General features: G+C 66.9%; 58 protein-coding genes and 1 riboswitch (2 of these 59 only partly in view). Of the genes, 9 read left to right on the top strand and 49 right to left on the bottom strand.

Annotation, left to right across the window (positions count from 1 at the left end; translation table 11 throughout):
• The 3 genes from BFF94_RS27910 to BFF94_RS27920 form a co-directional block, all read right to left on the bottom strand.
• On the bottom strand, positions 1-238 hold the 5' end (the start) of the coding sequence (locus BFF94_RS27910) for a cytochrome b (RefSeq protein WP_128847713.1). It extends 1145 nt beyond the left edge of the window; only the first 238 of its 1383 coding nucleotides appear in the window; the start codon lies at positions 236-238; the stop codon falls past the left edge of the window.
• Complete coding sequence (petA, locus tag BFF94_RS27915) at positions 235-855, bottom strand: ubiquinol-cytochrome c reductase iron-sulfur subunit (RefSeq protein ID WP_128847714.1); 621 nt, start codon at positions 853-855, stop codon at positions 235-237. Before petA ends, BFF94_RS27910 begins: the two co-directional genes overlap by 4 nt.
• Before the next feature lie 218 nt (positions 856-1073).
• Positions 1074-1820: a Nif3-like dinuclear metal center hexameric protein gene (locus BFF94_RS27920; protein WP_128847717.1), complete on the bottom strand. Its 747-nt coding sequence runs from the start codon at positions 1818-1820 to the stop codon at positions 1074-1076.
• Positions 1821-1841: 21 nt separating this feature from the next.
• Here BFF94_RS27920 and BFF94_RS27925 point away from each other — a divergent pair, with 21 nt between their 5' ends.
• Positions 1842-3047, top strand: coding sequence for a Do family serine endopeptidase (locus BFF94_RS27925; RefSeq protein ID WP_128847719.1), 1206 nt, complete (start codon positions 1842-1844; stop codon positions 3045-3047).
• A gap of 206 nt (positions 3048-3253) precedes the next feature.
• On the opposite strand, the gene tatC is transcribed toward BFF94_RS27925, so the two are convergent.
• The 29 genes from tatC to BFF94_RS28070 all read right to left on the bottom strand — a co-directional run bounded on the left by tatC (position 3254) and on the right by BFF94_RS28070 (position 24725).
• Positions 3254-4042 carry a twin-arginine translocase subunit TatC gene (tatC, locus tag BFF94_RS27930; RefSeq protein ID WP_128847721.1) on the bottom strand — a complete coding sequence of 263 codons (789 nt, stop codon included), beginning with the start codon at positions 4040-4042 and terminating at the stop codon, positions 3254-3256.
• 41 nt (positions 4043-4083) lie between these two features.
• Positions 4084-4611 carry a Sec-independent protein translocase protein TatB gene (gene tatB, locus BFF94_RS27935; protein WP_128847731.1) on the bottom strand — a complete coding sequence of 176 codons (528 nt, stop codon included), beginning with the start codon at positions 4609-4611 and terminating at the stop codon, positions 4084-4086.
• Between the two features lie 26 nt (positions 4612-4637).
• Positions 4638-4871 carry a Sec-independent protein translocase subunit TatA gene (gene tatA, locus BFF94_RS27940; protein WP_128847733.1) on the bottom strand — a complete coding sequence of 78 codons (234 nt, stop codon included), beginning with the start codon at positions 4869-4871 and terminating at the stop codon, positions 4638-4640.
• 93 nt (positions 4872-4964) lie between these two features.
• Positions 4965-5330 (bottom strand): histidine triad nucleotide-binding protein, encoded by a 366-nt coding sequence (locus BFF94_RS27945; protein ID WP_128847735.1) that lies wholly within the window; start codon positions 5328-5330, stop codon positions 4965-4967.
• 31 nt (positions 5331-5361) lie between these two features.
• Positions 5362-5754: a DUF4870 family protein gene (locus BFF94_RS27950; protein ID WP_128847737.1), complete on the bottom strand. Its 393-nt coding sequence runs from the start codon at positions 5752-5754 to the stop codon at positions 5362-5364.
• 71 nt (positions 5755-5825) lie between these two features.
• Entirely contained in the window at positions 5826-6191 is a 366-nt protein-coding gene (locus tag BFF94_RS27955; protein WP_128847739.1) for a phosphoribosyl-ATP diphosphatase, read from the bottom strand.
• Positions 6188-6604 (bottom strand): phosphoribosyl-AMP cyclohydrolase, encoded by a 417-nt coding sequence (gene hisI / locus BFF94_RS27960; protein WP_128847741.1) that lies wholly within the window; start codon positions 6602-6604, stop codon positions 6188-6190. Before hisI ends, BFF94_RS27955 begins: the two co-directional genes overlap by 4 nt.
• Entirely contained in the window at positions 6604-7377 is a 774-nt protein-coding gene (hisF, locus tag BFF94_RS27965; RefSeq protein ID WP_128847743.1) for an imidazole glycerol phosphate synthase subunit HisF, read from the bottom strand. The genes hisI and hisF overlap by 1 nt, the downstream gene beginning before the upstream one ends.
• A gap of 106 nt (positions 7378-7483) precedes the next feature.
• Positions 7484-8239, bottom strand: coding sequence for a 1-(5-phosphoribosyl)-5-[(5-phosphoribosylamino)methylideneamino]imidazole-4-carboxamide isomerase (hisA, locus tag BFF94_RS27970; protein ID WP_128847745.1), 756 nt, complete (start codon positions 8237-8239; stop codon positions 7484-7486).
• A 163-nt stretch (positions 8240-8402) separates the two neighbouring features.
• The gene (hisH, locus tag BFF94_RS27975; protein ID WP_044845955.1) at positions 8403-9044 is read right to left on the bottom strand and encodes an imidazole glycerol phosphate synthase subunit HisH; all 642 of its coding nucleotides are present in this window, start codon (positions 9042-9044) and stop codon (positions 8403-8405) included.
• Complete coding sequence (locus tag BFF94_RS27980; protein ID WP_128847747.1) at positions 9041-9661, bottom strand: MarC family protein; 621 nt, start codon at positions 9659-9661, stop codon at positions 9041-9043. Before BFF94_RS27980 ends, hisH begins: the two co-directional genes overlap by 4 nt.
• Before the next feature lie 62 nt (positions 9662-9723).
• Positions 9724-10311: an imidazoleglycerol-phosphate dehydratase HisB gene (gene hisB, locus BFF94_RS27985; RefSeq protein ID WP_128847749.1), complete on the bottom strand. Its 588-nt coding sequence runs from the start codon at positions 10309-10311 to the stop codon at positions 9724-9726.
• Positions 10312-10376: 65 nt separating this feature from the next.
• Positions 10377-11450, bottom strand: a complete 1074-nt coding sequence (hisC, locus tag BFF94_RS27990) for a histidinol-phosphate transaminase (protein WP_219140090.1) — start codon at positions 11448-11450, stop codon at positions 10377-10379.
• Between the two features lie 147 nt (positions 11451-11597).
• Complete coding sequence (hisD, locus tag BFF94_RS27995) at positions 11598-12914, bottom strand: histidinol dehydrogenase (protein WP_128847751.1); 1317 nt, start codon at positions 12912-12914, stop codon at positions 11598-11600.
• A 24-nt stretch (positions 12915-12938) separates the two neighbouring features.
• The gene (gene hisG / locus BFF94_RS28000) at positions 12939-13592 is read right to left on the bottom strand and encodes an ATP phosphoribosyltransferase (RefSeq protein ID WP_006477129.1); all 654 of its coding nucleotides are present in this window, start codon (positions 13590-13592) and stop codon (positions 12939-12941) included.
• Entirely contained in the window at positions 13589-14851 is a 1263-nt protein-coding gene (gene murA, locus BFF94_RS28005) for a UDP-N-acetylglucosamine 1-carboxyvinyltransferase (RefSeq protein WP_504740300.1), read from the bottom strand. Before murA ends, hisG begins: the two co-directional genes overlap by 4 nt.
• Before the next feature lie 101 nt (positions 14852-14952).
• Complete coding sequence (locus tag BFF94_RS28010) at positions 14953-15192, bottom strand: BolA family protein (RefSeq protein ID WP_006477131.1); 240 nt, start codon at positions 15190-15192, stop codon at positions 14953-14955.
• 54 nt (positions 15193-15246) lie between these two features.
• On the bottom strand, positions 15247-16002 hold the full coding sequence (locus BFF94_RS28015; RefSeq protein WP_128847755.1) for an ABC transporter permease: 756 nt from the start codon (positions 16000-16002) through the stop codon (positions 15247-15249).
• Entirely contained in the window at positions 15999-16925 is a 927-nt protein-coding gene (locus tag BFF94_RS28020) for an ABC transporter ATP-binding protein (protein WP_034189820.1), read from the bottom strand. The genes BFF94_RS28015 and BFF94_RS28020 overlap by 4 nt, the downstream gene beginning before the upstream one ends.
• Positions 16926-17117: 192 nt before the next feature.
• Positions 17118-17393: an STAS domain-containing protein gene (locus BFF94_RS28025; protein ID WP_128847757.1), complete on the bottom strand. Its 276-nt coding sequence runs from the start codon at positions 17391-17393 to the stop codon at positions 17118-17120.
• Positions 17390-18022 (bottom strand): MlaC/ttg2D family ABC transporter substrate-binding protein, encoded by a 633-nt coding sequence (locus BFF94_RS28030; RefSeq protein ID WP_128847758.1) that lies wholly within the window; start codon positions 18020-18022, stop codon positions 17390-17392. Before BFF94_RS28030 ends, BFF94_RS28025 begins: the two co-directional genes overlap by 4 nt.
• A 111-nt stretch (positions 18023-18133) precedes the next feature.
• On the bottom strand, positions 18134-19099 hold the full coding sequence (locus BFF94_RS28035; protein WP_128847760.1) for an MlaA family lipoprotein: 966 nt from the start codon (positions 19097-19099) through the stop codon (positions 18134-18136).
• Between the two features lie 29 nt (positions 19100-19128).
• Positions 19129-19689 carry an outer membrane lipid asymmetry maintenance protein MlaD gene (mlaD, locus tag BFF94_RS28040; RefSeq protein WP_128847762.1) on the bottom strand — a complete coding sequence of 187 codons (561 nt, stop codon included), beginning with the start codon at positions 19687-19689 and terminating at the stop codon, positions 19129-19131.
• A 24-nt stretch (positions 19690-19713) separates the two neighbouring features.
• Positions 19714-20481, bottom strand: a complete 768-nt coding sequence (gene mlaE / locus BFF94_RS28045; protein ID WP_128847764.1) for a lipid asymmetry maintenance ABC transporter permease subunit MlaE — start codon at positions 20479-20481, stop codon at positions 19714-19716.
• Entirely contained in the window at positions 20478-21299 is an 822-nt protein-coding gene (locus BFF94_RS28050; protein WP_128847766.1) for an ABC transporter ATP-binding protein, read from the bottom strand. The genes mlaE and BFF94_RS28050 overlap by 4 nt, the downstream gene beginning before the upstream one ends.
• Before the next feature lie 84 nt (positions 21300-21383).
• A complete protein-coding gene (gene thiE, locus BFF94_RS28055) occupies positions 21384-22508 on the bottom strand; it encodes a thiamine phosphate synthase (protein WP_219140091.1) in 1125 nt (374 codons plus the stop codon).
• On the bottom strand, positions 22505-23320 hold the full coding sequence (locus BFF94_RS28060) for a thiazole synthase (protein ID WP_034183640.1): 816 nt from the start codon (positions 23318-23320) through the stop codon (positions 22505-22507). The genes thiE and BFF94_RS28060 overlap by 4 nt, the downstream gene beginning before the upstream one ends.
• Positions 23321-23358: 38 nt before the next feature.
• Positions 23359-23556, bottom strand: a complete 198-nt coding sequence (gene thiS / locus BFF94_RS28065; protein WP_027783340.1) for a sulfur carrier protein ThiS — start codon at positions 23554-23556, stop codon at positions 23359-23361.
• A 32-nt stretch (positions 23557-23588) separates the two neighbouring features.
• Complete coding sequence (locus BFF94_RS28070; protein ID WP_219140092.1) at positions 23589-24725, bottom strand: FAD-dependent oxidoreductase; 1137 nt, start codon at positions 24723-24725, stop codon at positions 23589-23591.
• Positions 24726-24950: 225 nt separating this feature from the next.
• Positions 24951-25074, bottom strand: a riboswitch (TPP riboswitch).
• Between the two features lie 270 nt (positions 25075-25344).
• Here BFF94_RS28070 and BFF94_RS28075 point away from each other — a divergent pair.
• From BFF94_RS28075 to BFF94_RS28090, 4 genes are all read left to right on the top strand, one after another.
• The gene (locus BFF94_RS28075) at positions 25345-27114 is read left to right on the top strand and encodes an ABC transporter ATP-binding protein/permease (protein WP_128848343.1); all 1770 of its coding nucleotides are present in this window, start codon (positions 25345-25347) and stop codon (positions 27112-27114) included.
• Entirely contained in the window at positions 27111-27887 is a 777-nt protein-coding gene (locus BFF94_RS28080; protein WP_219140093.1) for an SDR family NAD(P)-dependent oxidoreductase, read from the top strand. Before BFF94_RS28075 ends, BFF94_RS28080 begins: the two co-directional genes overlap by 4 nt.
• Before the next feature lie 143 nt (positions 27888-28030).
• Positions 28031-29293: an MFS transporter gene (locus BFF94_RS28085; protein ID WP_128848121.1), complete on the top strand. Its 1263-nt coding sequence runs from the start codon at positions 28031-28033 to the stop codon at positions 29291-29293.
• Positions 29294-29318: 25 nt separating this feature from the next.
• Positions 29319-30602 (top strand): D-amino acid dehydrogenase, encoded by a 1284-nt coding sequence (locus tag BFF94_RS28090; RefSeq protein ID WP_219140094.1) that lies wholly within the window; start codon positions 29319-29321, stop codon positions 30600-30602.
• Here BFF94_RS28090 and thpR read toward each other — a convergent pair.
• Both thpR and BFF94_RS28100 read right to left on the bottom strand, forming a co-directional pair.
• On the bottom strand, positions 30590-31165 hold the full coding sequence (gene thpR, locus BFF94_RS28095; protein WP_219140095.1) for an RNA 2',3'-cyclic phosphodiesterase: 576 nt from the start codon (positions 31163-31165) through the stop codon (positions 30590-30592). The two genes, BFF94_RS28090 and thpR, sit on opposite strands and share 13 nt — an antisense overlap.
• Entirely contained in the window at positions 31162-32652 is a 1491-nt protein-coding gene (locus BFF94_RS28100; RefSeq protein ID WP_128848480.1) for an alanine/glycine:cation symporter family protein, read from the bottom strand. Before BFF94_RS28100 ends, thpR begins: the two co-directional genes overlap by 4 nt.
• Before the next feature lie 537 nt (positions 32653-33189).
• Here BFF94_RS28100 and BFF94_RS28105 point away from each other — a divergent pair.
• Both BFF94_RS28105 and BFF94_RS28110 read left to right on the top strand, forming a co-directional pair.
• A complete protein-coding gene (locus tag BFF94_RS28105) occupies positions 33190-34323 on the top strand; it encodes a lipid II-degrading bacteriocin (protein WP_128848486.1) in 1134 nt (377 codons plus the stop codon).
• 77 nt (positions 34324-34400) lie between these two features.
• The gene (locus tag BFF94_RS28110) at positions 34401-34796 is read left to right on the top strand and encodes a hypothetical protein (RefSeq protein WP_128848478.1); all 396 of its coding nucleotides are present in this window, start codon (positions 34401-34403) and stop codon (positions 34794-34796) included.
• 58 nt (positions 34797-34854) lie between these two features.
• Here BFF94_RS28110 and BFF94_RS28115 read toward each other — a convergent pair whose 3' ends face one another.
• The 3 genes from BFF94_RS28115 to BFF94_RS28125 form a co-directional block, all read right to left on the bottom strand.
• Positions 34855-36321 (bottom strand): glutamate synthase subunit beta, encoded by a 1467-nt coding sequence (locus tag BFF94_RS28115; protein ID WP_128848471.1) that lies wholly within the window; start codon positions 36319-36321, stop codon positions 34855-34857.
• An 85-nt stretch (positions 36322-36406) separates the two neighbouring features.
• Positions 36407-41110: a glutamate synthase-related protein gene (locus tag BFF94_RS28120; protein WP_128848469.1), complete on the bottom strand. Its 4704-nt coding sequence runs from the start codon at positions 41108-41110 to the stop codon at positions 36407-36409.
• A gap of 289 nt (positions 41111-41399) precedes the next feature.
• On the bottom strand, positions 41400-42113 hold the full coding sequence (locus BFF94_RS28125; protein WP_128848466.1) for a transposase: 714 nt from the start codon (positions 42111-42113) through the stop codon (positions 41400-41402).
• A 193-nt stretch (positions 42114-42306) separates the two neighbouring features.
• On the opposite strand from BFF94_RS28125, the gene BFF94_RS28130 reads away from it, so the two are divergent.
• Positions 42307-43038, top strand: coding sequence for an OmpW/AlkL family protein (locus tag BFF94_RS28130; RefSeq protein WP_128848464.1), 732 nt, complete (start codon positions 42307-42309; stop codon positions 43036-43038).
• Positions 43039-43208: 170 nt separating this feature from the next.
• Here BFF94_RS28130 and ugpQ read toward each other — a convergent pair whose 3' ends face one another.
• The 12 genes from ugpQ to BFF94_RS28190 form a co-directional block, all read right to left on the bottom strand.
• Complete coding sequence (gene ugpQ / locus BFF94_RS28135) at positions 43209-43979, bottom strand: glycerophosphodiester phosphodiesterase (protein WP_219140096.1); 771 nt, start codon at positions 43977-43979, stop codon at positions 43209-43211.
• A 28-nt stretch (positions 43980-44007) separates the two neighbouring features.
• Entirely contained in the window at positions 44008-45093 is a 1086-nt protein-coding gene (locus BFF94_RS28140; RefSeq protein ID WP_219140097.1) for a sn-glycerol-3-phosphate import ATP-binding protein UgpC, read from the bottom strand.
• A gap of 32 nt (positions 45094-45125) precedes the next feature.
• Entirely contained in the window at positions 45126-45971 is an 846-nt protein-coding gene (gene ugpE / locus BFF94_RS28145; protein WP_128843433.1) for a sn-glycerol-3-phosphate ABC transporter permease UgpE, read from the bottom strand.
• Positions 45968-46852, bottom strand: a complete 885-nt coding sequence (gene ugpA, locus BFF94_RS28150; protein WP_128843432.1) for a sn-glycerol-3-phosphate ABC transporter permease UgpA — start codon at positions 46850-46852, stop codon at positions 45968-45970. Before ugpA ends, ugpE begins: the two co-directional genes overlap by 4 nt.
• 96 nt (positions 46853-46948) lie before the next feature.
• Positions 46949-48283, bottom strand: a complete 1335-nt coding sequence (gene ugpB / locus BFF94_RS28155) for a sn-glycerol-3-phosphate ABC transporter substrate-binding protein UgpB (RefSeq protein WP_128843431.1) — start codon at positions 48281-48283, stop codon at positions 46949-46951.
• 90 nt (positions 48284-48373) lie between these two features.
• The gene (locus tag BFF94_RS28160; RefSeq protein WP_128843430.1) at positions 48374-49582 is read right to left on the bottom strand and encodes a deoxyguanosinetriphosphate triphosphohydrolase; all 1209 of its coding nucleotides are present in this window, start codon (positions 49580-49582) and stop codon (positions 48374-48376) included.
• Between the two features lie 41 nt (positions 49583-49623).
• On the bottom strand, positions 49624-50703 hold the full coding sequence (gene aroB / locus BFF94_RS28165) for a 3-dehydroquinate synthase (RefSeq protein WP_128843429.1): 1080 nt from the start codon (positions 50701-50703) through the stop codon (positions 49624-49626).
• Positions 50700-51254: a shikimate kinase AroK gene (gene aroK, locus BFF94_RS28170; protein ID WP_128843435.1), complete on the bottom strand. Its 555-nt coding sequence runs from the start codon at positions 51252-51254 to the stop codon at positions 50700-50702. Before aroK ends, aroB begins: the two co-directional genes overlap by 4 nt.
• 40 nt (positions 51255-51294) lie before the next feature.
• Positions 51295-52923, bottom strand: coding sequence for a type IV pilus secretin PilQ (locus tag BFF94_RS28175; RefSeq protein ID WP_219140098.1), 1629 nt, complete (start codon positions 52921-52923; stop codon positions 51295-51297).
• Entirely contained in the window at positions 52920-53786 is an 867-nt protein-coding gene (locus BFF94_RS28180) for a pilus assembly protein (protein ID WP_128843428.1), read from the bottom strand. Before BFF94_RS28180 ends, BFF94_RS28175 begins: the two co-directional genes overlap by 4 nt.
• Positions 53783-54427, bottom strand: coding sequence for a fimbrial protein (locus BFF94_RS28185; RefSeq protein ID WP_246637430.1), 645 nt, complete (start codon positions 54425-54427; stop codon positions 53783-53785). The genes BFF94_RS28180 and BFF94_RS28185 overlap by 4 nt, the downstream gene beginning before the upstream one ends.
• Positions 54427-55350, bottom strand: coding sequence for a type IV pilus biogenesis protein PilM (locus tag BFF94_RS28190; RefSeq protein ID WP_219140099.1), 924 nt, complete (start codon positions 55348-55350; stop codon positions 54427-54429). Before BFF94_RS28190 ends, BFF94_RS28185 begins: the two co-directional genes overlap by 1 nt.
• Before the next feature lie 226 nt (positions 55351-55576).
• On the opposite strand from BFF94_RS28190, the gene BFF94_RS28195 reads away from it, so the two are divergent.
• On the top strand, positions 55577-56017 hold the 5' end (the start) of the coding sequence (locus tag BFF94_RS28195) for a penicillin-binding protein 1A (RefSeq protein ID WP_128846425.1). Its footprint extends 1947 nt past the window's final position; only the first 441 of its 2388 coding nucleotides appear in the window; the start codon lies at positions 55577-55579; its stop codon lies off the right edge, out of view.

Below are 56017 nucleotides of genomic sequence, written 5' to 3' on the forward strand. Positions count from 1 at the left end.
CGACCGACGCGAACGCGAGCGTCGAGTCGGGCTTGTAGTTCATCGTCAGGAAGATGCCCGTGACGATCTGGTTGACGAGCACGAGCAGCGCGAGGGAGCCGAAGAAGTACCAGAAGTTGAAGTTCTTCGGCGCGTAGTACTCGGAAACGTGCTTCTTCCAGGTAGAAGTGAGCGGGAAGCGCTGGTCGATCCAGCCGGTGAGACCTGTCGTGGAGACTTCCTTGTTGTCGGCCATCACGCTTCTCCTTTCTCGTCCTTGCCGATCACGAGGGTCGTCGCCGACGTGAACATGTAGGGCGGGATGTCGAGATTCTGAGGCGCCGGCTTGTTCTTGAACACGCGTCCGGCGAGGTCGTAGGTCGAACCGTGGCACGGGCACAGGAAACCGCCCGGCCAGTCGTCCGGCAGGCTCGGCTGCGGACCCGGCACGAAGCGTTGGCTAGGCGTGCAGCCGAGGTGCGTACACACGGCCATCACGACGAGAATGTTCTTGCGATCGGCCCGCGAGCGATATTCGTTGGTGCAATACGCGGGCAACGGCATCGAATACACGGATTTCGAGGTCGGATCGGCCACTTCCTTGTCGGCCTTGACTACGTCGGCCAGCATCGAGTCGGTGCGATTCAGGATCCAGACGGGCTTGCCGCGCCACGGCACGGTGACCATCTCGCCGGGCTTCAGGCCGCTGATGTCGACCTCGACCGGTGCACCGGCCGCTTTCGCTTTCGCGGACGGCGCAAGCGACGCCGCGAAAGGTATGACGGTGGCTACGCCTCCTACGCCACCTGCTACGGATGTCGCAATCAGCCAGGTACGGCGGCCGCTGTCGACGCGTTTCTCTTCCTTGTCTCGCATCACACGCCCCACTTCTGAGTTGGATTTTCCGTCACGACTTTTCATTCCGCCGCTAGTGTGCGCGAATGGAGTCGCCATTTACAAGGCCCGGAGATGAAAATCCCGTCGAAGTGATTGATAGTTAAGGGTTTTCCCCCACTATCGGAGCGATTAAATCATTTCTCTTTTAAGCGTTTGCTACATTGAGAAAATTCGATGCGCTGCCGCAATTCCGGCCTTCAGACCGGATTATGAATATCGATAAAAAGGTGTTCGATATCGAATTCTTCGGACAAGTGGGCGCCCAGCGCCTGGATTCCGTAGCGTTCGGTCGCATGGTGCCCTGCCGCAACGAACGCGACGCCGCTCTCGGCCGACGCGTGCGTGACGGGTTCCGATACCTCGCCGGTCAGGAACACGTCGGCACCGGCCTCGATCGCCGCATCGAAATAGCTCTGCGCGGCGCCCGTGCACCAGGCGATGCGGCGCATCTGCATGTCCGGATCGCCGAGCACGAGCGGCGTGCGGCCGAGCGTGCGCTCGACCTTCGCGACGAAGTGCTCGAGCGTGACGGGCATCGGCAGCGTCGCCATCCAGCCGAGGTCGCCTTCGCCGAAACGCTGCTCGCCGATCAGCCCGAGCTTCTCGCCGAGCTGCGCGTTGTTGCCGAATTCGGGATGCGCGTCGAGCGGCAGGTGGAACGCGAACAGGTTCAGGTCGTTCGCGAGCAGCAGCTTCAGCCGCTGATACTTGCGGCCCGTGATCTGCGGCGCCTCGTTGCGCCAGAAATAGCCGTGATGGACGAGCACGGCATCCGCCCCCCATTCGAGCGCGGCTTCGAGAAACGCGACCGACGCCGTCACGCCGGTGGCGATCTTCTCGATCTTGCGGCGCCCCTCGACCTGGAGGCCGTTCGGGCAATAGTCCTTGAAGCGCGCGGTTTCAAGGGTATTGTTCAAGTACAATTCGAGTTCGATCCGATCCATATAAACCTCTAATCTATTCAGATGCTTAGACGCTTCTGGCTGTTCTTCGCGCAGGCGGTTACCGTGCTGCTCGCGCTGATGTTCATCGTCGTGACGCTCAAGCCGCAATGGCTGCAACGGCAAGGACAGCTCGGCAAGCAGCTCGCCACGCCGATCGTCGCGCTGCGGGAAGTCGCGCCGGGCATCGGCGGCGCGCCGGCGACCACGTCGTATGCCGAAGCCGCGCAGAAGGCGATGCCGGCCGTCGTCAACGTATTCTCCAGCAAGGACGGCTCGCTGCCGCCCGACCCGCGCGCGAAAGATCCGCTGTTCCGCTATTTCTTCGGCGACCGCAACGCCCGCAAGCAGCAGGACGAACCCGCAGCCAACCTTGGCTCGGGCGTTATCGTGAGCCCTGAAGGTTACATTCTAACGAACCAGCACGTCGTGGACGGCGCCGACCAGATCGAAGTCGCGCTCGCCGACGGCCGCACCGGCACCGCCAAGGTGATCGGCAGCGATCCCGAGACCGACCTGGCCGTGCTGAAGATCAACATGACGAACCTGCCGACGATCACGCTCGGCCGCTCCGACCAGTCGCGGGTCGGCGACGTCGTGCTCGCGATCGGCAACCCGTTCGGCGTCGGCCAGACGGTCACGATGGGGATCATCAGCGCGCTCGGCCGCAACCACCTCGGCATCAACACGTTCGAGAACTTCATCCAGACCGACGCGCCGATCAACCCCGGCAACTCGGGCGGCGCGCTGGTCGACGTGAACGGCAACCTGCTCGGCATCAACACCGCGATCTACTCGCGCTCGGGCGGCTCGCTCGGCATCGGCTTCGCGATTCCCGTATCGACCGCGCGCACGGTGCTCGAAAGCATCATCACGTCGGGTTCGGTCACGCGCGGCTGGATCGGCGTCGAGCCGCAGGACGTCACGCCGGAAATCGCCGAGTCGTTCGGGCTCCAGCAGAAATCGGGCGCGATCGTCGCAGGCGTGCTGCAGGGCGGCCCGGCCGACAAGGCCGGCATCAAGCCGGGCGACATCCTGGTCACGGTCAATGGCGAGGAAATCACCGACACGACGAAGCTGCTGAACGTCGTCGCGCAGATCAAGCCGGGCACGCCGACCAAGGTGCACGTCGTGCGCAAGGGCAAGGAGTTCGACGTGAACGTCGTGATCGGCAAGCGCCCGCCGCCGCCGAAGCAGACGCTCGACGAACAGGACAGCGATACCGAATGACGTCCGGCGGGCGGCGCGCCTCCGCGTGCCGCCTGCGAACGAAAACGCAAAAGGGCAGCCGGTTGGCTGCCCTTTTGCTTTGCATCGAAGCATTCTCGTGGCCGGTGAGGCAGCCTCGCCACCCGCGTTCCGGCCGACCATGCCACCGGGGCCGCATCGGGCATGGCCGGAAGGCCCGCCACCGCGCGCCGCCCGGCACGCCCTCGTCAGCTTGCCGCTTCGCCGTTCCCCGCCTCGCCCTCTTCGGCCGGCTTCTTCGGCACGAAGAACCGCGCGGCCAGGATGCCGGCCTCGTACAGCACGATGAGCGGCAGCGCGAGCATCAGTTGCGAGAACACGTCCGGCGGCGTCACGACCGCCGCGACGACGAACGCGCCGACGATCACGTACGGCCGGATCTCCTTCAGCTTCTTCACCGTCAGCACGCCCATCCGGACGAGCAGCACGACGACGATCGGCACCTCGAACGTGACCCCGAACGCGATGAACATCCCGAGCACGAAGCTCAGGTAGTTGTCGATGTCGGTCGACATCTCCGCCCCGAGCGGCGCGTTGTAGTGCGCCATCACGCGGAAGATCGTCGGGAACACGAGGAAGTACGCGAACGCCATCCCGCTCAGGAACAGGAAGTAGCTGCTGCCGACGAGCGGCACGACGAGCTTCTTCTCGTGCTGGTACAGCCCCGGCGCGACGAACGCCCAGATCTGGTACAGCACGACCGGCAGCGCGATCACGAGCGCGACGAGCATCGTGACCTTCATCGGCACGAAGAACGAGCCCGTGACGTCCGTCACGATCATCTTGCCGCCCTTCGGCAGGTTCTGCATCAGCGGCCGCGCGAGCAGCCGGAAGATGTCGGGCGCCCAGTAGACGAGCCCGAGGAACACGACGATCACGGCCAGCCCCGCGCGGATGATGCGATCGCGAAGCTCGACGAGATGGGAAATGAAGGTTTCTTCCGGGGCGTCGCCCGGGTTCTGCTGGGGGTCGCTCACGCCGGCCCTCGGTAGGATTGACGAGCGAGCATGCGCTCGGCTCAGAAGAAGCGCGTCGGCCGGCGCAGGCTGGCCGGCTGGTGGCGCGCGACACGCGCGGCGCCCGACTGCACATGCGTGCGGCGGGTGGTCGTGCGCTTGTACCAGACAGGTGTGGCCGCCTGCTTGACGCGCCAGTTGCGGCGCTTCGGCGCAAGCGCGGCCGTACTGCCGCGCCACGCCGCCGCGGGCGTGTCGGAGCCGTAGGAACCGGCGTCGCCCGACGCTCCGTCAAGACCGCCGACGGCGGAGTGCCACGTGTCGTTCAGTTCCTTCTCGTGCTCGCGCAGGTTGTCGTGAATCGTCGTCTCGACATTGCGCGCGGCCGACTCGAAATCGGTCTTCATCGTCCGCAGCGCGTCGAGTTCGATTTCGCGCGAGACCTCGGCCTTCACGTCGTTGATGTACCGCTGCGCGCGGCCGAACAGTGCGCCTGCCATACGCGCGACGCGCGGCAGGCGCTCGGGGCCGAGCACCACGAGCGCGACGACGCCGATCAGCGCCATCTTCGAAAGACCGAGATCCAGCATCGGGAATGCCTGTCAGCGTGCCGGCGTTATGCCTTGTTCGAATCGGAACGCGTCGTTTCCTTCGCGTCGACGTCGACCGAGCCCGAGCGCGGCAGTTGCTGCGCGTCGGCCGGCGGCGCATCGCCATCCTTCATGCCGTCCTTGAAACCCTTCACGGCGCTCCCGAGATCGCCGCCGATGTTGCGCAGCTTCTTCGTACCGAAAACCAGCGCGACGATCAGCAGCACGATCAGCCAGTGCCAAATGCTCAATCCACCCATGATGAAACTCTCCTCAACCACGCCGCTGTGCGGCGTAAATCGCCGGCGACACGCCGGCTTCGACTATCGGATGCGGGGAAACGCCCCGCGCCGTCAACCCATCCGCTGCCAGGGGCGCGGGCCGGCCAGGATATGCGCGTGCAGGTGGTAGACCTCCTGCCCGCCGCCGGGGCCCGTGTTGATCACCGTGCGGAAACCGGTCTCGCCACCCGTATACGCGACACCGAGCTGGTCGGCGAGGCGCGCGACGAGCAGCATCAGCCGGCCGAGCATCGGCGCATCGCCGTCGCCCGCCGCCGACAGCGTCGGCACGTGCCGGCGCGGAATCACGAGCACGTGCGTCTCGGCCGCCGGGCGGATGTCGCGGAACGCGACGAATTCGTCATCCTCGTGCACCTTCGTGCTCGGGATCTCGCCCGCCGCGATCTTGCAGAACAGGCAATTCGGATCGTGACTCATGTTGCTCCTGCTGACGCCCGCGCGCGGCCGGTCAGAACCACGCCTGCGGATCGAGCGTCTTGTTGTCGTTCAGGTACAGCCAACCCTTGATGATACGGTACAGCGTCCAGATCCATGTGACAAACATCACGGCGAATCCGACCACCACGAACGCCAGCGCGAACCCGATCACGTACGCGATCAGCGCGCGCCAGAAGGTGCGGATCTGCCACTCGAAGTGATCGGCATACGGCGTGCCGGCCACGTCGCCGCGCTTCACGTAGTTGATGATGATCGCGATGATGCCGGTGATCCCGCCCGTCAACCAGTGAACGGCGTACAGGCCATACAGCACGTGAGTCAGCGTGCGCAGCCCGTTCAGGCGCTCGGCGTCCGCTGCCCCCGGCACCGACGGCGGCGGAAACTGGCTTGGCGTATCGTTCATGATGCTACCCCCGTTAGATGACAATTCTTACAGCTTACCGCACTGTCGCCACCGCGACGGGGCAATGCCTGTCACCCGCCGTTTTCCTCGCGCTCGAGACGCTTGCGCATGGCCTTCTCCTCGATGCCCGACAGCCCTTCGCGGCGCTCGAGCTCGGCGATCACGTCGGCCGGGCTCAGGTCGAAATGCGACAGCATCACGAGGCAGTGGAACCACAGGTCGGCCACCTCGCCGACGAGCGCGGTCGGCGCGCCGCCCTGGCGCACGTCCTTCGCGGCCAGCACGACTTCCGTCGCCTCTTCGCCGATTTTCTTCAGCACCGCGTCGTCGCCCTTGTGGAACAGGCGCGATACGTACGATTGATCGGGATCGCCGCCCTTGCGGCTATCGATCACGGCCGCGAGGCGCAGCAGCGTATCTTCGGTCGATTGCGTCATTTGTAGATGTGTTCGGGATCTTTCAGCACCGGTTCGACCGCGACCCAGTCGCCGTTGTCGACGGTGCCTTCGAATTTCTGGAAGAAGCACGAATGCCGGCCGGTGTGGCATGCGATGCCCGACACCTGCTCGACCTTCAGCAGCACGACGTCCTCGTCGCAGTCGAGCCGCACCTCGTGCACATGCTGCACGTGGCCCGACTCCTCGCCCTTGAACCACAGGCGCTTGCGCGAGCGCGAGTAATAGACCGCGCGCTGCGTCTCGATCGTCTTCGCCAGCGCCTCGCGGTTCATCCACGCGAACATCAGCACGTCGTTCGTCGATGCTTCCTGCGCGATCACCGGCACGAGGCCGTTGTCGTCCCAGCGGACCTTGTCGAGCCACGCGGGCAACGCATTCGCTTCCGTATTCATCACAGCCTCACCGCAATGCCCTGGTCGGCCATGAAGCGCTTCGCCTCGCCGACCGTGTGCTCGCCGTAGTGGAAGATGCTCGCCGCCAGCACCGCGTCGGCGCGGCCGTCCTTGATGCCGTCCGCGAGATGCTGCAGCGACCCGACGCCACCCGACGCGATCACCGGCACCGGCACCGCGTCCGACACGCCGCGCGTGAGCGCGAGGTCGAAGCCCGACTTCGTGCCGTCGCGGTCCATGCTCGTCAGCAGGATTTCGCCCGCGCCGAGCTCGGCCATCTTGCGCGCCCATTCGATCGCGTCGAGGCCCGTGCCCTTGCGGCCGCCGTGCGTGAACACCTCCCAGCGCGGCGTCTCGCCGTCGGCCGACACGCGCTTCGCATCGATCGCGACCACGATGCACTGCGAGCCGTACTTGTCGGCCGCATCGCGCACGAGCTGCGGATTCGCGACCGCCGACGAATTCATGCTGACCTTGTCCGCGCCCGCGTTCAGCAGGCGCCGCACGTCCTCGACGGCACGCACGCCGCCGCCGACGGTCAGCGGAATGAAGACCTGCGACGCGACGGCTTCGATGATCGGCAGGATCAGGTCACGCTGGTCGGACGTCGCGGTGATGTCGAGGAACGTCAGTTCGTCGGCGCCCTGGTCGTCGTAGCGGCGGGCGATTTCGACGGGATCGCCGGCATCGCGCAGCTCGACGAAGTTGACGCCCTTGACGACACGCCCGGCAGTCACGTCCAGGCAGGGGATGATGCGTTTAGCTAGAGCCATGATGTTGCGCCAAATGCCGCGATGGGACGGCCGGTTGCGGAAGCCTCGCGCGAGGCTTCCGGTCGGGGCCGCCTGCTGGCAGCCCCGGCGAACGAGACAACCGCGCTTACGCGTTGTCGAGTTCGCCGTTCAGTTCGTCCGCGCGCTTTTGCGCGGCCGCGAAATCGAGATCGCCGGAGTAGATCGCACGGCCGCAGATCACGCCTTCGACGCCATGCTCCTCCACTTCGCACAGATTCTCGATGTCCAGGAGGTTCGACAGGCCGCCGCTCGCGATCACCGGAATGCCGACCGCCTGCGCGAGCTTCACGGTCGCCTCGATGTTGATGCCCTGCAGCATCCCGTCGCGGCCGATGTCCGTATAGACGATCGATTCGACGCCGTAGTCCTCGAACTTCTGCGCGAGATCGATCACTTCGTGGCCCGTCAGCTTGCTCCAGCCGTCGGTCGCGACCTTGCCGTCCCGCGCGTCCAGGCCGACGATGATGCTGCCGGCGAACGCGGTGCACGCGTCCTGCAGGAAGCCCGGATCCTTCACGGCCGCCGTGCCGATGATCACGTAGGACAGGCCCGCGTCGAGATACTTCTCGACCGTCTCGAGGCTGCGGATGCCGCCGCCGAGCTGTACGGGGATTTCGTCGCCGACTTCGTCGAGGATCGCTTCGATCGCCTCGAGGTTCTTCGGCTTGCCGGCGAACGCGCCGTTCAGGTCGACCAGATGGAGCCGCCGGGCGCCGAGATCGACCCACTTGCGGGCCATCGCCGCCGGGTCCTCGGAGAAAATCGTGGCCTGGTCCATATCGCCTTGTTTGAGGCGCACACACTGACCGTCTTTGAGATCGATGGCCGGAATCAGCAACATAGCAATCGGGTGTCGTCGTGGAGGAAGAAAAGAATCCGGCGCGTACCGGCCAATCCGGTACCGCGCCGTCTCGCTAGTTTAGTACAACTCTTTCGGTGCTTTGGCGTGCGAGCCTCGTGCGACAGGCCTTTCCGGCCCGCCGACTGTAGCATGCACGCGACGTTCACGGTTTCCAGTGTACGAAGTTGCGATACAGACGCAACCCGACCTCCGCGCTTTTCTCGGGGTGGAATTGGGTCGCGAAGAGATTATCCCGCGCGACCGCGGACGTAAACGGCGCACCGTATGCCGTTTCGCCCACCGTATGCGCCGGGTTGTCCGGGCTCACGTAATAGCTGTGTACGAAGTAGAAATACGCGTCGTCGGGCACGCCGTCCCACAGCGGGTGCGGCTGCGACTGGCGCACGCGGTTCCAGCCCATCTGCGGCACCTTGAAGCGCGAGCCGTCGTCCTGCAGGCGGCCGTCGAGCTCGAAGCGTACGACCTTGCCCGGCAACAGGCCGAGGCCCTTCGTGTCGCCTTCCGCGCTCCAGTCGAACAGCATCTGCTCGCCGACGCACACGCCGAGCAGCGGTTTCGTGCGCGACGCCTCGATCACGGCCTCCTGCAGGCCCGATTCGCCGAGGCAGCGCATGCAGTCGGGCATCGCGCCCTGGCCGGGCAGCACGACGCGGTCGGCCGCGCGAATCGCGGCCGGCGTGTCGACGATCGCCACGTCGGCGGCCGGCTCGGCCTTCTTGAGCGCCTGCGCGACCGAGCGCAGGTTGCCCATCCCATAATCCACAATCGCAATCGAAGTTTTCATCTCAGTGCAGGCAGTAGCGCCCTCAGTCCATTGACGATGAATTCCACCGCCAGCGCCGACAGCATCAATCCCATCAGCCGCGTGGCGATGTTGATGCCCGTGCGGCCGATCCAGTTCGCGATCGGCTCGGCGAGCCGCATCGCGACGAAACACAGAAAAGCCAGGGCCGCACCGATCGCGACCAGCCCGGCCCGCTCATACCAGTGATGCGCGTTCGCCGCATAGATGATCACCGTGCTGATCGAGCCGGGGCCCGTGAGCAGCGGGATCGCCAGCGGCACGACCGCGATGTTGTCCTTCAGCTCGGCCTCGTGGCGCTCCTCCGGCGTCGATCGCGTGTTGCCGATCTGCGCGTTCAGCATGTTGATCGCCATCAGCAGCATGATGATCCCGCCGCCCACTTCGAGCGAGCCGACCGAAATGCCGAAGAAGTTGATGATCTGCTGCCCGAGCAGCGCCGTCACCGTCATCACGCAGAACACCGACACCGACGCGATCCGGATCGTGCGGCGGCGCTCGCCGTCCGTCTGCTGCGCCGTCAGGCTCAGGAAGAACGGCACCGCGCCGACCGGGTTGATCAGCGCCAGCAGCGAAATGAATGATTTGAGCAGATCCATCGCAAGCCGGCGCCGCGCGCCGAAGCCGTGAGCGTGTCCTTAGCGTCCGTCCGTTCGGAAGTTCACAGGCTGCCCTTCGTCGACGGGATCTGCCCCGCCGCACGCTCGTCCAGCTCCACCGCCGCGCGCAGCGCACGGCCAAAGGCCTTGAACACCGTCTCGAGCTGATGGTGCGCGTTGATCCCGCGCAGGTTGTCGATATGCAGCGTCACGCCCGCGTGATTCACGAAACCGCGGAAGAATTCGATCGACAGGTCGACGTCGAACGTGCCGATCCGCGCGCGCGTGAACGGCACGTGGAATTCGAGGCCCGGCCGGCCCGAGAAGTCGATCACGACGCGCGACAGCGCCTCGTCGAGCGGCACGTACGAATGGCCGTAGCGGCGGATGCCCTTGCGGTCGCCGATCGCCTTCGCGACGGCCTGCCCGAGCGTGATGCCGACATCCTCGACCGTGTGGTGGTCGTCGATATGCGTGTCGCCATGCGCTTCAACCTCGAGATCGAACAGACCGTGTCGCGCGATCTGGTCGAGCATATGGTCGAGAAACGGCACGCCGGTAGCCAGCTTCTGCCGGCCCGTGCCGTCGAGATCGAGCTTCACACGGATCTGCGTTTCGCTGGTATTGCGAACGACTTCCGCCACACGCATGGCAATTCCTTGACTGAGTCGATGTAAATGGGGATTGATCGTTTCGCGCTGCGGCGCCAACAGGCTCAATCGGGCAGCGCGAGTTTCAAAGCAGCCAGCAGGCGCGCGTTTTCGTCGGGAGAACCGACGGTCAGCCGCACGCATTCAGCCAGCAACGGATGCATTTTACTCACGTTTTTGACCAAAACCCGTTCGGTGAGCAGCGCGTCGAACACGGCAGCCGCGTCAGGCACGCGCACCAGCAGGAAATTGCCGGCGCTCGGGAACACCGTCGCGCCCGGCAGCGCGGCCACGGCCTGCGCGAGGCGCGCGCGTTCCGCGCGCAAATCGGCCGCCTGCGCGTCGAGCACGTCGAGGTGGTCGAGCAGGAAATCGGCGGTCGCCTGGGTCAGCACGTTGATGTTGTACGGCGGGCGCACCTTGTCGAATTCGGTCAGCCACGCGGGCACACCGACGAGATAGCCGAGGCGGATGCCCGCGAGGCCGAGCTTCGACACCGTGCGCATCACGACGACGTTGTCGAACTCGGCGGCGCGCGGCAGCCACGAGCGCTCCGCGAACGGCTGGTACGCCTCGTCGATCACGATCAGGCTGTGCCGCGCGGCCGCGACGATCCGTTCGACGTCGGCATCGTCGTACAGCGTGCCGGTCGGGTTGTTCGGGTACGCGAGATAGACGATCGCCGGGCGGTGCTCGGCGATCGCCGCGAGCATCGCGTCGACGTCGAGCGTCAGGTCGGCCTTCAGCGGCACGCCGACGAATTCGAGCTGCGCGAGCTTCGCGGACAACTCATACATCACGAAGCCCGGCACCGGAGCGAGCACCTTCGCGCCCGGCTGCGCACACGCAACCGAGATCATGCTGATGATTTCGTCCGAGCCGTTGCCGAGCAGCACGTCGCAGGCGGCCGGCACGCCCATCGCATGGCGCAGCTTGTCGAGCAGCGCGGCCGGGCGCGGCGCCGGGTAGCGGTTCAGCGCGACCTGCGCGAGACGCTCGCCGAGCGCCGCGGCGAGCGTTTCGGGCAGCGGATACGGGTTTTCCATCGCGTCGAGCTTCACGAACCCGCTCGCGTCCGGCACCGGGTAACTCGTCATCGCGAGCACGTCGCGGCGGATGATGTCTTGTGGCGTTGTCATGGTCTCAAGCCGGCGTACGTCGCGCCGGCGTCAAATGGTCGGCAGGGCGGCGACCGCCGCCCTGCACTCGTCTCCAGCCCCGGCCTTCGGGGTGGCGGCCGACGCCGGCGCGTCAGCGCCCGCCCCGGCCCCGCGCGGAGCGCGCGGTCAGTTCTTCATCCGGAACTCGGCGCTCCTCGCGTGCGCCTGCAGCCCCTCGCCGTACGCGAGCTCGGACGCGATCTCGCCGAGCGTCTGCGCGCCTTCGGCGCTGACCTCGATCAGGCTCGAGCGCTTGATGAAGTCGTACACGCCGAGCGGCGACGAGAAGCGCGCGGTGCGCGACGTCGGCAGCACGTGGTTCGGGCCCGCGCAGTAGTCGCCGAGGCTCTCGCTCGTGTAGCGGCCGAGGAAGATCGCGCCCGCGTGGCGGATCTGCTGGCCCCATTGCTGCGGCTCCAGCGCCGAAATTTCCAGGTGCTCGGGCGCGATGTCGTTCGCGATCCGGCATGCCTCGGCCATGTCGCGCACCTTGATCAGCGCGCCGCGGCCTTCGAGCGACGCGCGAATCACGTCCCGGCGCGGCATCGACGGCAGCAGCTCGTCGATCGCCTTCTCGACGCGATCGAGGAACGCGCCGTCCGGGCACAGCAGGATCGACTGCGCGAGCTCGTCGTGCTCGGCCTGCGAGAACAGGTCCATCGCGACCCAGTTCGGATCGGTCGTGCCGTCGCACAGTACGAGGATTTCCGACGGCCCCGCGATCATGTCGATGCCGACCGTGCCGAACACGCGGCGCTTCGCCGACGCGACGTAGGCATTGCCGGGGCCGCAGATCTTGTCGACGGCCGGCACCGTCGCCGTGCCGTACGCGAGCGCGCCGACTGCCTGTGCGCCGCCGATCGTGAACACGCGATCGACGCCGCCGAGCAGCGCCGCGGCGAGCACGAGATCGTTCTTCACGCCGTCCGGCGTCGGCACGACCATCACGATCTCGCCGACGCCCGCGACGCGCGCGGGAATCGCGTTCATCAGCACCGACGACGGATACGCGGCCTTGCCGCCCGGCACATACAGGCCGACGCGGTCGAGCGGCGTGACCTTCTGGCCGAGCACCGTGCCGTCGCTTTCCGTGTACTGCCAGCTATGCGTGCCGCACTCGATCTTCTGCTTCTCGTGGTACGCGCGCACACGCGCCGCGGCCGCTTCCAGCGCCGCGCGCGCCTTCGGCGCGAGGCCGTCGAGCGCCGTCTGCAGCGCGTCCTGCGGCAGTTCGAGCGCGGCGACGCTGTTCGCGCTCAGCCGGTCGAAGCGGTTCGTGTACTCGAGCACCGCGGCGTCGCCGCGCGACTTCACGTCGGCGAGGATCTGCGCGACCGATTGCTCGATCGCTTCGTCTTCGCTCGCCTCGAATGCCAGCACCGCACGCAGTGCGGCGCCGAAGCCTTCGTTCGTCGAATCGAGCTTGCGGATGGTGATGGACATGGGAGTTCCGTTCCGGTGATGCGCTCAACCGCCATTCTGCGACGCGCGTTCGAACGCGTCGAGAATCGGCTTGAGCGCCGCGCGCTTCAACTTCAGCGCAGCCTGGTTCACGACGAGGCGTGACGAGATCGCCATGATCTCCTCGACCTCGACCAGATTGTTCGCCTTCAGCGTGCCGCCCGAGCTGACGAGATCGACGATCGCGTCGGCCAGCCCGACCAGCGGCGCGAGCTCCATCGAGCCGTACAGCTTGATCAGGTCGACGTGCACGCCCTTCGCGGCGAAGTGCTCGCGCGCCGTTTCGACGTACTTCGTCGCGACACGCAGCCGCGCGCCCTGGCGCACCGCGTTCGCGTAGTCGAAGCCGGCCGGCACGGCCACCGACATCCGGCAGCGCGCAATGTTCAGATCGATCGGCTGGTACAGGCCCGAGCCGCCGTGCTCGACCAGCACGTCCTTGCCGGCCACCCCGAAATCGGCCGCACCGTATTCGACATAGGTCGGCACGTCGCTCGCGCGCACGATGATCACGCGCAGGTTCGGGTCGGTCGTCGGCAGGATCAGCTTGCGCGACGTTTCCGGATCCTCGGCCACCTGCACGCCGGCTGCGGCGAGCAGCGGCAGGGTTTCCTCGAAAATCCGGCCCTTCGACAGGGCGAGGGTCAGCGGCGCGGTCATGCTTGGCTCCCGGAGAGGCGGCGCACGTTCGCGCCGACGGCGGTCAGTTTGGCTTCCATGCGGTCGTAGCCGCGGTCCAGGTGATAGATGCGGTCGACCAGCGTTTCGCCGTCGGCGCGCAGGCCGGCGATCACGAGGCTCGCCGATGCGCGCAGGTCGGTCGCCATCACGTTCGCGCCCGACAGTTTCTCCACGCCCGTCACGAGCGCCGTGTTGCCGTCGATCGTGATGTTCGCGCCGAGCCGGTTCAGCTCCTGCACATGCATGAAGCGGTTCTCGAAAATGGTTTCGACGACTTGCGCGGTGCCCGTCGCGACCGTATTGAGGGCCATGAACTGCGCCTGCATGTCGGTCGGGAACGCCGGGTATTCCGACGTGCGGATCGTCACCGCCGACGGCCGGCGGTCCATCTTCACACGCAGCCAGCTGTCGCCTTCCTCGATCGACACGCCGGCCTCGCGCAGCTTGTCGATCACCGCGTCGAGGATGTGCGGGCGCACACCCGTCAGCCTCACGTCGCCACCCGCCGCCGCGACCGCGCACAGGAACGTGCCGGCCTCGATGCGGTCGGGGATCACCGAATGGCGTGCACCGTGCAGCCGCTCGACGCCCTGGATCACGAGGCGATCGGTGCCGATGCCGTCGATTTTCGCGCCCATCGCGACCAGCAGGTGTGCGAGATCGCTCACTTCCGGTTCGCGCGCGGCGTTCTCGATCACCGTCTCGCCGTCCGCGAGCGTCGCGGCCATCAGCAGGTTTTCCGTGCCCGTCACCGTGATCATGTCGGTCACGATGCGCGCGCCCTTCAGGCGCTTCGCGCGCGCTTCGATGAAGCCGTGCTCGATGCTGATCTCGGCGCCCATCGCCTGCAGGCCCTTGATGTGCTGGTCGACCGGACGCGCGCCGATCGCGCAGCCGCCCGGCAGCGACACCTTCGCCTCGCCGAAGCGCGCGAGCAGCGGCCCGAGCACGAGGATCGATGCGCGCATCGTCTTCACGAGCTCGTACGGCGCGACGAGGTTGTCGACGCGCGACGCGTCAAGCTGCACGCGGCAGCCGTCGGTCTCGCTCTTCACGCCCATCTGGTTCAGCACCTTCAGCGTGGTGCGCACGTCCTTGAGGTTGGGCACGTTGTCGAGATCGACCGGATCGGCGGTGAGCAGCCCCGCGCACAGGATCGGCAGCGCGGCGTTCTTCGCGCCCGACACGACGATCTCGCCGGACAGGCGGCGGCCGCCTTCGATCACGAGCTTGTCCATCCCCTGTCCCTGCGATTCCCCGTTGGCGGCCGGGTGTGCCGTGGCGACGCTCTTGACGGCGTCGCGCTCGTTGACGGTGACTTGCACTCAGTGATTTCCGGTTATGCGTTCTGCCATTCGGCGGGCGTCAGCGTCTTCATGCTGAGCGCGTGAATTTCCTGCTTCATGCGATCGCCGAGCGCCGCATAGACGAGCTGGTGCCGCTGGATCGGCCGCTTGCCTTCGAAGGCCGCCGACACGATCGTCGCGAAGAAATGCTGGCCGTCGCCTTCGACTTCCAGATGAGTGCAGGCGAGACCGCCGGCGATGTATTGCTTGACCTGTTCGGGAGTCGGCAACATGGTGTAAGGCTCCTGTCGGCGCGCGCCGCACGAAGCGGCCGCTGCCTGTCGATATCAATGACGCAGTTTGTAGCCGGTCGCGAGCAGCCGCATCGCGATCATCGCGAGCAGCACCAAGAAACCGGCGACGATCGCGAGGCTCGAGAACGGGTTGATGTCGGACGCGCCGAAGAACCCGAAGCGGAAGCCGTCGATCATGTAGAAAAACGGATTGAGACGCGAGATCTCGCGCCACACGGGCGGCAGCGAATGCGTCGAATAGAACACGCCGGACAGGAACGTCAGCGGCATGATCAGGAAATTCTGGAACGCGGCGAGCTGGTCGAACTTCTCGGCCCAGATCCCGGCGATCAGGCCGAGCGTGCCGAGGATCGCCGAGCCGAGCAGCGCGAACGCAATGATGAACAGCGGCGCCGCGAAGTGCATCGGGATAAACCAGATCGTCACGACGAACACGCCGGCGCCGACCGCGAGCCCGCGCACGACCGACGCGAGCACGTACGCGCCGAAGATGTCGCGGTACGACAGCGGCGGCAGCAGCATGAACACGAGGTTGCCGGTAATTTTCGACTGGATCAGCGACGACGAGCTGTTCGCGAACGCGTTCTGCAGCACGCTCATCATCACGAGGCCCGGCACGAGGAAGCTCACGTACTCGACGCCCGGATACACCTCGACACGGCCCGACAGCGCGTGGCCGAAAATCGTCAGATACAGGAGCGCCGTGACGATCGGCGCGCACACCGTCTGGAACGACACCTTCCAGAAACGCAGCAGTTCCTTGTAGAACAGCGTTTGAAAACCGCTCATGCCAGACCCTCGATCACCTCAGCCCCGTTCATCACCTGGACGAACACATCCTCGAGGTCGGCCTTGCGGACCTCGATCTCGTCGAACGTGCAGCCCGCCGCGCGGCACTGCGCAAGGATGCGTTCGACATCGTCATAGCTCGTGAGGCGCAGCAGGTGCTCGCCCGGCGCGCGCGCGGCCGGGTCGGTCTCCAGCCCGCGCAGTTCCGCCGGCAGCGCGCCCGTCGCCAGGCGCAGGTAGAGCTGCAGCCCCGCGAAGCGGCGCAGCAGCGCGTCGGTGCGGTCGAGCGCGACCACTTCCCCGCGGCGCAGCATCGCGATGCGGTCGCACAGCGACTCGGCTTCCTCGAGGTAATGGGTGGTCAGCACGATCGTGTGGCCCTCGCGGTTCAGGCGCGAGATGAATTTCCACAGCGTCTGGCGCAATTCGACGTCGACGCCGGCGGTCGGCTCGTCGAGCACGATCACGGGCGGGCGGTGCACGAGCGCCTGCGCGACGAGCACGCGGCGCTTCATTCCGCCCGACAGCGCGCGCATGTTCGCGTCGGCTTTCTCGGTGAGGTCGAGATTCGCCATCACTTCATCGATCCAGTCGTCGTTGCGGCGCAGCCCGAAATAGCCGGACTGGATCCGCAGCGTCTCGCGGACGGTGAAGAACGGGTCGAAAACGAGCTCCTGCGGCACGACGCCGAGTGCGCGGCGCGCCCCACGGAAGTCCTTGACGACGTCGTGGCCGCGCACCGAGATACTGCCTTCGTCGGCCCGGGCGAGCCCGGCGAGGATACTGATGAGCGTGGTCTTGCCTGCGCCGTTGGGGCCGAGCAGACCGAAAAACTCGCCTTCCTCGACCGACAGGCTGACGCCCTTGAGCGCCTGAAGCGATTTGTAGCGCTTCTTGACGTGACGGATTTCTATGGCTGACATGACTGTGCGCGACGCAAGGGCCGCGACGCCTATTCTGTGCTTGCTGCGAAATAAAATGGGGGCCGGACGCCGATTGGCCGCCCCGCAAAACGCTTGATTATAGGGCAAACCGGCTGGGGGAGCCGGCGCCGGAGGCACGCAGCCTGAAGCTTGCGCGCGCCAGCTGGCGCGGCAGGCTCCGGTCGGACAGGGTCAATGTCGTCCGGTGCCGTCGATGAGCGCGTCGACGCCGTAGGCGCGCGCGAGGCTGGCGAGCTTCGGGGGGAGATTGAGGAGGTCGAGGGTCGCGCCGCGCGATTTGGCGGCACGTTGCCATGCGAGCAGCACGGCGAGCGCGGACGAGTCGAACTGCGTCAGCGCCGCGCAATCGACGGCGGTCGCACCCGCGCCGATGCGCGCAAGACCGTCCGCGAGCGCGGACTTCGCGCTCGCGACGGTCAGCGAGGAGCCGGCTTCGAAGCCGCTCACGACGCCTGCTTGCCGGCGGCAAGTTGCTGGTTGCGCTGCGTCAGGAACTGGATCAGGCCATCCACGCCGCTTTGCTGGATCTTCTCGTTGAACTGCTGCTGGTACGTCTGGATCAGCCACGCGCCGAGCACGTTCAGGTCATACACCTTCCAGCCGCTCGCCGACTTGTACAGGCGGTAATCGATCTGGACCGGCTGGCCGTTGTTCATCGCGACCGTCTTGACCACGACATCGGTATCGGCCGGATCGGCGCGGAACGGCGGGTACTGGATCTGCTGGTCCGGCTTCAGCTGCGCGAGCGCGCCCGAATACGTGCGGATCAGCAGCAGTTTGAATTGCTCCTGAACCTGCTGCTGCTGCTCGGGCGTTGCCGTGCGCCAGTTACGGCCCATCGCGAGCTGCGTGGTGCGGCGGAAATCGGTGTACGGCAGGATGTCCTTGTTGACGATCGTGATGATGCGGTTGGTGTCGCCTTGCTTGATCGTCTGCTGCTTGACTTCGTCGAGCACCTGCTGCGTCGCCGTCTTGATCAGCGCCTGCGGGTTCGACTGGTCGACTTGCGCGTGAACTGCGCTGCTGCCGAACGAGAACAGCGCCGCGAAAACGGGGATCAGGAACAGTTTTTTCATCATAGTGGCCTGCATGAATGAGTCGATGCGGAGGTTGGAGCAGGTAGCTTACGCGCAAGTTCGCGTACGCTACCGACTGAATCGTTTCCGGCTGTAACGAATGTAATTCCGTCAGTGCAGCCGGATGCTCGGGAAGCGGAACCCGCCCGGCGACGGCGGCGCCACCTGCATCGCCGGCACGTTCGTTTCGCTGGCCGGGTTCGGCGCTTCGGCCGTGCCTGAAGCCGGCGCGGCAACCGCCGCGCCCGATGTGCCTGCCGGTGCCGCCGCACCGCCAACCGCCGCTGCACCCGCCGTACCGGCCGCGCCGGCTGCCGACGGTGCCGCGCCGTCTTCCGGCAGGTCGTACTTCGGCAGCGCGTCGTTGCTCGCCGTCGAGCCGGCTTCGCCGCGCGCGTTGTCGATCAGTGCCTGGCGGCGCTGCAGGTACGCGTTGCGCACGAACGAATACTTGTCGAGCGCCGCGGCATTCAGCACGTCGCCCGCGCCGAGCAGGTTCGCGCGGGTATTGACGAGGTTCACGCCGAACAGGCCATAGCCCACGCTGTCCGGCTTCACATAGGTCAGCGGATTGCCGACGTAGTCGACGCCGAGGCCGGCCGTGTCGCGCACCGTGCTCGGGCCGAGCAGCGGCAGCACCAGGTACGGGCCCGACGGCATGCCGTAGCGGCCCATCGTGATCCCGAAGTCGGCTGTGTGCTTCGGCAGCTTCGCGATCGTCGCGACGTCGAACAGGCCGCCGACGCCGAACACCGTGTTGATCACGACGCGCATCAGGTCGCCGACGCCGTCCGCGATCCGCAACTGCACGATGTTGTTCGCCGCGATGTAGACGTCGCCGATGTTCGAGAAGAAGTTCGTCACGCTGTCGCGCACCGGCTGCGGCACCACGTACTGGTAGCCCTGCGCGACCGGCTTCAGCGCGTACGTGTCGACCGTGTCGTTGAACTTGTACATCGTCCGGTTGAAGCCTTCGAGCGGATCGCCCTTGGTCGGCGTCTGCACGGTCGCGCAGCCGCTCAACGCGGCGACTGCCGCAACCGCCAGCGCGGCGTGCCTGATGCGGATCGTCTGCATGGTCATTCCCCTCTTGTTCTCTCGTGTGGTTATTGCGCTGCCGAACCGGACGCGGCGGATACAGCCGACGCCGGCACTGGTGCCGGTGCCGGCGCGGCAGGCGTGCCGGAAGCCGGCTTCGCGCCGCCCGCATCGGCGGCCTTGCTGTACAGGAACTGGCCGATCAGGTTCTCGAGCACGATCGCCGACTGCGTCATCGTGATCGTATCGCCGGCTTTCAGCATTTCGGTGTCGCCGCCCGGATCGAGGCCGATATATTGCTCGCCGAGCAGGCCCGACGTCAGGATCTTCGCCGACGAATCCTTCGGGAACGGGTACTGGCCGTCGACATCGATCGTGACGAGCGCCTGGTACGTGTTCGCGTCGAAGCCGATCGACTTCACGCGGCCGACCACGACGCCCGCACTCTTCACGGCCGCGCGCGGCTTCAGCCCGCCGATATTGTCGAATTTCATCTTCACTGCGTAGGTCGGCTGAAACGACAGCGAGCTCATGTTGCCGACCTTCAGCGCCAGGAACAGCACCGCAAGGAAGCCCACCACCACGAACAGGCCGACCCAGAAGTCGAGAACAGTCTTTTTCATCGTCATCCCAAAATTTGGCTTGGCTGAGGCTTAGCTGAACATCAGCGCGGTCAGCAGGAAATCGAGGCCGAGTACGGCGAGCGACGCGAACACGACCGTCTTGGTGGTCGCGCGCGACACGCCTTCGGGCGTGGGCTTCGCTTCATACCCTTGATACAGCGCAATGAAGGTCACGGCGAACCCGAACACGATGCTCTTCAGCACGCCGTTGCCGACGTCGGCCCAGACCTGGACCCCGCCCTGCATCTGCGACCAGAACGCGCCCGGATCGACACCGATCAGCACGACGCCGACGATATAACCGCCGAGCACGCCGACCGCGCTGAAGATCGCGGCGAGCAGCGGCATCGCGATGATGCCCGCCCACATGCGCGGCGCGATCACCGTCTTGATCGGGTCCACCGCCATCATCTCGAGCGCGGTGAGCTGCTCGCCGGCCTTCATCAGGCCGATCTCGGCCGTGAGCGACGTGCCCGCGCGGCCCGCGAACAGCAGCGCGGTGACGACCGGCCCGAGCTCGCGCACGAGCGACAGCGCGACCAGCAGGCCGAGCGCCTGCTCGGACCCGTAGCGGTTCAGCGTGTAATACCCCTGCAGGCCCAGCACGAAGCCGACGAACAGCCCCGACACGGCAATGATCACGAACGAATAATTGCCGAGGAAGTGGATCTGCTTCATGACAAGCCGCGGCCGGCGCAGCAGCGGGAAGAATTCCAGCACGAGGCGCACGAACAGGCGCGTGCCGTAGCCCGTGCGCTCGAGGCCGCCGATGACGTAACGTCCGATCGCGCTGATCATGCGCGCCCTCCGCCGAGCCCGAAATCCGCTGCGAGCGGCGGGCTCGTGTAATGAAATTTGAACGGGCCGTCCGGCGCGCCGTCGATGAACTGCCGCACGCTCGGATCGGTCGATGCGCGCAGCTCGTCGGGCGTGCCCTGCGCGAGCACGCCGCCATTGGCCAGAAAATACACGTAGTCGGCGATCGCGAACGATTCAGGCACGTCGTGCGTGACGAGGATCGACGTCGCGCCGAGCGCCTGGTTCAGCGTACGGATCAGGTTCGCGGTGATGCCGAGCGAGATCGGGTCGAGGCCCGCGAACGGCTCGTCGTACATGATCAGTTGCGGATCGAGCGCGATCGCGCGCGCCAGCGCGATGCGGCGCGCCATCCCGCCCGACACCTCGGACGGCATCAGGTCGCGCGCGCCGCGCAGCCCGACCGCGTTGAGCTTCATCAGCACGAGGTCGCGGATCAGGTCTTCGGGCAGGTCGGTATGCTCGCGCAACGCGAACGCGACGTTCTCGAACACCGACATGTCGGTGAACAACGCGCCGAACTGGAACAGCATGCCCATCTTGCGGCGCAGCGCGTACAGGCCGTCGCGCGTTTGCGCGCCGACATCGGCGCCGTCGAACAGCACCTGGCCGCGGCGCGCACGCACGAGGCCGCCGATCAAGCGCAGCACGGTCGTCTTGCCGCAGCCCGACCCGCCCATGACCGCGACGACCTGCCCGCGGCCGAAGCGCAGGTTCAGGTTCGACAGGACGAGACGATCGCCGTAGCCGAAGTCGACGTCGCGAAGTTCCAGCAGTGTGTCGGTAGGAGTGGGGCTCACGGAGCGGACAATCCTTTTACGCAGAACGCCGAATTATAGGGCCTGCCTTGGAATGATGTCGTGACGCCGTTCCGGGCCCTGCGGTCAATGATTGTCAAATTGTCCGGCAAAACATTGCTGCAGCGCAATAAGCGCAGTCCGATAGTCGGCCGCGCCCGTCACCGCGCTGACCACCGCGACACTGCCGACGCCCGTCGCCAGCACGGCCGGCAGCGCATCGAGCCCCACCCCGCCGATCGCGACGAGCGGCGCCCGCGCCCCCGCGAAGCGCGCGTAGCGGGCAATCCGCACGAGACCCTGTGGCGGCGCGGCGACAGCCTTGGTCGCGGTCGCGTACACGGGGCCGAGCGCGAGGTAGCTCGGGCGCTCATGCAGCGCCCGCAACATTTCGTAATAACCATGGCTCGAAAGTCCGAGCCGCAGGCCCGCACGCGCGATCGCGGCCAGATCGGCCGTCTCGAGGTCTTCCTGGCCCAGATGAACACCGTACGCGCCTTCATCTACAGCGATCTGCCAGTGATCGTTGATGAACACGCGCGCATCGGGATAGCGTCGCCCGGCCGCGACCGCGCGTGCGATTTCCCGGCGCAACGCGTCCGGCGTCGCGCCTTTCACGCGTAGTTGCACGGTTCGCACGCCGCATTCGAGCACGCGTTCGACCCATTCGGCGTCCGGCACGACCGGATAGAGGCCGAGCTGCGCGGGACATGGCGCGAATGCAAGCTCGGGCGCGGCCGGCAGCCCGGCGACGCGCGGGAACCGTGCGGCGTCGACCGGCCACGCGTCGGCGGCACGCATTTCGTCGCCGTCGCGCCATGCCAGCGCGAGCACCAGCGCGTCGACCGGCGCGAAGCCGCAATCGAGGAACGCGGCGAGCGCCACGATCCAGTCGTCCGCGAGCGGATGCGCGGCGTCGAGCGCGTAGCGCGCGCCCGCCGCATGCAGCACCGCGCCCGCTTCGTCGAATTCGATCGCGACCGCGTCCGGCGACGCGGGCCGCGACGCGGCCGACGCGCGCGCCTGCGCGGCGCGGTCGCCGGCCGACACGATCAGTACGTCGCCGTCGGCCGGCACGTCGGGCACCGCCAGGCAAAGCCGCCACGGCGCCGCGCCGCCCGGCCAGTCGCCGAGCCGGGCGCGAATTCGTTCGGCCGCTTCGGCCAGTTCGTCGGCCGGCGGCCAGAACGCATCGGCGAAACGCGCGCTCATGCGCCGCCCCCGTCCTGGTGCCAGAACGGCATCCCGACGACCGGCGTGCTCGCATGCGCGGTCTCGCGTGCGTCCATCGGCCCGGCGAGATACGCGGCGCGGCCGGCTTCGACGCCCTGCGCAAAGGCGCGCGCCATGATCTCGGGATGCGTGGCCTGCGACACGGCCGTGTTCAGCAGCACGCCGTCGAAGCCCCACTCCATCACCTGGCACGCGTGCGACGGCACGCCGAGCCCCGCATCGACGATCAGCGGCACGTCGGGCAACCGCTCGCGCAGCACGCGCAAGCCGTACGGGTTCACGACGCCCTTGCCCGTGCCGATCGGCGCGCCCCACGGCATCAGCGCCTCGCAGCCGACGTCGAGCAGGCGCCGGCCGATCACCAGATCCTCGGTGCAGTACGGCAGCACCTTGAAACCGTCCTTGACCAGTTGCGCGGCGGCTTCGATCAGCCCGACCGGGTCGGGCTGCAGCGTGTAGTCGTCGCCGATCAGCTCGAGCTTGATCCAGTCGGTGCCGAATACCTCGCGCGCCATGTGCGCGGTCGTCACGGCCTCGGCGACGGTCTGGCAACCGGCCGTGTTCGGCAGCAGCGGCACCGCGTGGCGCTTGAGCAGGTCGAAGAAACCGGCTTCGGCCGTGCCGCCCGTCATCTGGCGGCGCAGCGCAACCGTGACCATCCCGGGGCGCGACGCGGCGATCGAATCGGACAGCGACTGCAGCGACGGATAGCGCGACGTGCCGAGCAGCACGCGGCTTGCGAAGGTTTCGCCGTACAGCGTCAGCGCGTCGGCGGAGGTGAGGGACGTCATGTCGTTTTCCTGGAAGAGCGGGGACGAACCGGCGGCGCTCAGCCGCCCGCAACGGGGTGCACGACGTCGAGCTTGTCGCCCGCCGCGAGCGCGCGCGCCGCATGCTGCGTGCGCGCGACGAAGTTGCCGTTCAGCGCGACCGCATATGGCGGACGCGCGCCGTACGCGGCCAGCGCGTCGGCCACCGTCGCGCCGTCGGGCAGCGTCAGGGTCTGTTGGTTGATCTGGATATCCATGAGGCTTCGTCGGATTCGGTCGGCGGCGCGCGTCAGGCCGGCTGGCGCGCGTCGTTGCGGTAATGGAGGAGCGTCGGCCAGCGCGCGGCGTCGCGCCACGCGGCGAACGCGTCGGCATCGCCGAACGCGCCGCCGAGCGCGGCTTGCGCGAACGCGACCGCCGCATGCGCGACTTCCGGCGCGATCATGAAGCCGTGCCGGTACAGGCCGTTGACGGCGAGCGTCGACGCGCCGTCCCAGATCACCGCCGGGCGATGATCGGGCAGCGTCGGCCGGCACTGCGCATTGAGTTCGAGGATGCGCGCCTCGCCGAACGCCGGATGCACGGAGAACGCCGCGCTCAGTAGTTCAAGCGCGGAGCGCACGCTGACGGGCGACATGTCCTCCCCCTCCACCTCGGTCGCGCCGATCACATAGAGATCGTCCTGCTTCGGCGCGATATAGAGCGGATAGCGCGGATGCAGCAGCCGCACGGGCCGCGTGAGCCCGATGCCGGGCGCATGCACGCGCGCGACTTCGCCGCGGATGCCGCGCAGCGCGGGCAGCACGGATTTCGCGCCGAGCCCGCGGCAATCGATCGTGAAATGCGCATCGGGCAAGTGTGCGTCGTCGATCGCGACGTGCCAGTGCAGGTCGACGCCGCGTTCGGCGAGACCCGCGGCGAGCGCGCGCAGCGCCTGGCGATTGTCGAGCTGGCCTTCGCGCGGCAGCAGCAGGCCGCGCGCGAAGCGGCCCGCGAGCGCGGGCTCCGCCGCATCGACCTGCGCGCCGGCGAGCGTCACGAAGCCACCGTCGAACAGGTCGGCCGGCGCGTTCGCGCGGAGGCGCCGCTCGAACAGCGGCGCCTCCGCGCGGTCCGCGTGATGCCAGACGACGAGCGTGCCGTGATGCTGGAAGAAGACGGGTTCGGGTAATTCCGCGAGCCACTGCGGCCAGCGCGCGAGCGACGCGGCGCCGAGCTCGGTGATCAGCAGTTCCGCGCTCGCCGCTTCCGCGAGCGGCGCGAGCATCGCGGCCGCGACCCACGCGGCCGACTGCTCGCCGTCCGGGCCACCGCGCTCGTAGAGCGCGACGCGATGGCCGTCGCCCGCGAGCCGCCATGCGATCAGGCGGCCGACGAGGCCGCCGCCGAGCACCGCGAAATCCGGCCGGGAATCCTGGGCGTTCATCGCGCCCCCTCCGCGCGAGCGCGCGCGACGAACGTCGCTGCGCCAGCGCCGTCCCGTGCGAACGCACGCGACATCGGGCCGGGAGCCATGCAAAAGACTGAAGATTGTGCGGTCATCATTCCTTCCGTAACGCGCAATGCGCGTACCCAAAAGGACGAAACCGGCAGCAAAGGCCGGCCGGGCTGGACTCGGGCGCTGGCCATGTGGGATGGCGGCCAGCGCGGCCCGGCGGGATCAGAAACTTCCCTCGCCGGTATTACCCGGATCGGGTGCGAAGGGTCTTTCTCAGCCTCGCCACGCCGCCCGGAACATCCGCCGGCCGCGCCACGAAGCACCCCTGTTTCGTCGTCGGCCATTAGACCATAAAAGCGGAAAGCGCCGCAAACTGTCCCCCGTACGGCAAATTCGCCGTCGTGTTGCGCCGCTCTGGCACAATGCCCGCAGGCCGGCCGCGCGAGCGGCCGGTTGCCGCGTCACCGCCGGCCCTTAAGTGCCGTTTAAGACGCGCGGGCGACCATCCGGGCACCCGCCGTCAGTCGGCGCATCGCCCCGGCATGCCGTATCGCGGCGCGCGCCCGGTTCCGCCCGGCCCGCGCGCCGGCTACTCATCAGGAAGCACATGACCCAATCGATCGATCCCGTCCGCTCCGCCTCCGACGCGCCACAGGACGAGCGCCCGGTATCCGCATGGAGCCTCATCAAGCCCTATTGGGTATCGTCCGAATGGAAAATCGCGTGGGGCCTGCTGGTTACCATCATCGCGATCAACCTCTGCGTCGTCTGGATCAACGTCAAGCTGAACAAGTGGAACGCGCAGTTCTACAACGCGCTGCAGTCGAAGGACGTCCACGACTTCCCGGGCTTGCTGATGCAGTTCTCCGCGCTCGCGTTCGCGTTCATCATCCTCGCCGTGTACGGCCGCTACCTGCGGCAGATGCTCGGCTTCCGCTGGCGCCAGTGGCTCACCGACCGCTTTCTCGGCCAGTGGCTCGGCGATCGCGCGTTCTACCGGATCGAGCGTGACCGCCTCGCGGACAACCCCGACCAGCGGATCACCGACGACCTCCAGTCGTTCGCGACCACGACGCTCTCGCTGTCGCTCGACCTGCTGTCGACGGTCGTCACGCTCGTGTCGTTCATCACGATCCTGTGGTCGCTCGCCGGCGCGCTGACGTTCACGCTCGGCGCCACGCCGATCTCGATTCCCGGCTACATGGTGTGGGCGGCCGCGCTGTACGCGGTGATCGGCTCGCTGATCATCCAGAAGGTCGGCCATCCGCTCGTGTCGATCAACTACCAGCAGCAGCGCGTCGAGGCCGATTTCCGCTTCGGGCTGATCCGCGTGCGCGAGAACGCCGAGCAGATTGCGTTCTACGACGGCGAGAAAACCGAGACCGGCAACGCGCAAGGCCTCTTCATGCGCATCCGCGACAACTGGTGGCGCGTGATGAAGTACACGAAGCGGCTCACGTTCGTGCTGAGCTTCTACGGGCAGATCGCGATCATCTTCCCGATCGTCGTCGCGGCGCCGCGCTATTTCGCGGGCGCGTTCTCGTTCGGCGTGCTGATGCAGATCTCGTCCGCGTTCGGCACCGTCAGCGATTCGTTCTCGTGGTTCATCAACAGCTACTCGACCCTCGTCGAATGGCGCGCCACCGTCAACCGTCTGCGCGAATTCAAGCGCGTGATGGGCACGTCGCACCTGAAGGAAAGCCTGTCGCCCGCGACCGAGCACGGCGGCATCAACCTGCACTACGTCGACGCCGCGAAACTGTCGACGTCGTCGCTGAAGCTCGCGCTGCCGAACGGCAACGCGCTCGCGAACATCGGCAACCTGACGATCGAACCCGGCTCGCGCTGGCTCGTGATCGGCAAGTCGGGTTCCGGCAAGAGCACGTTCATGCGCGCGCTCGCCGGCCTGTGGCCGTTCGGCGACGGTGCGATCGACGCGCCGGTCGGCGCGCGGATGATGTTCGTGCCGCAGACGAGCTATTTGCCGATCGGCACGCTGAAGGCCGCGCTCACCTATCCGGCAACGCCCGACGCGTTCAGCGACGACGCGTGCCGCGACGCGTTGCGCGCGTGCCACCTCGAGGATTACGTCGAGCGCCTCGACGAAAACGCGCACTGGACGCGCGTGCTGTCGCCGGGCGAGCAGCAGCGTCTTGCCGGCGCACGCGTGCTGCTGCACAAGCCCGACTTCCTGTTCCTCGACGAAGCGACGAGCGCGCTCGACGCCGACAACGAGGCACGCCTCTACCACCTGTTCGCCGAACGGCTGCCGAAGGCCGCGATCGTCAGCATCGCGCACCGCGAGTCGCTGGCCGCGTTCCACGGCGGCACGATCAACGTCGAGCGCGTGAACGTCGGCGACAAGGTCGCGGCGTGAGCGTGCGCGCCGCGCACATCGTACGAATCGCGCTGATCACCGGCGCAGGCTCGGGGATCGGCGCGGCGCTCGCGCGGCGGCTCGCGGCGCCCGGCATCGCGCTGGCGCTGCACGCGCGCGGCGCGGACGATGCGGCGCGTGCGAGGCTCGCCGAAGTCGCGCGCGCGTGCACGGCGGCCGGTGCGGAATGCATCACGCTCACCGGCGATCTCGCCGCGCCGGGCGTCGCCGCCTCGCTCGTCGATGCAGCCGCCTCGCGCTTCGACGGGCTCGATCATCTCGTCGCGAACGCCGGCTTCGCGGCGCGGCAAGCCTTTTCCGATCTTTCCGCGGACGCGCTCGCATCCGCCTTCGCGGCGATGCCCGGCGCGTTCTCCGCGCTCGCGGGCCGCGCGCGGCCGCTGCTCGAAGCGTCGGCCGCGCCGCGCATCGTCGCGGTCAGCTCGTTCGTCGCGCACCGCTACCGCGCCGATGCGCCGTTCGCGGCCACCGCCGCGGCGAAAGCCGCGCTCGAATCGCTGGTGCGCACCGCGGCGGCCGAATTCGCCGCGCGCGGCATCACCGTCAACGCCGTCGCGCCCGGCTTCACGCGCAAGGACCACGGCCCGAGCGCCGGCAACGCCGCCGCGTGGGCGCAGGCCGAACAGGCAACGCCGCTCGGCCGGATCGCCGAACCCGACGACGTCGCCGCGCTGATCGCGTTCCTGCTGTCGGACGCCGCGCGGCAGATTACCGGGCAGGTCGTGCACGTCGACGGCGGCCTGACGCTCTGAAGCGGCGCCACACCCTCCTCCCTTTCTCCCCGCATCCCCGCTTTCCCGCACGAACCTGCACCGGCCTTTTTGGCGCGCAGGATCGCGACCGTAAAATAACCGCCACGCGGTCACGCGAGAAGGGACAAGAGGAGGCGGCAAGCATGCAGGCATTCCAGTGGTTCAACGAATTGTCGACGCGCGAGCGCAGGACGCTGTACGCCGGCTTCGGCGGCTACGCGGTCGATGCGTTCGACTTCATGATCTATTCGTTCCTGATTCCGACGCTGATCGCCACCTGGGGAATGACGAAGGGCGAGGCCGGGATGATCGCGACGAGCTCGCTGATCTCGTCGGCGGTCGGCGGCTGGGCCGCCGGCATCCTCGCCGACCGCTACGGCCGCGTGCGCGTGCTGCAGTGGACGATCGCGACGTTCGCGCTGTTCACGTGCCTGTCCGGTTTCACGCATTCGTTCTGGCAGCTCCTCGCGACGCGCACGCTGCAGGGCTTCGGCTTCGGCGGCGAATGGTCGGTCGTGACGATCATGATGGCCGAGACGATCCGCTCGCCGGAGCATCGCGCGAAGGCCGTCGGCACCGTGCAGAGCAGCTGGTCGTTCGGCTGGGCCGCGGCCGCGATCCTTTACTGGGCGTTCTTCGCGCTGCTGCCCGAGCAGGTTGCGTGGCGCGCATGCTTCTGGATCGGCATCGTACCCGCGCTGTGGATCCTCTATATCCGCCGCAACGTCAGCGATCCCGACATCTACACGGCCACGCGCCGCGCGCGCGACGAAGGCCGCGTGTCGGGCCACTTCCTCGAGATCTTCTCGCCGCCGCACCTGCGCGCGACGCTGTTCGGCAGCGCGCTGTGCACCGGGATGCTCGGCGGCTACTACGCGATCACGACGTGGCTGCCCACCTACCTGAAAACCGTCCGCCACCTGTCCGTGTTCAACACGAGCGGCTATCTCGTCGTGCTGATCGTCGGCTCGTTCGTCGGCTACGTGGTCGGCGCGATCCTGTCCGACCGGCTCGGTCGCCGCGCGTCGTTCATCCTGTTCGCGATCGGCTCGTTCTCGCTCGGCATGGCGTACACGATGCTGCCGATCACCGATACCGCGATGCTGCTGCTCGGCTTCCCGCTCGGCATCGTCGTGCAGGGGATCTTCGCGGGCGTCGGCGCGTACCTGTCGGAGCTGTATCCGGGCGCGATCCGAGGCTCGGGCCAGGGCTTCTGCTACAACCTCGGCCGCGGGCTCGGCTCGTTCTTCCCGATCCTCGTCGGCTCGCTGTCGCAGTCGATGTCGCTCGTGAAGGCGATCGGCCTCGTCGCGGGCGGCGGCTACCTGCTCGTGATCGTCGCCGCGCTCGTGCTGCCGGAAACGCGCGGCAAGTCGCTCGTCGACGATCCGGCCATCGCATCGTGAGCGCCCGCTTCGTTCCGGAAACCGCATGCACGTGATCGTCCTCGGCGCCGGCGTGATCGGCGTCACCACCGCCTGGCACCTGCGCGAAGCAGGCTGCGACGTCACCGTGATCGAACGCGAAGCCGATGTCGCACTGGCGACGAGCCTCGGCAACGCGGGCGTGATCGCACCCGGCTACGTGACGCCATGGGCCGCCCCGGGGATGCCCGGCAAGATCCTCAAGTACCTGTTCAAGCCCGCGTCGCCGCTGATCTTCCGGCCGACGCTCGATGCCGCGCAGTGGCGCTGGATCGCGCGCTGGCTGCGCGAATGCGAATTCGAGCGGTTCCGCGTGAACAAGCAGCGGATGCAGCGCATCGCGTATTACAGCCGCGCGTGCCTGCATGCGTTCCGCGACCGTCATCCATTCGACTACGGCGCGAGCCGCGGCTACCTGCAACTGCTGCGCGGCGCGTTCGACGTCGAGATGGTGCAACCCGCGCTGAAGGTGCTGCGCGACGCCGGCATCGCGTTTCGCGAACTCGACGCCGCCGGCTGCGCGGCGATCGAGCCGGGCCTGCGCTGGGCGCGGCAGGCGCCCGTCGGCGGCATCTACCTGCCCGACGACGAAGCCGGCGACTGCGCGCGCTTCACGCGCGAACTGCGGGCGCTGTGCGAAGCGCACGGCGTGACGTTCCGGTTTCGCACCGGGATCCGCACGCTCGACGTCGCGGGCGGCAGGGTGCACGGCGTGCGGGTCGATACGCAGGACGAAAACAGCACGACGAGACACGAAGCCCGGCTTGCCGCCGACGCGATCGTCGTCGCGCTCGGCGTCGACAGCGCCGGCCTGCTGAAGCCGCACGGCATCGACGTGCCGCTGTATCCGGTGAAGGGCTACTCGGCAACGCTTGCGGTCGTCGACGATGAAAAGGCGCCACGCGCCGCGCTGATGGACGAATCGCTGAAGACGGCGATCACGCGCTTCGGCCCGACGCTGCGCGTCGCGGGCACCGCGGAGCTCGGCAACCGGCACGCGGCGCTGCGGCAGCAGGCGCTCGATACGCTGATGAAGGTGCTCGACGACTGGTTCCCGCACGCGGCCGATCGCGCGTCCGCGCGCTTCTGGGTCGGCCGCCGGCCGATGACGCCCGACGGGCCGCCGCTGCTTGGCGCGAGCGGGATCGACGGGCTCTGGCTCAACGTCGGCCACGGCTCGACGGGCTGGGCGATGTCGATGGGTTCGGGAAAGGTGCTGGCGGATCTCGTCACGGGACGCGAGCCGGAGATCGACCTGTCGGGCCTGACGCTCGCGCGCTACGACCGGTAGGTGCCGGTGTTGCCGTCCGCCCGGGCGATCGGTGCGGACACGATCGGCCGATGCGACACGCCCTCGTGCGACAGCCGGCTTTCGAACAGCGTCAGCGCTTCGATGCGCAGCACGACCGGCCGCCCGGGCGCGCCGCCGTGCGCGGGCTGGCCGACCGCATCGTGCGGCAGCCGCGCGAGCGTCACGTGCGGCCGGAACGGCCGCCGGTCGGCCGGCACGCCGAGCTCGCCCAGCAGCACCGCCAGCCCGGCATTCAGCGCGACGCAGGCGGGATCGGCCTCGAGCTCCGCGACGATCAGCCTCGCGCGCGGCAGGCTCGGCCACCACGCGATCCGCTCGACCGGCAGCAACGGCAGCGCATGCGCTGCCGCGAGCGCGGGCAGGTGCGCAGCCAGCGCATCGCAACGTTCCCGCTCGATCGCGCCGATGAACGCGAGCGTCAAGTGCAGTTGCGCGGGCAGCATGCGCCGCGCACCACGGGTGACCGGCAACGCGTGCAGCGCGTCGCGCGATGCCGCATCGGGCATCAGCGCGACGAACGCACGGAGCCGGTCGCCGTTCATGACTCGCGCACCGCGGCGCGCGGCGCGCCCGCCACGTCGGCCGGAACCGGACGCTGCGGCAACGGGCCGTGCTCGCCCCACACGTCGGCCGGCAGCACCCGCGCGAGTTCGGGGATCGTGTTGCGCGTGAACACCGGATCGGCAACGCCTGCCGCGCGCTGGCGACGATAGTCGGACCACGCGGCGTGCGCATACTTGCCGAGCGCGAGGATCGCGATCAGGTTGATGATCGCCATCAGCCCCATGCTCGTATCGGCCATCGCCCACACAAGCGGCAGCTGCCCGACGCTGCCGAACATCACCATCCCGAGCACCGCGACGCGGAACAGCGGCAGCACGCCGCGCCGCTTCGTGATGAATTCGACGTTACCTTCCGCATACGCGTAGTTGCCGATCACCGACGAGAACGCGAGGAAGAAGATCGCGACGGCCATGTAGATGCCGCCCCAGTCGCCGACGTGGCTCGAGATCGCGCGCTGCGTGAGCGCCGCGCCTTCCATGCCGGTGCCGAGCTCGTACTGGCCCGACAGCAGGATCACGAACGCGGTCGCGCTGCAGATCACGATCGTGTCGACGAACACGCCGAGCATCTGGATCAGCCCTTGCGTGACGGGGTGCCGCGTGCTCGCGGTCGCGGCCGCATTCGGCGCGCTGCCCATCCCCGCCTCGTTCGAGAACAGCCCGCGCTTCACGCCGATCGCGATCGCCTGGCTGAGTGCATAGCCGGTCAGGCCGCCCGCCGCCTGCTCGAGGCCGAACGCGCTCTTCACGATCAATACGATCACGTCCGGCACCAGTGCGATGTGCGTCGCGACCGCGTAGACCGCGAGCGCGAGGTAGCCGATCGCCATCAGCGGCACGATCACCTGCGCGACCGTCGCGATGCGGCGGATGCCGCCGAAGATGATCGGAGCGGAGAGCAGCACGAGACCGAGGCCGACCGTCTCGCGGCTCCAGCCGAACGACGCATGGAACGCGTCGGCGATCGCGTTCGCCTGCACCGCGTTGAACACGAAGCCGAACGCGAGGATCAGAGACAGCGAGAACAGCACGCCGAAACCGCGCGAGCGCAGGCCCGTCTGGATGTAGTACGCGGGGCCGCCGCGATAGCTGCCGTCCGGGTGCGACACCTTGAAGATCTGCGCGAGCGTTGCCTCGACGAACGCGGACGACATCCCGACGAGCGCGGTCATCCACATCCAGAAGATCGCGCCCGGCCCGCCGACCGTCAGCGCGACCGCGACGCCGGCGATGTTGCCGGTGCCCACGCGGCTGGCAAGCCCGGTCGCGAACGCCTGGAACGACGAAATGCTGCCCGGCTCGCCCTTGCTGCCGACCAGTTTCATGCTGAGGAACAGCGCCTTCAGCTGGATCATCCGGAACCGCAGCGTGAACCATGCGCCCACGCCGAGCAGCAACGCAATCAGCACGTAGTTCCACAGCACGCCGTTGACGGCATCGATCAGCCCTTGCACGAATGCTTCCATCCAGAGTCCTTGTAAATAGGGTCAGTCATATGCGACGGCCGCACGAACACGGCCCGAGGGGCGACATGATATGACAATTCGCAAGAATAATTACAAACTGAAAGGATTTGATGTCGAGGCAAATCAGGGGACTGATCTCACCTGATTGGATGAGCCTACCCCTCCTACCTTAAACAATCTTCTGTGACTGTTGGACACCTTGCCGTGCCAACAGGACGTACAAAGAAAGGCGCTTGCACATTTCGACTTTTCTCGACGCCTACCCGGAGGATACGCAGCGGTAGTTGATCGTCAGGCCGCCCCTGCACCTTCAGCATCCCCGCGCCCATAGCCCGAGTCCGGCAAATTCTGAGACAAGGTAGCGGCGTCGCATGCTCTCGGAAATCTCTTTTGATTGCACGTCGCAGAATCATTCTGGATGCCTCTTTCACGAATCCACGTCGAACAAACTCCTTGTAGCCGGCAGAAAAAAATACAACCTTCATACCCTCAGGTATGCGAATCACCATCAAAAACCACGACTGCACGGGATACGAAATGATTAAGCGCAACCCTCAAGAACCGACAAACCACGCCTCCGAAGAAAAACAGCAGTCGTTGATGCGACGACGTTTTCTGGTTGCCTCAACAGCGCTCCCGTTTGGCACGCTGCTGAAACACTCGACTGCCATGGCTCAAGGCAACGTTCTCCCGCCTATCACGATCACGACGCCGAGACCGCCCGACTTCAATTTCGGCGATTTCAACATCAAGGTGGACGAAATTCCCGGCGCCAGCCCTGGCGCCGGAATCCCGGCACCTTCAATTTGCTTTAATCAGTATTGCACATCGAATTACATGTTGCATTTCGCAAACATCGGAAACATGGTCCGCGCCACCGAGATGTTTCTCAAACATCTTCAGGTATTCGGGGGCAACGATACAACATTCTGGCGCAATCAATTGATGATGGTGGGTGGATTCACTCCATGGCTGGCCGTCGGTGGCTACAAATATTTGCCTGGAGCCAACCAATACGGATTCAATTTCGAACCAGGGAAATATGCCAATATCACTGCGCTATTTGGAATCTATATTGGACAATCAAGCGGCATCCCGCCAACGAGTACATTCGCGTCATACGGCAATCCGCTGATGTTCGTCGATGCACTCGACCATTGGATACGCGGGGATGGAGCCCAACGTACCGTTCATATTGAATCACTCAACTTGAAGATGAGCATCCTCGACTTCCCGAAAATATCGGAAGCCATCGAAAATCCCGGATATGGCCCCGGCACCTACTCGCTCGACACCCCTTTCAGCACCAACATCTTCAATCACGGAACAAAGGATTTCTGGAGTGCCACAGTCTTTGGGCGAGTATCCGGCAGGGTACGCGGCACGCTTGTGATGCTCGAGGACGACACATATCGATTCGACGGTTACTACTCACTCAACCCCGACAGGTTCGATGCAGATCCTTCCAACCGGCCATTCCTGCAGGAGGCAGCAACAACGTTCCTGTCCAAGCTCGGCGCCACCTTGGGACACAAGGACTATCAAATCAACTTTTTCGGCGAAAAAAGTCTCTCGTTTTCAGGCCAACGACCGGTCAAGAATGCAGGCACACGCCCCCCGGAGGCAGTCCATAGACCGTCGCTCGGTGGACTGATGCGACCGCCTCGCTAGCACGCCCCCGGGCAGCTCCGGAAATTTGACTGCCCGGGTCACCCCCGCATGTTGTTCATGCAAACATTGAGCGCCTCATGATTTCCAGAGTCGTACGCGGAGTTCTCTGGCTAGTTCTCTCGGTAGTTATCGCAGCGATCTGCGCCTTCGCGCTGCTGGTCGCTGTCGTCGCGACTTCCCGGTACGAGAGAACCGAAGGCAGTTGCCCTGACATGTCTCTCGAAACCCTACGGAAAAAGATCCTGGTACGCCTCGAGGAACACGGAATTCCCCCGGACAGCATCCAGTTCGACGGTGCGCCGCAATATCACGCATGGAAACTGGGCATGTGGGAATTCCCGCTGCTCATTGACGAAACCCGATACATCGCGATGATCGATTGCAACGAGCAGCTTTCAAGCTATTGGGAAGTCAGGGATCAGCCGGTCGGCAAAACCGGACAAGCTCACGATCGCTCGCGGCTTCAGAAATAAAAAAACCGGGCGCCCTTTCGGACACCCGGCTGATACGACAGCGGCGCTCGAACCGCGCTTATCGCGGCAGGTTCGAATGCCCCATCAGGTAAGCATCGACCGTCCGCGCGCACTGGCGGCCTTCGCGGATCGCCCACACCACGAGCGACTGGCCGCGACGCATGTCGCCCGCCGCGAACACCTTGTCGACCGACGTCGCGTACGCGCGATCGCCTTCGGTCGCCGCACGCGCATTACCGCGCGCATCCTTCGCGACGCCGAACGCGTCGAGCACGGGTGCGGCCGGCTGCGTGAAGCCCATCGCGAGCAGCACGAGATCGGCCTTCATCTCGAACTCGGAGCCCGGCACTTCCTGCATCTTGCCGTCCTTCCACTCGACGCGCACCGCGATCAGCTTCTCGACCTTGCCGTTCTTGCCTTCGAGACGCTTCGTCGCGACCGCCCAGTCGCGCTCGCAGCCTTCCTCGTGCGATGACGACGTGCGCATCTTGATCGGCCAGTACGGCCATACGAGCGGCTTGTTCTCTTCTTCCGGCGGTTGCGGCAGCAGTTCGAACTGCGTGACCTGCTTCGCGCCGTGACGGTTCGACGTGCCGACGCAGTCGGAACCCGTATCGCCGCCGCCGATCACGATCACGTGCTTGCCCTTCGCGACCAGCTGGTCGACGAGCTTGTCGCCCGCGTTCACGCGGTTCTGCTGCGGCAGGAAGTCCATCGCGAAATGGACGCCCGCGAGTTCGCGGCCCGGCACCGGCAGGTCGCGCGGCGTTTCCGAACCGCCCGCGATCACCACCGCGTCGAATTCTTCCTTCAGCTTCTCCGGCGAAATGGTTTCCTTCGCGAGGCTGCCGATCGACTCGGGCAGCGGATCCTTGCCGATGAACACGCTGGTGCGGAACGTCACGCCTTCCGCCTCCATCTGGCGCATGCGGCGGTCGATCAGCCACTTCTCGAGCTTGAAATCGGGAATCCCGTAACGCAGCAGGCCGCCGACCCGATCATTCTTCTCGAACACCGTCACGTCGTGGCCCGCACGTGCGAGCTGCTGCGCGACTGCGAGGCCCGCGGGGCCCGAACCGACGACCGCGACCTTCTTGCCCGTCTTGTGCTCGGCCGGCAGCGGCTTCACCCAGCCTTCCGCCCAGGCCTTGTCGATGATCGCGTGCTCGATCGACTTGATGCCAACCGGGTCGTCGTTGATCCCGAGCGTGCACGCGGCCTCGCACGGCGCCGGGCAGATACGGCCCGTGAATTCCGGGAAGTTGTTGGTCGAGTGCAGGACTTCGATCGCCTGCTGCCAGTCCTGGCGGTAAACGAGATCGTTGAAGTCCGGGATGATGTTGTTGACCGGGCAGCCGTTGTTGCAGAACGGGATGCCGCAATCCATGCAGCGCGCGCCCTGGACCTTCGCGTCCGCGTCGGCCAGTGCCGCGACGAATTCCTTGTAATGCTTCACGCGCGTGAGCGGTGCTTCGTACGCCTCGTGGCGGCGTTCGAACTCCAGAAAACCGGTTGCCTTGCCCATAAGGTGCTCTTCTGTTCGGTGTATCGGGTGGGGGAGCCGCGCGCGGCAGTCATGCGCGCGCGGCATTCGCTATGTCGTTCGTCGCTCAGGCGGCCAGCACTTCCTTCGCCGCCTTCTTCGCACCGATCTCGCCCAGCGCGCGCTTGTATTCGTGCGGGAACACCTTCACGAACTGGCGGCGCGCCGCGTCCCAGTTTTCCAGCAGCGACTTCGCGCGCGGCGAACCCGTGAACTGGAAATGACGCTCGACGAGCCCCTTGAGCAGCGCTTCGTCCGTCGTGCCCGCATGCCAGAGCGCGCGGTCGACCGTGCGCTCCTGCTCGGCCTGCTGCAGCACCGGCTCGAGCGCGACCATCGACTTGTTGCACTTCGCCGCGAACATGCCTTCCGGATCGTAGATGTACGCGAGGCCACCCGACATGCCGGCCGCGAAGTTGCGCCCCGTCTCGCCGAGCACGACGACCGTACCGCCCGTCATGTATTCGCAGCCATGATCGCCCGTGCCTTCGACGACCGCCGTCGCGCCCGAGTTGCGCACGCAGAAGCGCTCGCCCGCGACGCCGCGGAAGAACGATTCGCCTTCGATCGCGCCGTACATCACCGTGTTGCCGCAGATGATGTTTTCCTCGGACTTGCCGCGGAAGTCGTTGGTCGGGCGGATGATGATCCGGCCGCCCGACAGGCCCTTGCCGACGTAGTCGTTGCCGTCGCCGACGAGGTCGAGCGTCACGCCCTTCGCGAGGAACGCGCCGAAGCTCTGGCCGGCCGTGCCCTTCAGCTGGATGTGCACCGCGTCGTCGGCCAGGCCGTCGTGGCCGTGTTTCTTCGCGATCACGCCCGACAGCATCGCGCCGACCGTGCGGTTCACGTTGCGCACCGGCTGGATGAACGACACATGCTCGCCGTTCTCGATCGCGGCCTTCGCCTTCTCGATCAGCACGTGGTCGAGCGCGCGCTCGAGGCCGTGATCCTGCACGTCGACGTGACGCGGCGCGACGTCCTCGCACTCTTCCGGCTGGTAGAACACGCGCGAGAAGTCGAGGCCCTTCGCCTTCCAGTGCTCGACGCCCTTGCGCGTATCGAGCAGGTCGGCACGGCCGATCAGGTCGTCGAACTTCGCGATGCCGAGCTGCGCCATGATCTCGCGCACTTCCTCGGCGACGAAGAAGAAGTAGTTCACGACGTGCTCGGGCTGGCCCTGGAACTTCGCGCGCAGCACCGGATCCTGCGTCGCGACGCCGACCGGGCACGTGTTCAGGTGGCACTTGCGCATCATGATGCAGCCCTCGACGACGAGCGGCGCCGTCGCGAAGCCGAATTCGTCCGCGCCGAGCAGCGCGCCGATCACGACGTCGCGACCCGTCTTCATCTGGCCGTCGGCCTGCACGCGAATGCGGCCGCGCAGGCGGTTCAGCACCAGCGTCTGCTGCGTTTCGGCCAGGCCGAGTTCCCACGGCGTGCCCGCGTGCTTGACCGACGACAGCGGCGATGCGCCCGTGCCGCCGTCATGGCCGGCGATCACGACGTGATCGGCCTTCGCCTTCGCGACACCGGCCGCGACCGTGCCGACGCCCACTTCCGACACGAGCTTCACCGAGATGCTCGAGCTCGGGTTCACGTTCTTCAGGTCGTGGATCAGCTGCGCCAGATCCTCGATCGAGTAGATGTCGTGGTGCGGCGGCGGCGAGATCAGGCCGACGCCCGGCACCGAGTAACGCAGCTTGCCGATGTATTCGGACACCTTGTGGCCCGGCAACTGGCCGCCTTCGCCCGGCTTCGCGCCCTGCGCCATCTTGATCTGGATCTGGTCGGCCGACGCGAGGTACTCGGCGGTGACGCCGAAGCGGCCCGACGCGACCTGCTTGATCTTCGAGCGCAGCGAATCGCCGTCCTTCAGCGCAATGTCGCTGACGATCTCGTCGCCGATCACCGACTTCAGCGTCTCGCCGGCCTTGATCGGAATGCCGCGCAGCTCGTTGCGGTAGCGCTTCTGGTCCTCGCCGCCTTCGCCGGTGTTCGACTTGCCGCCGATCCGGTTCATCGCGATCGCGAGCGTCGCGTGCGCCTCGGTGCTGATCGAACCGAGCGACATCGCGCCCGTCGCAAAGCGCTTGACGATGTCCTTCGCCGATTCGACGTCGTCGATCGGGATCGCCTTGGTCGGCTCGACCTTGAACTCGAACAGGCCACGGAATGTCATGTGGCGCTTGGTCTGGTCGTTGATCAGGTGCGCGTATTCCTTGTACGTCTGGTACGAGTTGCTGCGCGTCGCGTGCTGCAGCTTCGCGATCGAATCCGGCGTCCACATGTGGTCTTCGCCGCGCACGCGGTACGCGTATTCGCCGCCCGCGTCGAGCATGTCGCGCAGCACCGGGTTGTCGCCGAACGCGTCGCGGTGCAGGCGGATCGCCTCTTCCGCGACTTCGAACAGGCCGATGCCGCCGACCTTCGACGCCGTGCCCTTGAAGTACTTCTCGACGAGGTCGCTCGACAGGCCGAGCGCTTCGAAGATCTGCGCGCCCGTGTACGACATGTACGTCGAGATGCCCATCTTCGACATCACCTTCTGCAGGCCCTTGCCGACCGCCTTCGTGAAGTTGTAGACGGCCTTCTCCGGCGACAGGTCGCCCGGCAGCCCCTCGGCCATCTTCGCGAGCGTTTCCATCGCGAGGTACGGGTGTACGGCTTCCGCGCCGTAGCCCGCGAGCAGCGCGAAGTGGTGTGTTTCACGCGCGGAGCCCGTCTCGACGACGAGGCCCGTGCTCGTGCGCAGCCCTTGCTGGACGAGGTGCGTGTGGATCGCCGACGTCGCGAGCAGCGCCGGAATCGCGACGTGCTCGGCATCCGTCTTGCGGTCCGACACGATCAGCATGTTGTAGCCCGACTTCACCGCGTCGACGGCTTCCGCGCACAGCGACGCGAGGCGCGCCTCGATGCCTTCCTTGCCCCACGCGACCGGGTAGCAGATGTTCAGTTCGTACGCGCTGAACTTGCCGCCCGTGTACTGGTCGATCGCGCGGATCTTCGCGATGTCCTTGAAGTCGAGCACCGGCTGCGACACTTCGAGACGCATCGGCGGGTTGATGTTGTTCGTGTCGAGCAGGTTCGGCTTCGGGCCGACGAACGACACGAGCGACATGACCATGTTCTCGCGGATCGGGTCGATCGGCGGGTTCGTGACCTGCGCGAACAGCTGCTTGAAGTAGTGATAGAGCGTCTTGTTCTTGTTCGACATCACCGCGAGCGGCGAGTCGTTGCCCATCGAACCGACGGCTTCCTCGCCCTGCTGCGCCATCGGCGCCATCAGGAACTTCAGGTCTTCCTGCGTATAGCCGAACGCCTGCTGGCGGTCGAGCAGCGCGGCGCCCTGCGTGCGGCCGGCCGCGACGTCCTCGGCCTTCGGCTCGATCTCGTCGAGCTTGATGCGCACCGCGTCGATCCAGCTCTTGTACGGCTTCGCGTTCGCGAGGTTGTCCTTCAGTTCCTTGTCGTCGATGATGCGGCCGTGTTCCATGTCGATCAGGAACATCTTGCCCGGCTGCAGGCGCCACTTCTTGACGATCCTCGATTCGGGGATCGGCAGCGTGCCGGCTTCCGACGCCATGATGACGAGGTCGTCGTCCGTGACGATGTAGCGCGCCGGGCGCAGGCCGTTACGGTCGAGCGTCGCGCCGATCTGGCGGCCGTCGGTGAATGCGATCGCGGCCGGGCCGTCCCACGGCTCCATCATCGCGGCGTGGTATTCGTAGAACGCGCGGCGGTTCTCGTCCATCAGCGTGTGCTGTTCCCACGCTTCCGGGATCATCATCATCACCGCGTGCACGAGCGGGTAGCCGGCCATCACGAGCAGTTCGAGACAGTTGTCGAACGATGCCGTATCCGACTGGCCCGGGTAGATCAGCGGCCACAGCTTCGGCAGGTCGTCGGCGAGCACGTGCGACGCGATCGCGCCGGTACGCGCGTTCAGCCAGTTCACGTTGCCCTTCACGGTGTTGATCTCGCCGTTGTGCGCGATCATCCGGTACGGGTGAGCCAGCTCCCATGCCGGGAACGTGTTGGTCGAGAAGCGCTGGTGCACGAGCGCGAGCGCCGACACGACGCGCGGGTCCTGCAGGTCGCGGTAATACACGCCGACCTGGCCCGCGAGCAGCAGCCCCTTGTAGACGACCGTGCGCGCCGACATCGACGGCACGAAGTATTCCTTGCCGTGCTTGAGCTTCAGCGCCTGGATGCGGTGGCTCGCCGTCTTGCGGATCACGTACAGCTTCCGCTCGAGCGCGTCCGTCACCATGATGTCCTTGCCGCGGCCGATGAAGATCTGGCGGATCAGCGGCTCGCTCGCCTTCACGGTCGGCGAAATCGGCATCGCATGGTCGACCGGCACGTCGCGCCAGCCGAGCACGACCTGGCCTTCGGCCTTCACCGTGCGCTCGAGCTCCTGCTCGCACGCGAGACGCGATGCATTTTCCTTCGGCAGGAAGATCATCCCGACCCCATATTCGCCGGCAGGCGGCAGCATCACGCCCTGCTTCGACATTTCCTCGCGATAGAACGCGTCCGGAATCTGGATCAGGATGCCCGCGCCGTCGCCCATCAGCGGATCGGCGCCGACCGCGCCGCGGTGATCGAGGTTTTCGAGGATCTTCAGACCCTGCTGAATGATCTCGTGGCTCTTCTTGCCCTTGATGTGAGCGACAAAGCCGACGCCGCAGGCGTCGTGTTCGTTTTGCGGGTCATACAGACCTTGTGCGGCGGGCACCGCGGCGAGCGGCTGCTGGTGGTCGTTCATGGGGACACCGTCGTAAAGGGGGCCTGGAGGGCCGTTGAACCATTTTTTGTTGCCGTCGATCCCGCTCCCGACGGGAGACGGCACGGCCGACAGTGGATGGGCATGCTTCGCCCGGGCCACCGGAATTCGGAATATACGCGACGAATCAAGGGAATAGCAACAAAAACCACTTGATCGATCCCCAATTAAATGGATGCTTCGATCTGGTGCCATTTTATTGGGGCCGTATCGATTTGGTGCAAAAAGAAGCGGCGCCCGCAGCGCCGCCTCCTGAACCGCCGTTCACGTGTTACTGCTGGATCGGCGGCGTGTTCTCGCGCACCTTTCTGGGGCGTCCGCGCGGCAGTGGCGATACACGCCGGTTCGCGGTGCGCGCCGCCCACTCGCGGTAGTTCTCGCCGCCGAGCACCCAACCCTTGAGCGTCGCCTGCTGCAACTGGTCGGCCTGCCGCTCGTCGAGCGGCTGCTCGCACAGCTCCTTGTACGCGCGCTGACGGTCGAACGGCGTATTGCCGAGCGCCCAGTAGAGCGGATGGTCGGTGATCAGGCTATCGACGGTGAGCCCGACGTGATGCCGGTAGCTCGACCAGCGATAGGCCTCGGGCGTCGCGGCGAGCTGCGCGCGCACCGGGCTCATCTCGACCACGCGGCTCGCGAGCAGGAAATAGCGCTCGCCTTCGATCACGGTCGCGCGATAACGGCCTTCCCACAGGGTGCCGCGCCGCGAATAGCGCCGGTTGAAATGGGCGACGTAGCGGCGGCCGACGGCCTGCATCGCCTTCGGCAGGCTCGCCTCGTCGCTCGGCGTCACGAGGAGTTGCACCTGGCGCGGCAACAGCACGTAGGCATGTACCGACAGGTGATGATCGCGTGCGGCGGCCTTCAGGCAATCGATGAAGAGCTCGTAGTCCTGGTCGTCGACGAACGCGGGTTGCTGATCCAGGCCGCGCAATATCACGTGCTGCGGCTGGTCGGGAACATAGAGTCGTGCTAACCGTGCCATGCTGAATGTCCGTTTGAACGCGTTAGGAAATACCCGAAGGTCCGAAAATGCGCACCTGCGTAGAATGCCAGTCCCTGCGGGGCGTGAAAGCGTACGGTCGTACGAATCCTAGGGTGAAAACTCTAACTTACGAGCTTGTTTGGTTTTAAACGCAGTCGTCATAATGAGCACGCCTTAGATCGGAGGAGACACAATGAAACGAAAACTGGCCATTACGGGGGCTGCAGCGCTCGCATTCACGTTCGCGGGCGGTACGGCACATGCACAATCCGCAGGTGATTTCTACGTCAGCACCGGCTGGCTGCACCTTGCGCCGCAGGACAGCAGCGACCCGCTGTTCGTCTACGGCGTCGGCGGCACGCCCATCAACCAATCGATTCCCAACACGGGCGCCGGCATCAACGACGCCGACACGCTCGGGATCGCAACTGGCTACTTCGTCACCGACCACATCTCCACCGAGCTCGTCATGGGGATACCGCCGAAGTTCGACATTACCGGCAAGGGTCAGTTCGAAAAGTTCGGCGTACTCGGCCGCGCGTACCAGTGGAGCCCCGCCGTGTTGCTTCGCTACCACTTCAACGACGCCAACGCGAAGTTCCGTCCGTATGTCGGCATCGGCGCGACGTATATCTGGTTCACCGGCGCAAAGATCACGAACAGCAGCTTCGAGAACGGCGTGCTCGGCGGCCCGACCAGCGCGACGACCAGCAACCAGTGGGCGCCCGTGTTCAACGCCGGCTTCACGTACAACTTCACGAAACACTGGTTCGCGGGCCTGTCGCTCTCGTACATCCCGGTCAGCGTGACCGCCACCTTCACGACGGCTCGCCGGACACCGGTCGGTACGCTGACGGAAACGTCGAAGGCCCACATCTCGCTGAACCCGATCGTGACGTACCTGAACGTCGGCTACCGCTTCTAAGCGTAGTCGAATATTTGGGGAATGGTTAATCCTGCTGCAATTTGTAGCGGATTTTTCCTGACGTAACGTCTCCACGATGCAAAACGCCCCGGCTGGAATCCCGCCGGGGCGTCGTTTTTTCGCGTCAGGCACGATCCCGTCGAGGATTTCGCCGGACGCCGTCGCGACCGCTAGACGATGTCGATGTCGTCCAGCGCATCGGGGCCGACCAGGTCGATCCGGTCCGTGCAGACCGCGTCGACGCCCCAGCGCGCGAGTTCGCGCGCCCGTTCGAGGTCGTTCACCGTGTAAACCAGGATACGAAGCCCGGCCGCCTTGATCGCGCGCACGAGCGGTTCGTCGAGCCGTTTGTGGTCTGCATGCAACGATACGCAGCCGAGCGCGCCGACGACCTGCGCATGCCAGTCGTCCGGCACGGCCTCGTAGAGCATCCCGCGCGGCAGCGCCGGTGCGGTCGCGCGCGCCTGCTGCAGCGCATCGAACGAGAACGACGACAGCAGCGGCGGCACCGCGGCCGCGCGCCAGTACGCGGCTGCGTCGGCCGCCACGCGCTGCCCGGTCTCGTGCTCGCGCCCCGGGCACGGCTTGATCTCGACATTCGCGGCCAGCCCGTGCGCGATGCAGCGCGCCGCCGCCGCCTCCAGCGTCGGCATCCGCTCGCCCGCGAAGCGTGCGTCGAGCCACGCGCCCGCGTCGAGCGCGGCCAGCGCCGCATAACGCATGCCCGCCGCCGCCCCCTGACCGTTCGACGTCCGGTCGACCGTGTCGTCGTGCAACAGGAACGTGACGTCGTCGGCCGACAACTTCGCGTCGAACTCGACCATCCGGTGACCGCGGCGCGCGCCCTCGTCAAGCGCGGCGAGGGTGTTCTCCGGCGCAAGCGTGCCGCCGCCGCGATGGGCGACGACGCGCGGATAGGGCCAGTCGGTGCGGGAAGTCATCGTCGGTCTCTCGGCACGTGCAGCAGGTTCAGCCGGCACGCTTGCCGGTCTCCGGATCGAAGAAATGCAGCCGGTGCGCGGGCAGTGCGGCCGCCAGCGCCGTGCCGCGCGCGGGGCGGTCCGCATGCGGCAGGCGCACCGCGACGTCGTGACTGCCCCAGCGGCCGTGCGCGAGATTGTCCGCGCCCAGCAGCTCGCACGAATCGACCGGAAGCGTCGCATGCGCGACGCCCGGTTGCGGGGTCATGTGTTCGGGACGCACGCCGAGCACCCAGTCGCGCCCGGTGGCGATCGCCGTGCCGATGCCGGGCGCGCCGGCGACCGGCAGCGCGGGGCCGCCGCCCGCGACCGCAAACGTCGCGCCGTCGTCGGACAGCCGGCCGTGCATCAGGTTCATCGCGGGCGAGCCGATGAAGCCCGCGACGAACACCGTCGCCGGCTTCTCGTACACGTCGACCGGCGCGCCGATCTGCTCCGCGTAGCCGCGGTTCATCACGATCACGCGTTGCGCGAGCGTCATCGCCTCGATCTGGTCGTGCGTCACGTAGACGCTCGTCGTCGCGAGCCGCGCATGCAGCCGCTGGATCTCGAGCCGCATCTGCACGCGCAGCTTCGCGTCGAGGTTCGACAGCGGCTCGTCGAACAGGAACACCGACGGCTCGCGCACGATCGCACGCCCCATCGCGACGCGCTGCCGCTGGCCGCCCGACAGTTCGCGCGGCCGCCGTGCAAGCAGCGGCTCGAGCTCGAGGATCTTCGCGGCCGCGGCCACCCGCGAGTCGATCGTCGCGCGCTCGATCCCGCGGATCTTCAGCCCGTAGCCCATGTTCTGCGCGACCGTCATGTGCGGATACAGCGCATAGTTCTGGAACACCATCGCGATGTCGCGATCCTTCGGCTCCAGCGCATTGACGACGCGCTCGCCGATCGCGATCTCGCCGTCCGTCACGGTCTCGAGACCCGCGATCATCCGCAGCAGCGTCGACTTGCCGCAGCCCGACGGGCCGACCAGCACGATGAATTCGCCGTCGGCGATCTCCACGTCGATGCCGTGCAGCACGTGCTGCTTGCCGTCGTAGGATTTCCTGACGCCCTTCAAGCTCAGCGCAGCCATACTTGGTCTTTCTCCCGGTTGCCGTCCGTCATTTATTTCTCGGAATCGACGAGGCCGCGCACGAACCAGCGCTGCATCGCCAGCACGACGACGAGCGGCGGGATCATCGCCAGCAGCGTCGCCGCCATCACGTATTGCCATTCGGTCGCGGCGTCGCCGCTCGCGATCATCGTCTTGATGCCCACCACCGCCGTCGACAGCGACGCTTCCGTCGTGATCAGGATCGGCCACAGATACTGGTTCCAGCCGTAGATGAACGTGATCACGAACAGCGCCGCGATGCTCGTCTTCGACAGCGGCAGCACGACGTCCCAGAAGAAGCGCAGCGGCCCCGCGCCGTCGATGCGCGCGGCATCCATCAGCTCGTCGGGCAGCGTCATGAAGAACTGACGGAACAAGAAGGTCGCGGTCGCCGACGCGATCAGCGGCAGCGAGAGTCCCGCGTAGGTATTCGTCAGGTGCAGCGTCGACACGACCTGCACGGTCGGGAAGATCCGCACCTCGACCGGCAGCATCAGCGTGACGAAGATCAGCCAGAACGCCGTGTTGCGGAACGGGAAGCGGAAATAGACGATCGCGTACGCGGACAGGATCGACATCGCGATCTTGCCGACCGCGATGCCGAGCGCCATCGCGAAGCTGTTGACGAGCAGGCGGCCGAACGGCGCCGTCGTGCCGCCGCTGCCGTGCCCCCAGATGTACGCGACGTTCTCGAACAGGTGCGTGCTCGGCACGAGCGACAGCGGCACCGTGAACACTTCCTGCGCGTTCATCGTCGCCGCGCAGAACGCGACGTAGACGGGAAACACGATCAGCACGACGCCCGCGATCAGCACCGCATGGCAGAACAGGTCGAAGCCCTTGCGATTTTCGATCATGCGTATTGCACCCTGCGTTCGACGAAGCGGAACTGGATCACCGTGAGCCCGACGACGACGATCATCAGCACGACCGACTGCGCGCCCGAACTGCCGATGTCGAGCCCCTGGAAGCCCTCCGCGAAGATCTTGTAGATCAGCGTCTTCGTGCTCTGCGCCGGGCCGCCGCCGGTGGCCGCGTCGATCACCGGGAACGTGTCGAAGAACGCGTAGACGAGGTTCACGACCAGCAGGAAGAAACTCGTCGGCGACAGCAGCGGCAGCACGATGTTGAAGAAGCGCCGCACCGGCCCGGCACCGTCGATCGCCGCCGCCTCGATCAGCGAACGCGGGATCGCCTGCAGGCCCGCGTAGAAGAACAGGAAGTTGTAGCTCACCTGCTTCCACACCGACGCGAGCACGACCAGGAACATCGCCTGCCCGCCGTTCAGCGCGTGGTTCCACACGATGCCGCTTTTCGCGAGCGCATACGTGATCAGGCCGATGCTCGGGTTGAACAGGAACGCCCACAGCACGGCCGCGATCGTCGGCGCGACCGCGTACGGCCAGATCAGCAGCGTGCGGTACACGCGCGCGCCGCGGATCACGCGGTCGGCGCACGCGGCAAGCAGCAGCGATACGACGAGCCCGCTCACCGTGACGAGCGAACTGAACACGAGCGTCGTGCGAAACGAATCGAGATACAGCGGATCGGCGAACAGGTGCGTGAAGTTCGCGAAGCCGACGAATTCGCTCGATGTGCCGAACGCGTCCTGCATCTGCGTCGACTGCCACAGCGCGACGCCGGCCGGCCACAGGAAGAACACGGCGGTGATCGCGAGCTGCGGCGCGATCAGCAGGTACGGCAACAGGCTCGTGCCGAAACGGGAACGGGATTGCATCGCGGATATCCGGTCAGGCGAAACGGAATGGAAACCGCGCCGCCGGACGGCCCGCGCACGGGCGCGGCGCCGCCGGCGGCACGAAGCGATGCGTGCTCAGCCGCCCGACTTCTCGAAGCGGCGCAGCAGTTCGTCACCGCGCGAGGCGGCCGAATCGAGCGCGTCCTTCGGCGACTTCTTCTGCCCCCAGACCTGTTCGAACTCCTCGTCGACGACCGTGCGGATCTGCGGCATGTTACCCAGGCGCAGCCCCTTCGTGTACGGCAGCGGCGGCTTGTTCAGCATCTGCTTGATCGCAGTTTCGGCGCTCGGGTTCTTCGCGTAGAAGCCCTGCTGGCGCGTGAGGTCGTACGCGGCGGTCGTGACCGGCAGGTAGCCCGTGTCCTGGTGCCACTTCGCGGCGACGGGCGGCGAAGCGAGGTAGGCGAGGAATTTCGCGACGCCCTTGTAGGTCGCCGGATCCTTGCCGGCCAGCACCCACAGGCTCGCGCCGCCGATGATCGCGTTCTGCGGCGCGCCCTTCACGTTCGCGTCGTACGGCATCATGCCCGTGCCGTAGCTGAACTTCGCGAATTTCTGCACGTTCGCGAGCGCGCCCGACGACGTCGTCATGATCCCGCAATCGCCGCTGTAGAACTTCGCCGATGCTTCATCCTTGCGGCCCGCATACGTGAACGTGCCGTCCTTTGCCATCTGCTGCAGGAATGCGACGTGCGCGATCTGCTGCGGCTTGTTGAATTCGAGCACGGCGTCGGAGCCGTCGAAGCCGTTGTTGCGGCTCGCGAACGGCAGCCCGTGCCACGCGCTGTAGTTCTCGAGCTGGATCCAGCCCTGCCAGCCGGTCGTAAAGCCGCACGCCATCCCCGACTTGCGCAGCTTCTCGGCATCGGCCTGCACGTCGGCCCACGTCTTCGGCGGCTGGTTCGGATCGATCCCCGCCTTCTTGAACGCGTCCTTGTTGTAGTACAGCACCGGCGTCGAGCTGTTGAACGGCATCGACACGAGATGGCCCGTCTTCGCGTCGCTGTAGTAGCTCGCGATGGTCGGCACGAACGCCTTTTCGTCGAGCGGCACGCCGGCCTGCTTGAACACGTCGTACACGGGGACGACGGCCTTCTTCGCCTGCATCATCGTGGCCGTGCCGACTTCATAGACCTGGAGGATCGCCGGTGCGTTGCCGCTGCGATAGGCGGCGATGCCGGCCGCGAGCGCCTGGTCGTAGGTGCCCTTGAAGACCGGCACGATCTTGTAGTCGCTCTGCGACGCGTTGAACTGGTCGGCGATCGCGTTGACCCGCTCGCCGAGCGCCGCCTCCATCGCATGCCAGAACTGGATCTCCGTCGCGGCGAACGCCGCGTGCTGCACACCGAACATCAGCGCGCCGCCAAGCGCGATCGAACGAACCATGGTCCCCGCAGGCTTCTTCTTCATCGACCTCTCTCCTATGAAAACGTTACCAACAGCGTGTGCAACATTCCCGTCGCCATTGAACCGGCGAAGTCTAGTGATCGTTTGTGACAGTCAGTTGTCGTTGACGACGAACAGGCGCTGATATTCCTTCAGCGCGAAGCGGTCGGTCATGCCGGCGATGTAGTGCGCGACGAGACGCGGCTGCTGCGCTGGGTCGTCAGACTGGTACGGCGGCGGCAGCAGGCGCGGATCGTCGATGAACGCGTCGAACAGCCCCGTGACGACGCGCTGCGCCTTGCTCGCCATGCGCATCACCTTGTAGTGGCGATAGAGGTTCTTGAAGAGGAAACGCTTGAGGGCGGCCGCCTGTGCGGCGACCGTTGCGCTGTGCGACACGAGCGGCGGCGCGGCGCGCACGTCGTCGAGCGACGCGGGTGCGGCGCGCGCGAGATTGCGTGTCGTCTCGTCGATCAGGTCGACGATCAGCGTGTTGATGATGCGGCGCACCGTCTCGTGCACGAGACGGCGGCCTTCGAGCTGCGGGAATTCGGCCAGCGCCGCTTCGTAGTGGCGCTGCCACAGCTCGACTTCCGCGAGCTGCTCGATCGTGATCAGGCCGGAGCGCAGGCCGTCGTCGACGTCGTGGTTGTTGTACGCGATCTCGTCCGCGATGTTCGCGAGCTGCGCTTCGAGCGACGGCTGGCGGCCGTGCAGGAAGCGCTCGCCGAGCGCACCGAGCTGGCGCGCATTCTCGCGCGAGCAATGCTTCAAAATGCCTTCGCGCGTCTCGAAGCACAGGTTCAGCCCGTTGAACGCACCGTAGTGCTCCTCGAGCTCGTCGACGACCGCAAGGCTCTGCAGGTTGTGCTCGAAGCCGCCGTGCTCGCGCATGCATGCATTCAGCGCGTCCTGCCCGGCATGGCCGAACGGCGTATGGCCGAGATCGTGCGCGAGCGAGATCGCTTCGACGAGATCCTCGTTCAGCCGCAGGTTGCGCGCGACCGAGCGCGCGATCTGCGCGACTTCGAGGCTGTGCGTGAGGCGCGTGCGGAACAGGTCGCCTTCGTGATTGACGAAGACCTGCGTCTTGTATTCGAGCCGGCGAAACGCGGTCGAATGGACGATGCGGTCGCGGTCGCGCTGGAATTCGGTGCGCGCCGCCGGCGGCGTTTCCGGATGGCGGCGGCCGCGTGACTGCGACGCGTGTGCGGCATACGGAGCGAGGTGGGCTTCCAGCGCCGCCAGCGTCGGCGGTTCGGCCACCGGCGCAGCGGATGCGCGGCCGGCTTCGGGCAGTGTGCTGCTGGATGTCTCGCTCACATCTCCTCCATGTCAGGGGCGCCGGGGCATCCGGGCCGCGGTTACCGGGTCGTCTGCGCCAGTGTGGCGAACACGGCTTCGTCCGGCGCCTGCGCGATCAGCGTATCGCCGAATCGCTTCAGCAGGATGAACTTGATCGCGCCGGCCTCGGCCTTCTTGTCGACGCGCATCAGGTCCATGTAGCGCGCGTCGCCGAGCGCGGGCCCGCGGGTCGGCAGATGCGCGGCCGCGATCACCGCGTCGAGGCGCTGCCGCGACGCTTCGTCGAGCAGGCCGAGCCGCACCGACAGGTCGCCCGCCATCACCATCCCGCAGCCGACCGCCTCGCCGTGCAGCCACTCGCCGTAGCCGAGCCCGGCCTCGATCGCATGGCCGAACGTGTGGCCGAAGTTCAGGATCGCGCGCAGGCCGCCTTCGCGCTCGTCGGCGGCGACCACGCCCGCCTTGATCTCGCACGAGCGCTTCACGGCGTGCGCGAGCGCAGCCGGCTCGCGACGGTTCAGCGCGTCGACGTTCGCCTCGATCCAGTCGAAGAATTCCGCGTCGGCGATCGCACCGGTCTTGATGATCTCGGCGACGCCGGCCGCCAGCTCGCGGTCGGGCAGCGTCGTCAGCGCGCCGATGTCCGCGATCACGGCCTGCGGCTGGTAGAACGCGCCGATCATGTTCTTGCCGAGCGGGTGGTTGATGCCCGTCTTGCCACCGACCGACGAATCGACCTGCGACAGCAGCGTCGTCGGCACCTGGATGAACGGCACCCCGCGCATGTAGCACGCGGCGGCAAAGCCCGTCATGTCGCCGATCACGCCGCCGCCGAGCGCAACGAGTGTCGTCTTGCGGTCCGCGCGCTCGGTCAGCAGGCCGTCGAAGATCAGGTTCAGCGTTTCCCAGTTCTTGTACGCCTCGCCGTCCGGCAGCACGACCGTCGACACACGCTTGCCGAGCGGCGCGAGCGCCGCGCGCAGCGCATCGCCGTAGAGCGGATCGACCGTCGTGTTCGTGACGATCGTGACGGACGAACCCTTGATGTGGGGCGCGAACAGCTCGGCGCGGCCGATCAGGCCGGCGCCAATGTGAATCGGATAGGCGCGGTCGCCCAGATCGACGTTGACAGTAATCATGCTTGTAGCGGCTTGGCGACGACGCCCGCCAGTTCGAGTTGCATCAGCACCATGTTGACGAGACCGTTGACTGACGGACGGCCGGTCTCGATAACAAAATCCGCGCATTCGCGGTACAGCGGGTCGCGCACTTCGTACAGCGCTTCGAGACGCCCCTTCGGATCTTCGGTCTGCAGCAGCGGGCGGTTCTTGTCCTTGCGCGTGCGCAACCACAGATCGTGCGGATTGGCGCGCAGGTAGACGACGATGCCGTGGCTTTTCAGGCAGTCGCGATTTTCCGGGCGCAGCACCGCGCCGCCGCCCGTCGCGAGCACGATGTTCTCGCGCTGCGTGAGATCGGTGATCACCTGCGTTTCGCGATCGCGAAACCCGGCCTCGCCCTCCAGCTCGAAGATCACCGGAATGCGCGCGCCCGTGCGGGCCTCGATTTCGTGGTCGGAGTCGAAGAACGTCCTGTCGAGACGACGCGCGACCGCACGGCCCACGGTGGTCTTACCCGCTCCCATAAGGCCGACGAAAAATACGTTTGCATGTGGGTCCCGCGCTTGCAACGGCTTCCTCTGCTTCAATCTTGCTGGTGTGTGGCGCAGCTTACTGGCAAAGCGGCTGCCTTGTCGAGCCTGCGCCGGCGGCTTCCGGCCCCGTTTTCTCGGGATCCGCACCGCCCGCGTCGCGCGCATCGCAGCGCGCGTCGACGACGGTCGGCGTGATGAAAACGACCAGTTCGTTGCGCTGGTCGCGCTGCGCGCGGTGCCGGAAAAGCGCGCCCAGAAACGGTATTTTGCCCAAGAGCGGCACGCGCGTCACATCGTTCCGGTTCAGTTGCTCGTAGATCCCGCCGATCGCGACCGTCCCGCCGTTCTCGACCTCGACGCGCGTCTGCACGTGCTTCGTATGGATCGCGGGGCCAGCCGCCGTCGGCTCGCCGACGCTGTCCTTCGTCACGTCCAGGTCGAGCACCACGCGCCCGTCCGGCGTGATCTGCGGCTCGACCTCGAGCTTGAGCGTTGCGCGGCGGAACTGCACGCCGCTCACGCCGTTGCCGACCTTGGCCTGGTACGGCAGCTCCGAACCCTGCTCGACGATCGCCTTGACGCGATCGGCGGTCACCACGCGCGGACGCGAAACGATCTGGCCCCGCCCCTGCGCCTCGAGCGCGCTCAGTTCGACGTCGAGCACGCGGCTGAGCGGCGCGGCGAACAGCGTGAAGCCGGCGGTCGCCGCCTCGAAGCCACCGAGCGGCCGCGCGGCAAGGTCGAGCGCGTTGCGCGCGTCCGTCGTGAACGCGGCGCTCTCGCCGGACGGCGGCCGTCCCTGCGCCCGCAGCGCGACGCGTGCGCCGAGATTGCGCGAGAAGCCCTGCTCGCCCTCGACGATGCGGGCCTCGATCCGGACCTGCCGCGACGGCCGGTCGATCGCATCGATCAGGCTCGCGATCTGCGCGATCCGCGGCGCGAGATCGGTGACGAACAGCAGGTTCGTGCGCGGATCGGCCGCCGCTGCGCCGCGCTTCGACAGCAGGCGCTGGCCCGTCGCGCCGGCCAGCAGCCGTTGCACGTCCTGCGCGCGCGGATAGTGCAGCGCGAACGTACGGCTCGCGAGCGGCTCGAGATCCGCGGCCCGCGCGTGCATTTCGAAGCGCTCGCGTTCGCGCGCGGCCAGTTCGGCCGCCGGCGTGACCCATACCACGTTGTCGCGCCGGGACATCGCGAGCCCGTGCGTGTCGAGCAGCGTGTCGAAGGCATCGCGCCAGCGGACATTGTTCAGACGTAACGTGACGATGCCGCGCACCTGCTCGCCGACGACGATATTGAGCCCCGTGAACCGCGCGAACGCATCGAACGCGGCCGCGAGCCCGGCGCCCTGAAGATTCAGCGAGATCCGCCGCGCGTCGTCCGCATCGCCCGGTTGCCGTGCCGCCGCGTCGCTCATCCGGGCCGGCGGCGCCAACGGGATCGGCGGCCCCTCCAGCGCGGGGGCCGGTGCTGCGATTTCCGCCGGAACCGCCGCGCGAGCCGCCTGATCGAACGGCGGCGGGCCGGCTTCCGCCGACACGGCGCCGGCCGCACCGTCCTCCGCGCCCTGGGGCGGCGGCAGGCTCGGCACCTGCGCATCCATTGCGGCAGGCCAGACGGCCGGCAGCGGCGGCAACGACGCGCTTGCAACAGCGGCCGTCAATCCTGCCCAGACGGCGAGTGCCCAATATCCGTACCTCATCATGGCCGACCTCCGTCGTCCAGGACGAACCGGCGCGCCCCGTCCGCCGTCGCGAGCGTCACGGCCGCGGGATCGACCCGCACCACGCGCGCGGCCCCGAGAGCTTCGCCGGGCGCCACGGCCGTGAACGCGCCCTCGCCGTCGTCGAACAGTGCGAGACCGGCACGCGCGTCGCGAATCGTACCGGCCAGGCGGGCCGCCCGACCATCCGCTGCAGACGGGCCAGCCTCACCGAACGGATCGGCGTCGAGCGCGGCGGCCTGAACCGGCGCCATGCCACCTTCGGCCGCTGCCGCCGGCAGAGCCGGAAACACGTCGACAGACATTTCCACCCGCGCCGACTGCATCCCGCGCTCGACGCGCAGCGCCGACGGCACCGCCAGTACCGGGAAGCGCACCAGCCCGCCGACCATGTGCATCAATGCGCGAAAGCCGCCATCCGCAACGATGCGCACCGTGCGCCGGCCATCTGACGCCGCACCATCGGCGCGCTGCGGCTCGATCGATACGCGATGCAGCCCGCTCGACACGGCGAGATCGGCCAGTTCCAGCATCAACGCGGCCCATTCCGGCGCACGCGACAAGCGGTCGTCATGCGCTGACACCGGATGTACGTCATGCCGTCGCACAGCGACCGCGAGTACGCGGCGCGCGTCGGCCGCACGCGCCTCCGCCACTGCCAGCAACGCGCGACTGTGCGCGAGCCCACTCCAGTCGGCGGCATTCGCCAGATGAATACCGCCTGCCAGCACGGCCGCGAACGCGAGCGCGCAGCCTGCGACATGCACGGCCGCCGGCGACATGCGCCGCATGCCGTCCAGCCATGCGCCGCCGCGCGGTGCGAGCCGATGCGTGTACGCCGTCATGCGCCATCTCCCGACGCCTTCTGCGACGGCATCGCGTCGTGCCAGCGCAGTTGGACCGAGAACCGGAACGGCATCCCGACCGTGGAGACCGGCGTATCCGAAGCAGGCTTCAACGCATCTATCTCGATCCGCCAGTCGCGCTGCTCGCGCGCCATCCCGGCAAGCCATCGCGCGGCCGCCCGGTAGCTCGCGGCGCGCGCATCGAGCACGGCACCGGCCGACGTCGTGCGCAGCGCGTCGAGCCGGACGGTGCCGTCACGCACCTGTGCCAGTGTCGCCAGCAACCCCGCGACGCGTCGGTAAGGCTCGGCAAGCCCGGCTGCCTGCGCATCGCGCTGCGCGACGATGGCGGCTGCATTGGCGGCGCGCGTCGCAGCATCCACCTGCGGCTGCAACTGCCGTAGCCGCGCCTCCACGCTTGCGCGCTCGGCATCCACGCGCCACCGCATCCATGTGGCAGCGCCCGTCCACAGGCCAGCGCCGAGCACGCCGAGCAGAATCGCGGTACCGCACTGCGCGGCCCGGCGACGCCGCAACGCCTGCGCCCGCCGCTCGCGGTACGGCAACAGGTTGAAGCCGCCAAGCCCCGCACGATCGGCCGGAGCCGCCCCGGACACGCTGGCGGGCATGCGCTCGGCCATCATTCCCACACCCCGCGCAACGCCAGCCCGAACGCGACGGCAAATGCCGGGCCGCCAGACATGCCGGCGGGCGAGCACGGCTGCCCATCCCAGCCCGTGCAGTCGAACGGCACCGCAACCGCGCCGAGCACGTCGCCAATCTCGGCGACGGACGTACCGAAGCGGGCGATGCATCGCTCGTCCCCGGCCACGAGTACGCAACGCACGGCCCCGAGCGCGCGCCGGCGCAATGCATCGGGGAGTGCCTCCGGCACCGCGCCGGACAGCGTGAGCACCGGTACGGCCAACGGGCCGTGGATTCGCCAGCCGCGCACGCCCGAGTCGCAGAACCAGAGCGCGGCGTAGGAGTCCTGCGCGTCGAGTTCGAACTGCGCGGCATAGCGCAACGCACGCAGCACGGCGGCCGATTCGCCATCGACTACCGTCAGGTCGATACCGGCCTGGGCGGCCACGTCGATCCGCCGCTCGAGCAGCGCGAGCGGGGCCACGGCAACCGCGATCTCGCCGGACCGCGCGCCGTCGTCCTGCCACCAGTCGAACGCGAAACTGTCCGGCGCCAGCCCCGAGATGCGCTCGGCCGCCTGCCGCGCGACGTCCGGGATGTCGTCACGCCCGGCCAGGTCGAGCGTCGCGGTGCGCATCTCGTCATCGCGCAGCGCCATCACGCCGCGCGCCTCGCACCGCACATCGCCCGCCGACAGCCGCGACACGGCTGCCGCCAGCGCACGCGCGACCGCGGCCCAGCGCGCGCCTTCCGGCCCGCCCGCCAGCCCGACCGGCTCCCGTTCGAGCCCCTCGACGCGCACATCCGAGACCCGGCCACGCCGGCTCAGCACGACCACCCTCACCTCGTCCGCACCGACGTCGATTCCCGTCGACCGGTGCCTGCCCTGCGCAAACTGTGCCACCCATCGTCCCGTCATCCCAGCCTCCCGAGATCGTCGCGGCCCACGCCGCGTTTCCGAGACCTGATTCTGCAAAGCGGCGCGCGCGGCCGACAGTCGGCCGAACGGCCAGCATCGGCCCGCGGCGGCCGCGCGCGGGCTATGCTGGCGGCACGCCAACTCGCGGCTTTGCGGCGGGCAGCCCCCGCGTCAGGACCGGTCTTACCGGGCAGCTATAATCGCGGGACTGTTTTCCGGTATGCCTATGCAATCCACGACTCCTACGTCCCCGCCTCCTGCCCCGGAGCCGAAGAAGCGGCCCTGGTGGCAAAAAGTCCTGCTCGGCTTCGCCGCGATGTGCGTGGCCCTCGTCGTGGCCGGCGGCCTCGTGCTCGGCTACGCGCTCGTCGTCGCCTGGCCGAACATGCCGTCGCTCGACGCGCTGACCGACTATCGCCCGAAGGTGCCGCTGCGCATCTATACGTCCGATCACGTGCTGATCGGCGAATTCGGCGAAGAGCGCCGCGACGTCGTTCATTTCAAGGACGTGCCCGACTCGCTGAAGAAGGCGATCCTCGCGATCGAGGACGCACGCTTCTACGATCACGGCGGCGTCGACCTCACCGGCATCATCCGCGCCGGCTTCGTCGCGCTGACGAACGGCCACGCGTCGCAGGGTGCGAGCACGATCACGATGCAGGTCGCG

Source organism: Burkholderia catarinensis, from assembly GCF_001883705.2.
Lineage (GTDB): Bacteria > Pseudomonadota > Gammaproteobacteria > Burkholderiales > Burkholderiaceae > Burkholderia > Burkholderia catarinensis.

Bases quoted from the DNA above. Each gene is read 5' to 3' on its own strand.
- petA (WP_128847714.1), bottom strand. From the start codon at position 855: ATGCGAGACAAGGAAGAGAAACGCGTCGACAGCGGCCGCCGTACCTGG.
- BFF94_RS27920 (WP_128847717.1), bottom strand. From the start codon at position 1,820: ATGGATCGGATCGAACTCGAATTGTACTTGAACAATACCCTTGAAACC.
- BFF94_RS27925 (WP_128847719.1), top strand. From the start codon at position 1,842: ATGCTTAGACGCTTCTGGCTGTTCTTCGCGCAGGCGGTTACCGTGCTG.
- tatB (WP_128847731.1), bottom strand. From the start codon at position 4,611: ATGCTGGATCTCGGTCTTTCGAAGATGGCGCTGATCGGCGTCGTCGCG.
- tatA (WP_128847733.1), bottom strand. From the start codon at position 4,871: ATGGGTGGATTGAGCATTTGGCACTGGCTGATCGTGCTGCTGATCGTC.
- BFF94_RS27945 (WP_128847735.1), bottom strand. From the start codon at position 5,330: ATGAGTCACGATCCGAATTGCCTGTTCTGCAAGATCGCGGCGGGCGAG.
- BFF94_RS27950 (WP_128847737.1), bottom strand. From the start codon at position 5,754: ATGAACGATACGCCAAGCCAGTTTCCGCCGCCGTCGGTGCCGGGGGCA.
- BFF94_RS27955 (WP_128847739.1), bottom strand. From the start codon at position 6,191: ATGACGCAATCGACCGAAGATACGCTGCTGCGCCTCGCGGCCGTGATC.
- hisI (WP_128847741.1), bottom strand. From the start codon at position 6,604: ATGAATACGGAAGCGAATGCGTTGCCCGCGTGGCTCGACAAGGTCCGC.
- hisF (WP_128847743.1), bottom strand. From the start codon at position 7,377: ATGGCTCTAGCTAAACGCATCATCCCCTGCCTGGACGTGACTGCCGGG.
- hisA (WP_128847745.1), bottom strand. From the start codon at position 8,239: ATGTTGCTGATTCCGGCCATCGATCTCAAAGACGGTCAGTGTGTGCGC.
- hisH (WP_044845955.1), bottom strand. From the start codon at position 9,044: ATGAAAACTTCGATTGCGATTGTGGATTATGGGATGGGCAACCTGCGC.
- BFF94_RS27980 (WP_128847747.1), bottom strand. From the start codon at position 9,661: ATGGATCTGCTCAAATCATTCATTTCGCTGCTGGCGCTGATCAACCCG.
- hisB (WP_128847749.1), bottom strand. From the start codon at position 10,311: ATGCGTGTGGCGGAAGTCGTTCGCAATACCAGCGAAACGCAGATCCGT.
- hisC (WP_219140090.1), bottom strand. From the start codon at position 11,450: ATGACAACGCCACAAGACATCATCCGCCGCGACGTGCTCGCGATGACG.
- hisD (WP_128847751.1), bottom strand. From the start codon at position 12,914: ATGTCCATCACCATCCGCAAGCTCGATTCGACGAACGAAGGCTTCGGC.
- hisG (WP_006477129.1), bottom strand. From the start codon at position 13,592: ATGACCGCGCCGCTGACCCTCGCCCTGTCGAAGGGCCGGATTTTCGAG.
- murA (WP_504740300.1), bottom strand. From the start codon at position 14,851: ATGGACAAGCTCGTGATCGAAGGCGGCCGCCGCCTGTCCGGCGAGATC.
- BFF94_RS28010 (WP_006477131.1), bottom strand. From the start codon at position 15,192: ATGTTGCCGACTCCCGAACAGGTCAAGCAATACATCGCCGGCGGTCTC.
- BFF94_RS28015 (WP_128847755.1), bottom strand. From the start codon at position 16,002: ATGAGCGGTTTTCAAACGCTGTTCTACAAGGAACTGCTGCGTTTCTGG.
- BFF94_RS28020 (WP_034189820.1), bottom strand. From the start codon at position 16,925: ATGTCAGCCATAGAAATCCGTCACGTCAAGAAGCGCTACAAATCGCTT.
- BFF94_RS28030 (WP_128847758.1), bottom strand. From the start codon at position 18,022: ATGAAAAAACTGTTCCTGATCCCCGTTTTCGCGGCGCTGTTCTCGTTC.
- BFF94_RS28035 (WP_128847760.1), bottom strand. From the start codon at position 19,099: ATGCAGACGATCCGCATCAGGCACGCCGCGCTGGCGGTTGCGGCAGTC.
- mlaD (WP_128847762.1), bottom strand. From the start codon at position 19,689: ATGACGATGAAAAAGACTGTTCTCGACTTCTGGGTCGGCCTGTTCGTG.
- mlaE (WP_128847764.1), bottom strand. From the start codon at position 20,481: ATGATCAGCGCGATCGGACGTTACGTCATCGGCGGCCTCGAGCGCACG.
- thiE (WP_219140091.1), bottom strand. From the start codon at position 22,508: ATGAGCGCGCGTTTCGCCGATGCGTTCTGGCCGCCGGCCGACGAACTG.
- BFF94_RS28060 (WP_034183640.1), bottom strand. From the start codon at position 23,320: ATGACGTCCCTCACCTCCGCCGACGCGCTGACGCTGTACGGCGAAACC.
- thiS (WP_027783340.1), bottom strand. From the start codon at position 23,556: ATGGATATCCAGATCAACCAACAGACCCTGACGCTGCCCGACGGCGCG.
- BFF94_RS28070 (WP_219140092.1), bottom strand. From the start codon at position 24,725: ATGAACGCCCAGGATTCCCGGCCGGATTTCGCGGTGCTCGGCGGCGGC.
- BFF94_RS28075 (WP_128848343.1), top strand. From the start codon at position 25,345: ATGACCCAATCGATCGATCCCGTCCGCTCCGCCTCCGACGCGCCACAG.
- BFF94_RS28085 (WP_128848121.1), top strand. From the start codon at position 28,031: ATGCAGGCATTCCAGTGGTTCAACGAATTGTCGACGCGCGAGCGCAGG.
- BFF94_RS28090 (WP_219140094.1), top strand. From the start codon at position 29,319: ATGCACGTGATCGTCCTCGGCGCCGGCGTGATCGGCGTCACCACCGCC.
- thpR (WP_219140095.1), bottom strand. From the start codon at position 31,165: ATGAACGGCGACCGGCTCCGTGCGTTCGTCGCGCTGATGCCCGATGCG.
- BFF94_RS28100 (WP_128848480.1), bottom strand. From the start codon at position 32,652: ATGGAAGCATTCGTGCAAGGGCTGATCGATGCCGTCAACGGCGTGCTG.
- BFF94_RS28105 (WP_128848486.1), top strand. From the start codon at position 33,190: ATGATTAAGCGCAACCCTCAAGAACCGACAAACCACGCCTCCGAAGAA.
- BFF94_RS28110 (WP_128848478.1), top strand. From the start codon at position 34,401: ATGATTTCCAGAGTCGTACGCGGAGTTCTCTGGCTAGTTCTCTCGGTA.
- BFF94_RS28115 (WP_128848471.1), bottom strand. From the start codon at position 36,321: ATGGGCAAGGCAACCGGTTTTCTGGAGTTCGAACGCCGCCACGAGGCG.
- BFF94_RS28120 (WP_128848469.1), bottom strand. From the start codon at position 41,110: ATGAACGACCACCAGCAGCCGCTCGCCGCGGTGCCCGCCGCACAAGGT.
- BFF94_RS28125 (WP_128848466.1), bottom strand. From the start codon at position 42,113: ATGGCACGGTTAGCACGACTCTATGTTCCCGACCAGCCGCAGCACGTG.
- BFF94_RS28130 (WP_128848464.1), top strand. From the start codon at position 42,307: ATGAAACGAAAACTGGCCATTACGGGGGCTGCAGCGCTCGCATTCACG.
- ugpQ (WP_219140096.1), bottom strand. From the start codon at position 43,979: ATGACTTCCCGCACCGACTGGCCCTATCCGCGCGTCGTCGCCCATCGC.
- BFF94_RS28140 (WP_219140097.1), bottom strand. From the start codon at position 45,093: ATGGCTGCGCTGAGCTTGAAGGGCGTCAGGAAATCCTACGACGGCAAG.
- ugpE (WP_128843433.1), bottom strand. From the start codon at position 45,971: ATGATCGAAAATCGCAAGGGCTTCGACCTGTTCTGCCATGCGGTGCTG.
- ugpA (WP_128843432.1), bottom strand. From the start codon at position 46,852: ATGCAATCCCGTTCCCGTTTCGGCACGAGCCTGTTGCCGTACCTGCTG.
- ugpB (WP_128843431.1), bottom strand. From the start codon at position 48,283: ATGAAGAAGAAGCCTGCGGGGACCATGGTTCGTTCGATCGCGCTTGGC.
- aroB (WP_128843429.1), bottom strand. From the start codon at position 50,703: ATGATTACTGTCAACGTCGATCTGGGCGACCGCGCCTATCCGATTCAC.
- BFF94_RS28175 (WP_219140098.1), bottom strand. From the start codon at position 52,923: ATGATGAGGTACGGATATTGGGCACTCGCCGTCTGGGCAGGATTGACG.
- BFF94_RS28180 (WP_128843428.1), bottom strand. From the start codon at position 53,786: ATGACGGCGTACACGCATCGGCTCGCACCGCGCGGCGGCGCATGGCTG.
- BFF94_RS28185 (WP_246637430.1), bottom strand. From the start codon at position 54,427: ATGGCCGAGCGCATGCCCGCCAGCGTGTCCGGGGCGGCTCCGGCCGAT.
- BFF94_RS28190 (WP_219140099.1), bottom strand. From the start codon at position 55,350: ATGACGGGACGATGGGTGGCACAGTTTGCGCAGGGCAGGCACCGGTCG.